Source organism: Sphingomonas lenta (assembly GCF_002288825.1).
Taxonomy (GTDB): Bacteria; Pseudomonadota; Alphaproteobacteria; order Sphingomonadales; family Sphingomonadaceae; genus Sphingomonas; species Sphingomonas lenta.
Map to the genome: position 1 here is coordinate 224,041 of NZ_NSLI01000005.1, position 57,671 is coordinate 281,711.

At 70.8% G+C, this 57,671-nt stretch carries 44 protein-coding genes and 1 riboswitch (2 of these 45 only partly in view); of the genes, 18 read left to right on the forward strand and 26 right to left on the reverse strand.

Annotated elements, in window-relative coordinates; translation table 11 throughout:
• Positions 1–830, forward strand: partial view of a sulfur carrier protein ThiS gene (gene thiS, locus CKY28_RS16405; RefSeq protein WP_095999456.1) — the 3' portion only. It extends 181 nt beyond the left edge of the window; the window shows 830 of its 1,011 coding nt (coding positions 182–1,011); its start codon lies off the left edge, out of view; its stop codon occupies positions 828–830.
• Here thiS and CKY28_RS16410 read toward each other — a convergent pair.
• Positions 791–1,348: a class I SAM-dependent methyltransferase gene (locus CKY28_RS16410; RefSeq protein ID WP_217989604.1), complete on the reverse strand. Its 558-nt coding sequence runs from the start codon at positions 1,346–1,348 to the stop codon at positions 791–793. The two genes, thiS and CKY28_RS16410, sit on opposite strands and share 40 nt — an antisense overlap.
• Before the next feature lie 317 nt (positions 1,349–1,665).
• Here CKY28_RS16410 and CKY28_RS16415 point away from each other — a divergent pair, with 317 nt between their 5' ends.
• The 6 genes from CKY28_RS16415 to CKY28_RS16435 all read left to right on the forward strand — a co-directional run bounded on the left by CKY28_RS16415 (position 1,666) and on the right by CKY28_RS16435 (position 8,366).
• Positions 1,666–2,778, forward strand: coding sequence for an isovaleryl-CoA dehydrogenase (locus CKY28_RS16415; protein ID WP_095999558.1), 1,113 nt, complete (start codon positions 1,666–1,668; stop codon positions 2,776–2,778).
• Positions 2,775–4,376, forward strand: a complete 1,602-nt coding sequence (locus tag CKY28_RS16420; protein ID WP_095999458.1) for a carboxyl transferase domain-containing protein — start codon at positions 2,775–2,777, stop codon at positions 4,374–4,376. Before CKY28_RS16415 ends, CKY28_RS16420 begins: the two co-directional genes overlap by 4 nt.
• Positions 4,377–4,391: 15 nt before the next feature.
• Positions 4,392–4,970, forward strand: coding sequence for a hypothetical protein (locus CKY28_RS18390; RefSeq protein WP_141243972.1), 579 nt, complete (start codon positions 4,392–4,394; stop codon positions 4,968–4,970).
• A complete protein-coding gene (locus tag CKY28_RS16425; RefSeq protein WP_095999459.1) occupies positions 4,967–6,811 on the forward strand; it encodes an acetyl/propionyl/methylcrotonyl-CoA carboxylase subunit alpha in 1,845 nt (614 codons plus the stop codon). The genes CKY28_RS18390 and CKY28_RS16425 overlap by 4 nt, the downstream gene beginning before the upstream one ends.
• 245 nt (positions 6,812–7,056) lie before the next feature.
• Complete coding sequence (locus CKY28_RS16430) at positions 7,057–7,509, forward strand: MaoC family dehydratase (RefSeq protein WP_095999460.1); 453 nt, start codon at positions 7,057–7,059, stop codon at positions 7,507–7,509.
• On the forward strand, positions 7,506–8,366 hold the full coding sequence (locus CKY28_RS16435) for an HpcH/HpaI aldolase/citrate lyase family protein (RefSeq protein ID WP_095999461.1): 861 nt from the start codon (positions 7,506–7,508) through the stop codon (positions 8,364–8,366). Before CKY28_RS16430 ends, CKY28_RS16435 begins: the two co-directional genes overlap by 4 nt.
• On the opposite strand, the gene CKY28_RS16440 is transcribed toward CKY28_RS16435, so the two are convergent.
• Positions 8,349–10,481 (reverse strand): TonB-dependent receptor, encoded by a 2,133-nt coding sequence (locus CKY28_RS16440; protein WP_095999462.1) that lies wholly within the window; start codon positions 10,479–10,481, stop codon positions 8,349–8,351. The genes CKY28_RS16435 and CKY28_RS16440 overlap by 18 nt on opposite strands.
• Before the next feature lie 119 nt (positions 10,482–10,600).
• Between CKY28_RS16440 and CKY28_RS16445 the strand changes: the two genes are divergently transcribed.
• Positions 10,601–11,368, forward strand: coding sequence for an SAM-dependent methyltransferase (locus CKY28_RS16445; protein WP_095999463.1), 768 nt, complete (start codon positions 10,601–10,603; stop codon positions 11,366–11,368).
• Here the strand turns inward: CKY28_RS16445 and CKY28_RS16450 are convergent.
• The 6 genes from CKY28_RS16450 to CKY28_RS16475 form a co-directional block, all read right to left on the reverse strand.
• Entirely contained in the window at positions 11,365–11,910 is a 546-nt protein-coding gene (locus tag CKY28_RS16450) for an SAM-dependent methyltransferase (protein WP_095999464.1), read from the reverse strand. The genes CKY28_RS16445 and CKY28_RS16450 overlap by 4 nt on opposite strands.
• On the reverse strand, positions 11,907–13,286 hold the full coding sequence (locus CKY28_RS16455; RefSeq protein WP_217989606.1) for an APC family permease: 1,380 nt from the start codon (positions 13,284–13,286) through the stop codon (positions 11,907–11,909). The genes CKY28_RS16450 and CKY28_RS16455 overlap by 4 nt, the downstream gene beginning before the upstream one ends.
• 143 nt (positions 13,287–13,429) lie before the next feature.
• Complete coding sequence (locus tag CKY28_RS16460; protein ID WP_095999466.1) at positions 13,430–13,702, reverse strand: hypothetical protein; 273 nt, start codon at positions 13,700–13,702, stop codon at positions 13,430–13,432.
• Between the two features lie 61 nt (positions 13,703–13,763).
• Positions 13,764–15,248 carry an efflux transporter outer membrane subunit gene (locus CKY28_RS16465; RefSeq protein ID WP_095999467.1) on the reverse strand — a complete coding sequence of 495 codons (1,485 nt, stop codon included), beginning with the start codon at positions 15,246–15,248 and terminating at the stop codon, positions 13,764–13,766.
• 4 nt (positions 15,249–15,252) lie between these two features.
• Entirely contained in the window at positions 15,253–18,423 is a 3,171-nt protein-coding gene (locus CKY28_RS16470; protein WP_095999468.1) for an efflux RND transporter permease subunit, read from the reverse strand.
• Positions 18,424–18,429: 6 nt separating this feature from the next.
• On the reverse strand, positions 18,430–19,602 hold the full coding sequence (locus CKY28_RS16475) for an efflux RND transporter periplasmic adaptor subunit (protein ID WP_425442541.1): 1,173 nt from the start codon (positions 19,600–19,602) through the stop codon (positions 18,430–18,432).
• Between the two features lie 103 nt (positions 19,603–19,705).
• Between CKY28_RS16475 and CKY28_RS16480 the strand changes: the two genes are divergently transcribed.
• Positions 19,706–20,320, forward strand: a complete 615-nt coding sequence (locus CKY28_RS16480; RefSeq protein WP_425442542.1) for a TetR/AcrR family transcriptional regulator — start codon at positions 19,706–19,708, stop codon at positions 20,318–20,320.
• Positions 20,321–20,324: 4 nt separating this feature from the next.
• Here the strand turns inward: CKY28_RS16480 and CKY28_RS16485 are convergent, their stop codons facing one another.
• From CKY28_RS16485 to CKY28_RS16505, 5 genes are read right to left on the reverse strand one after another with little or no spacing between them, the layout of a single operon-like run.
• The gene (locus tag CKY28_RS16485) at positions 20,325–21,614 is read right to left on the reverse strand and encodes a glycoside hydrolase family 130 protein (protein ID WP_095999469.1); all 1,290 of its coding nucleotides are present in this window, start codon (positions 21,612–21,614) and stop codon (positions 20,325–20,327) included.
• 25 nt (positions 21,615–21,639) lie between these two features.
• Positions 21,640–22,395, reverse strand: a complete 756-nt coding sequence (locus CKY28_RS16490; protein ID WP_095999470.1) for an ABC transporter ATP-binding protein — start codon at positions 22,393–22,395, stop codon at positions 21,640–21,642.
• On the reverse strand, positions 22,392–23,372 hold the full coding sequence (locus CKY28_RS16495) for a FecCD family ABC transporter permease (RefSeq protein ID WP_245841887.1): 981 nt from the start codon (positions 23,370–23,372) through the stop codon (positions 22,392–22,394). The genes CKY28_RS16490 and CKY28_RS16495 overlap by 4 nt, the downstream gene beginning before the upstream one ends.
• Positions 23,369–24,181 carry an ABC transporter substrate-binding protein gene (locus CKY28_RS16500; RefSeq protein WP_095999471.1) on the reverse strand — a complete coding sequence of 271 codons (813 nt, stop codon included), beginning with the start codon at positions 24,179–24,181 and terminating at the stop codon, positions 23,369–23,371. The genes CKY28_RS16495 and CKY28_RS16500 overlap by 4 nt, the downstream gene beginning before the upstream one ends.
• On the reverse strand, positions 24,181–26,064 hold the full coding sequence (locus CKY28_RS16505) for a TonB-dependent receptor plug domain-containing protein (protein ID WP_095999472.1): 1,884 nt from the start codon (positions 26,062–26,064) through the stop codon (positions 24,181–24,183). Before CKY28_RS16505 ends, CKY28_RS16500 begins: the two co-directional genes overlap by 1 nt.
• Before the next feature lie 148 nt (positions 26,065–26,212).
• Positions 26,213–26,399, reverse strand: a riboswitch (cobalamin riboswitch).
• 492 nt (positions 26,400–26,891) lie between these two features.
• Between CKY28_RS16505 and CKY28_RS16510 the strand changes: the two genes are divergently transcribed.
• From CKY28_RS16510 to CKY28_RS16520, 3 genes are read left to right on the forward strand one after another with little or no spacing between them, the layout of a single operon-like run.
• The gene (locus CKY28_RS16510) at positions 26,892–27,206 is read left to right on the forward strand and encodes a DUF485 domain-containing protein (protein WP_095999473.1); all 315 of its coding nucleotides are present in this window, start codon (positions 26,892–26,894) and stop codon (positions 27,204–27,206) included.
• On the forward strand, positions 27,203–28,774 hold the full coding sequence (locus CKY28_RS16515) for a cation acetate symporter (RefSeq protein ID WP_095999474.1): 1,572 nt from the start codon (positions 27,203–27,205) through the stop codon (positions 28,772–28,774). The genes CKY28_RS16510 and CKY28_RS16515 overlap by 4 nt, the downstream gene beginning before the upstream one ends.
• A 46-nt stretch (positions 28,775–28,820) precedes the next feature.
• Entirely contained in the window at positions 28,821–29,210 is a 390-nt protein-coding gene (locus CKY28_RS16520) for a hypothetical protein (protein WP_095999475.1), read from the forward strand.
• Between the two features lie 58 nt (positions 29,211–29,268).
• Here CKY28_RS16520 and CKY28_RS16525 read toward each other — a convergent pair whose 3' ends face one another.
• Together CKY28_RS16525 and CKY28_RS16530 are read right to left on the reverse strand one after the other, a co-directional pair.
• A complete protein-coding gene (locus CKY28_RS16525; RefSeq protein WP_095999476.1) occupies positions 29,269–30,270 on the reverse strand; it encodes a glycoside hydrolase family 5 protein in 1,002 nt (333 codons plus the stop codon).
• A 5-nt stretch (positions 30,271–30,275) separates the two neighbouring features.
• Entirely contained in the window at positions 30,276–31,277 is a 1,002-nt protein-coding gene (locus tag CKY28_RS16530) for an SMP-30/gluconolactonase/LRE family protein (RefSeq protein WP_095999477.1), read from the reverse strand.
• Between the two features lie 80 nt (positions 31,278–31,357).
• Here CKY28_RS16530 and CKY28_RS16535 point away from each other — a divergent pair, with 80 nt between their 5' ends.
• Positions 31,358–33,040 (forward strand): glycoside hydrolase family 43 protein, encoded by a 1,683-nt coding sequence (locus CKY28_RS16535; RefSeq protein ID WP_245841888.1) that lies wholly within the window; start codon positions 31,358–31,360, stop codon positions 33,038–33,040.
• 9 nt (positions 33,041–33,049) lie between these two features.
• Here CKY28_RS16535 and xylA read toward each other — a convergent pair whose 3' ends face one another.
• The 4 genes from xylA to CKY28_RS16555 all read right to left on the reverse strand — a co-directional run bounded on the left by xylA (position 33,050) and on the right by CKY28_RS16555 (position 39,341).
• Positions 33,050–34,357, reverse strand: a complete 1,308-nt coding sequence (gene xylA, locus CKY28_RS16540; RefSeq protein ID WP_095999479.1) for a xylose isomerase — start codon at positions 34,355–34,357, stop codon at positions 33,050–33,052.
• Entirely contained in the window at positions 34,357–35,811 is a 1,455-nt protein-coding gene (gene xylB, locus CKY28_RS16545) for a xylulokinase (RefSeq protein ID WP_095999480.1), read from the reverse strand. The genes xylA and xylB overlap by 1 nt, the downstream gene beginning before the upstream one ends.
• Positions 35,812–35,815: 4 nt before the next feature.
• Complete coding sequence (locus CKY28_RS16550) at positions 35,816–36,883, reverse strand: glycoside hydrolase family 43 protein (protein WP_095999481.1); 1,068 nt, start codon at positions 36,881–36,883, stop codon at positions 35,816–35,818.
• 76 nt (positions 36,884–36,959) lie between these two features.
• Positions 36,960–39,341 (reverse strand): glycoside hydrolase family 3 N-terminal domain-containing protein, encoded by a 2,382-nt coding sequence (locus CKY28_RS16555; protein WP_095999482.1) that lies wholly within the window; start codon positions 39,339–39,341, stop codon positions 36,960–36,962.
• A 104-nt stretch (positions 39,342–39,445) separates the two neighbouring features.
• On the opposite strand from CKY28_RS16555, the gene CKY28_RS16560 reads away from it, so the two are divergent.
• From CKY28_RS16560 to CKY28_RS16570, 3 genes are all read left to right on the forward strand, one after another.
• Positions 39,446–41,572 (forward strand): alpha-glucuronidase family glycosyl hydrolase, encoded by a 2,127-nt coding sequence (locus tag CKY28_RS16560; RefSeq protein ID WP_095999483.1) that lies wholly within the window; start codon positions 39,446–39,448, stop codon positions 41,570–41,572.
• Positions 41,573–41,724: 152 nt separating this feature from the next.
• Positions 41,725–42,714: a LacI family DNA-binding transcriptional regulator gene (locus CKY28_RS16565; protein ID WP_095999484.1), complete on the forward strand. Its 990-nt coding sequence runs from the start codon at positions 41,725–41,727 to the stop codon at positions 42,712–42,714.
• Positions 42,715–42,822: 108 nt separating this feature from the next.
• Positions 42,823–44,226: a sugar porter family MFS transporter gene (locus tag CKY28_RS16570; protein WP_095999562.1), complete on the forward strand. Its 1,404-nt coding sequence runs from the start codon at positions 42,823–42,825 to the stop codon at positions 44,224–44,226.
• Between the two features lie 57 nt (positions 44,227–44,283).
• On the opposite strand, the gene CKY28_RS16575 is transcribed toward CKY28_RS16570, so the two are convergent.
• Positions 44,284–46,371, reverse strand: a complete 2,088-nt coding sequence (locus CKY28_RS16575; RefSeq protein ID WP_217989605.1) for a GDSL-type esterase/lipase family protein — start codon at positions 46,369–46,371, stop codon at positions 44,284–44,286.
• Between the two features lie 76 nt (positions 46,372–46,447).
• Between CKY28_RS16575 and CKY28_RS16580 the strand changes: the two genes are divergently transcribed.
• Positions 46,448–47,476, forward strand: a complete 1,029-nt coding sequence (locus tag CKY28_RS16580) for a cupin-like domain-containing protein (RefSeq protein WP_176473148.1) — start codon at positions 46,448–46,450, stop codon at positions 47,474–47,476.
• Here CKY28_RS16580 and CKY28_RS16585 read toward each other — a convergent pair.
• The 6 genes from CKY28_RS16585 to CKY28_RS16610 are packed head-to-tail and all read right to left on the reverse strand — an operon-like array spanning position 47,473 to position 56,398.
• Positions 47,473–49,263 carry a glycoside hydrolase family 9 protein gene (locus CKY28_RS16585; RefSeq protein WP_095999485.1) on the reverse strand — a complete coding sequence of 597 codons (1,791 nt, stop codon included), beginning with the start codon at positions 49,261–49,263 and terminating at the stop codon, positions 47,473–47,475. The genes CKY28_RS16580 and CKY28_RS16585 overlap by 4 nt on opposite strands.
• Before the next feature lie 6 nt (positions 49,264–49,269).
• Positions 49,270–50,274: a cupin-like domain-containing protein gene (locus CKY28_RS16590; RefSeq protein WP_245841889.1), complete on the reverse strand. Its 1,005-nt coding sequence runs from the start codon at positions 50,272–50,274 to the stop codon at positions 49,270–49,272.
• Positions 50,271–51,803, reverse strand: a complete 1,533-nt coding sequence (locus tag CKY28_RS16595) for a tryptophan halogenase family protein (protein ID WP_095999487.1) — start codon at positions 51,801–51,803, stop codon at positions 50,271–50,273. Before CKY28_RS16595 ends, CKY28_RS16590 begins: the two co-directional genes overlap by 4 nt.
• Positions 51,800–53,398, reverse strand: a complete 1,599-nt coding sequence (locus CKY28_RS16600; RefSeq protein WP_095999488.1) for a tryptophan halogenase family protein — start codon at positions 53,396–53,398, stop codon at positions 51,800–51,802. Before CKY28_RS16600 ends, CKY28_RS16595 begins: the two co-directional genes overlap by 4 nt.
• Positions 53,395–54,882, reverse strand: coding sequence for a tryptophan halogenase family protein (locus tag CKY28_RS16605; RefSeq protein WP_095999489.1), 1,488 nt, complete (start codon positions 54,880–54,882; stop codon positions 53,395–53,397). The genes CKY28_RS16600 and CKY28_RS16605 overlap by 4 nt, the downstream gene beginning before the upstream one ends.
• Position 54,883: 1 nt before the next feature.
• On the reverse strand, positions 54,884–56,398 hold the full coding sequence (locus CKY28_RS16610; RefSeq protein ID WP_095999490.1) for a tryptophan halogenase family protein: 1,515 nt from the start codon (positions 56,396–56,398) through the stop codon (positions 54,884–54,886).
• 252 nt (positions 56,399–56,650) lie between these two features.
• Here CKY28_RS16610 and CKY28_RS16615 point away from each other — a divergent pair, with 252 nt between their 5' ends.
• Positions 56,651–57,671: the 5' end (the start) of a TonB-dependent receptor gene (locus CKY28_RS16615; RefSeq protein WP_095999491.1), read on the forward strand. Its footprint extends 2,453 nt past the window's final position; only the first 1,021 of its 3,474 coding nucleotides appear in the window; the start codon lies at positions 56,651–56,653; its stop codon lies beyond the right edge, outside the window.

Below are 57,671 nucleotides of genomic sequence, written 5' to 3' on the forward strand. Positions count from 1 at the left end.
ACGGCGACGATATCGAGATTGTCCACTTCGTCGGCGGCGGCGATCACCAGCGGGCGGTCGACGCCGACACCTGGACGGTCGCGGGCCGCACCTTTCGGTCGCGGCTGATCGTCGGCACGGGCAAGTACAAGGACTTCGCGCAGAACGCCGCCGCCGTGGAGGCGAGCGGCGCGGAGATCGTCACGGTCGCGGTGCGCCGCGTCAACGTGTCGGACCGCAACGCGCCGATGCTGACCGACTATATCGACCCGAAGCGCTACACCTATCTGCCCAACACCGCGGGCTGCTTCACCGCCGACGACGCGATCCGCACCCTCAGGTTGGCGCGCGAGGCGGGCGGTTGGGACCTCGTCAAGCTGGAGGTACTGGGCGAGGCGCGCACGCTCTATCCGGACATGCGCGAGACGCTGAAGGCGACCGAGGTGCTGGTCCGCGAGGGCTTCAAGCCGATGGTCTATTGCGTCGACGACCCCATCGCGGCGAAGCAGCTGGAGGAGGCCGGCGCCGTCGCGATCATGCCGCTGGGCGCGCCGATCGGCTCGGGGCTCGGCATCCAGAACCGCGTCACCATCCGCTTGATCGTGGAGGGCGCAAAGGTCCCCGTGCTCGTCGACGCGGGCGTGGGCACCGCGTCGGACGCGGCGGTGGCGATGGAGCTGGGCTGCGACGGCGTGCTGATGAACACCGCCATCGCCGAGGCCAAGGACCCGGTGATGATGGCCGCCGCGATGCGGATGGCCGTCGAGAGCGGCCGGCTCGCCTATCGCGCGGGCCGCATGGGCCAGCGCCGCTACGCCGATCCGTCGAGCCCGCTCGCCGGGCTGATCTGACGCCGCGCCAGGTACACGGTCGGGCCGTCAGCGATCGGGTGGCCGAGCCAGACCTGCTCGACCGCGCAGCCCTGCATGGCGAGTAGCGACGCATACTCCTCGCGCAAGAGACTCGCGTGGAACAGCGGCTCGCCCTCCCACTCGCCCATCGCGATCCCGGCCGCCGGTCCCGCGGTCCACATCAGTGGCGCGCCCGGCGCGAGGTGCGCGGCGAGGCGCGGCAGCGTCGTCCGCTGATCCTCCTCGTCCAAGTGGAAGAAGCTATGCCAAGCGAGCACCGCGTCGAAGCACCGCCCCAGGTTGAGCGTGCGCATGTCCGCCTCGATCCACTCCGCCCCCGACAGCGCCGCTTCTGCAGACGCCAGCAGCGCGGGCGCGACGTCCACGCCCGTGACGCGGAACCCGCGCCGGACCAGCTCCGCCGCGATCGGCCGCCCGTTGCCGCAGCCCACGTCCAGCACCGCTGCGCCCTGCGGCAAGCCCTCTGTCAGCCGGTCGAGCCATGCGCCTTCCTGCAACTTATCCCCGCGTGCTTGTTCCCACGCACGCGCATGTCGTTGATATAGTTGCGGTATGCTGGCCGCAGCGGGATTTTTATCGCTGTTCGGGAACATTGCGCGCCCTTTCACGTTCACACATGATAACGCATGTCGATCTTGTTCGTCGCGTACCGATGGCCGCTCCGGGTGACCGGGGCGGCCTTTCTTTCAGCCGACCTTGACGCGCGCGCACGGATGTTCAACCGGGCCTTCATCGCACCACCCGCGGGCCACACGCGGGGTCTTGGAGAGCAGGTTTGAGCGACTTCGATTTCGGCCTCGGCGAGAACGCTGAGATGATCCGCGACACCACCCGCCGCTTCTCGGAGGACAAGATCGCGCCTTTGGCGGCGAAGATCGACGCCGACGACTGGTTCCCGCGCGACGAGCTCTGGCCCGCGATGGGCGAGCTGGGCCTGCACGGCATCACCGTCGAGGAGGAATGGGGCGGGCTAGGGCTGGGCTATCTCGAGCACGTCGTCGCCTGCGAGGAGGTGGCGCGCGCGTCCGCGTCGATCGGCCTCTCCTACGGCGCGCACTCCAACCTCTGCGTCAATCAGATCCGCCGCTGGGGCAATGACGAGCAGAAGGCGAAGTACCTCCCCAAGCTCATCAGCGGCGAGCATGTGGGCTCGCTCGCCATGTCGGAGGTGTCGGCGGGCTCCGACGTCGTCTCCATGAAGCTCAAGGCCGACGCGGTGCAGGGCGGCTATGTGCTGAACGGCACGAAATTCTGGATCACCAACGCGGCGTACGCCGACACGCTCGTCGTCTACGCCAAGACGGGCGAGGGGAGCCGCGGCATCACCGCCTTCCTGATCGAGAAGGACATGCCCGGCTTCTCCATCGGGCAGAAGATCGACAAGATGGGCATGCGCGGCTCGCCCACCTCCGAGCTCGTCTTCAACGACTGCGAGGTGCCCGCCGAGAACGTCATGGGTCCGGTCAACGGCGGCGTCGGCGTGCTGATGAGCGGCCTCGATTACGAGCGCGCGGTGCTGGCCGGCATCCAGCTCGGGATCATGCAGGCCTGTCTCGACGTGGTCGTGCCCTATATCCGCGAGCGCAAGCAGTTCGGCAAACCCGTGGGCGGCTTCCAGCTGATGCAGGCCAAGGTCGCCGACATGTACGTCGCGCTGAACTCGGCGCGCGCCTATGTCTACGCCGTCGCGCGCAACTGCGACCAGGGCAACACCACGCGCTTCGACGCGGCGGGCGCGATCCTCTACGCGTCCGAGAGCGCGGTGAAGGTGGCGCTCGAAGCCATCCAGGCGCTGGGCGGCGCGGGCTACACCAAGGACTGGCCCGTCGAGCGGTTCCTCCGCGACGCCAAGCTCCTCGACATCGGGGCGGGGACCAACGAGGTCCGCCGCATGCTGATCGGCCGCGAGCTCATCGGCGCGCAATGACCGCGCCCATTCTCGACACCAAGCTCTCGCCCGAGAGCGAGCCGTTCCGCACCAACGCCGCCCACAACCGCGCGCTCGTCGACCAGCTCCGTGCGGACGTGGCGCAGGCCGCGCTAGGCGGCAACGAGCGGGCGCGCGAGCGGCACACCAGCCGCGGCAAGCTCCTCCCCCGCGACCGCGTCGAGCGGCTGCTCGACCCCGGCTCGCCTTTCCTGGAGATCGGCCAGCTCGCCGCCAACGGCCTCTACGACGACGAGGTGCCGGGCGCAGGCATGATCGCGGGCGTCGGGCGCGTGTCCGGCCGGCAGGTCATGATCGTCTGCAACGACGCGACGGTTAAAGGCGGCACCTACTTTCCCGTAACCGTCAAGAAGCACCTGCGCGCGCAGGAAATCGCCGAGCAGAACCGGCTGCCCTGCGTCTACCTGGTCGACAGCGGCGGCGCGAACCTGCCGCACCAGGCGGAGGTGTTCCCCGACCGCGACCATTTCGGCCGCATCTTCTTCAACCAGGCGAACATGTCGGCGCTGGGCATCCCGCAGATCGCCTGCGTTATGGGGTCCTGCACCGCGGGCGGCGCTTATGTCCCCGCCATGTCCGACGAGACGGTGATCGTCCGCGAGCAGGGCACGATCTTCCTCGCCGGTCCCCCGCTCGTGAAGGCGGCGACGGGCGAGGTGATCTCCGCCGAGGAGCTGGGGGGTGCCGAGACGCACGGCCGGCGCTCGGGCGTCGTCGACCACGTCGCCGAGAACGACGAGCACGCACTGACGATCGTCCGCGACATCATCTCCACGCTCCAGCCGCCCCGCCAAGCGGACGTAAACCTGCGCGAGCCGCGCCCACCCAAGTTCGCGCCGGAGGAGCTGTACGGGATCATCCCGAACGACGTCCGCGCGCCCTACGACGTGCACGAGGTCATCGCCCGCATCGTCGATGCTTCCGAGTTCCACGAATTCAAGTCGCTGTACGGCGCGAGCCTGGTCTGCGGCTTCGCGCACATCCACGGGATGCCCGTCGCGATCCTGGCGAACAACGGCGTCCTCTTCTCCGAGTCCGCCCAGAAGGGCGCGCACTTCATCGAGCTCGCCTGCCAGCGCCGTATCCCGCTGCTGTTCCTCCAGAACATCTCCGGCTTCATGGTCGGCGGCCGCTACGAGGCGGAGGGCATCGCCAAGCACGGCGCGAAGCTCGTCACCGCCGTCGCCACCGCGAGCGTGCCCAAGATCACCGTGCTGATCGGCGGCAGCTTCGGCGCGGGCAATTACGGCATGTGCGGCCGGGCCTACAGCCCCCGCTTCCTCTTCACCTGGCCCAATAGCCGCATCAGCGTCATGGGCGGCGAGCAGGCGGCGAGCGTGCTCGCCACCGTCCACCGCGACGCGGAGCGTTGGACGCCCGACGAGGCGGAGGCGTTCAAGGCCCCGATCCGCCAGAAGTACGAGGACGAAGGCAACCCTTATTACGCCACCGCGCGCCTGTGGGACGACGGCGTGATCGACCCCGCGCAGACGAGGGACGTGCTGGGCGTTGCGTTCGCGGCGACGCTGAACGCGTCGGTGCCGGAAACCCCGCGCTTCGGCGTGTTCCGGATGTGATGCGAAGGAGGAGTTATGCAGGACGAGATAGTCGAGTCTGGCTTAAAACGGCCAAGCGGGACTAGCGGCTTACGTCTGCTTGCGATTCCACTGTTCATCGCCGCGCTCGTCGGTCTGAGCCTGTACTTCTATAATCGAAGCGTTTCTGCGCCTGTGGCGGCTGCGTTAGCCGGGGAGACCGGCGCGGAGACGATCGTTCGCCGGGCGGGTTGGATTAGCAGTCGTGAAATTGTCTTCGACGTCAAATCCGCTGACGGCGAAATTGCGATGGTGGACATGCTTCGACGACTACTTAAATCGGCCGAAGCCTTAAAAGAGCGCGAGTTCGACAAGGTATATCTGGCGTATAAAGGAAAAGATAAGTTTTACCTCGAAGGTGCATACTTCAAGAAGCTTGGTGAGGAGCGGGAGTGGCAAAATCCCGTGTATACGATGCGGACACTTCCTGAGAATGTTCGCAATCTGGACGGCTCGCCTGCATTCGAGACTTGGGAGGGAGGTTGGCTTGGCGTGACGGGCAAGCAAATGGAGGACGCGGGAGAGTTTCAGAAGCAATGGTGGGTCAACGACGCGATTGGTGAAGTGAACCAATGATCCGCTCGCTGCTCATCGCCAACCGCGGCGAGATCGCCTGCCGTATCATGCGCACCGCGCGCTCGCTCGGCATCCGTACGGTCGCGGTTTACTCGGACGCCGACGCGCACGCGCTCCATGTCGCCCAGGCCGACGAGGCGGTGCATATCGGTCCGGCGCCCGCGCGCGAGAGCTACTTGGTCGGCGAGCGCATCATTGCCGCCGCGAAGGCGACAGGCGCGGAGGCGATCCACCCCGGCTACGGCTTCCTGTCGGAGAACGCCGACTTCGCCCAAGCCGTCATCGACGCCGGCCTGATCTGGGTCGGCCCGCGCCCGCACTCGATCCGCGCCATGGGCCTGAAGGACGCGGCCAAGAAGCTGATGAGCGACGCGGGCGTCCCCGTCACGCCCGGCTACCTCGGCGAGGACCAGTCGCCCGAGCGGCTTCAGGCCGAAGCCGACGCGATCGGCTATCCCGTCCTCATCAAGGCGGTCGCGGGCGGTGGCGGCAAGGGCATGCGCCGCGTCGAAGGCTCCGCCGAGTTCCAGGACGCACTCCAGAGCTGCAAGCGCGAGGCCGCGTCGAGCTTCGGCGACGACCGCGTGCTGCTCGAGAAGTATATCCTCTCGCCCCGCCACATCGAGGTGCAGGTCTTCGGTGACGCGCACGGCGACGTCGTCCACCTGTTCGAGCGCGACTGCTCGCTCCAGCGCCGCCACCAAAAGGTGATCGAGGAGGCGCCCGCGCCCGGCATGGACCCCGCCACCCGCGAGCAGGTCTGCGCCGCCGCCGTCCGCGCGGCCAAGGCGGTCGATTATCAGGGCGCCGGCACGATCGAGTTCATCGCCGACGCCAGCGAAGGCCTCCGCGCCGACCGCATCTGGTTCATGGAGATGAACACCCGCCTCCAGGTCGAGCACCCGGTGACGGAGGAGATCACCGGCCAGGACTTGGTCGAGTGGCAGCTCCGCGTCGCGTCGGGCGAGCCGCTGCCGCTCCGCCAGGAGGAGCTGAGCATCAACGGCTGGGCGATGGAGGCGCGGCTCTACGCCGAGGACCCGGCCAAGGGTTTCCTGCCCTCGATTGGTCGCCTCGACGCGTTCGATCTGGGTGACGAGATCCGCGTCGACACCGGCGTCGTCCAGGGCGCGGAGATCACGCCCTTCTACGATCCCATGATCGCCAAGATGATCGCGCACGGCTCGACGCGGGAGGAAGCACGCGAAGCGCTCGCCGATGCGCTCGACGAGGCGGTGGTCTGGCCGCTCCGCACCAACGCGGGCTTCCTCGTCGAAGCGCTCGACCACCCCGCGTTCGTTGCCGCCGAGCTCGACACCGGCCTCATCGCGCGCGAGGGCGACGCGCTGCTGCCGCCGCCGCTTCCGAGCGAGGAGGCGCTGGTCGAGGCCGCCGCCGCGCTCGCGCGGCCGGGCCCGATCGCGGGCCTCCGCCTCAACGCACCCCCGCGCCGCGCGGGCTGGTTCCTGGTCGGCGGCGAGCGGGTGGAGGTCAATTTCACCGACGCCGAGCCCGTCGAAGCCGATGAGGCGCCGGGCAGCCTGCTCGTCACCGAAGGCGGCCAGACCTGGGAGGTCACGCCCTGGCGCGCGACCGGCGTCGCCGCGGGCGGGGCCGCCGACGGCGCGATCCTGTCGCCCATGCCCGGCCGCGTCATTGCGGTCGACGTCGCCGCGGGCGAGCACGTCGCCAAGGGCCAGAAGCTCGTCACGCTGGAGGCGATGAAGATGGAGCACAGCCTTGTCGCCCCCTTCGACGGCACGGTGGCGGAGCTGCCCGTCGAAGCCGGCGGCCAGGTCACCGAAGGCGCGTTGCTCGTGCGCGTGGAGCGGGAGGGATAAAATCTCCTACCCCGGCGAAGGCCGGGGCCCAGTTACGGCCACGTCGCAGGCGGGGGCTCTCACGCCCGACGACCGTCCCGACTGGGCCCCGGCCTCCGCCGGGGAGGGGACCTGCGGGAAGGGGCTGTCCTACGACCCGCCGGCTGTGCCAAGGTCATCCTGCCCGGGACAGAAAAGAACAAGCGGACGCAACGGAATGTCCGAACGGGCGCGAAATATGCGAAGCTAAGGAGCCGAATCGGAAGATGGCCGGACGCTATTGGGAGGACTGGACCGTCGGCGACCGGATCGAGCACGAGATCCGCCGCACGGTCACCGAGACCGACAACCTCCTCTTCTCCACGATAACGCACAACCCGCAGCCGCTGCACCTCGACGCGGAGGCCGCCGCGGCGTCGGAGTTCGGCCGCGTCCTCGTCAACGGCACCTTCACCTTCAGCCTGATGGTGGGGCTGTCGGTCGGCGACACGACGCTGGGTGTGCTCGTCGCCAATCTGGGCTATGATAAGCTCGTCATGCCGGCGCCCGTGTTCATCGGCGACACCATGCGCGCCTCGACCGAGGTGGCCGAGCTGCGCGAGAGCAGGTCGCGCCCGACCGCGGGGCTCGTCACCTTCCGCCACGAGCTGCACAACCAGCGCGACCAGCTCGTCTGCCAGTGCCTGCGCACGGCGCTGATCCAGCGAAGGCCGGCATGAGGCTCCGCTCGCTCCTGTTCGTCCCCGGCGACCGGCCCGACCGTTTCGCCAAGGCGGCCGGATCCCAAGCCGACGCGATGATCCTCGACCTGGAGGACTCGGTCGCCGCACCCGCCAAGGCCCAGGCGCGCCAGGCTGTCTCCGACTACCTCACCCGCACGCCGCCCCCGGTCCGCCGCTTCGTGCGCATCAATCCCGTCGACGCCGGCATGCTGGCCGAGGACCTCGCGGCGGCGCGGGGTGCGGACGGGCTGGTGCTGCCCAAGGCCGAGGGGCTCCGCACGCTGGAAGCGCTGGGCGTCGTCGGGCTGCCCGTGCTCCCCGTCGCCACCGAGACGCCCGCCGCGATCTTCGGCTTAAGCGAGTACGCCCGCTCGCCCGTGCCCCTCGCCGGAATCACCTGGGGTGCGGAGGACCTGCCCGCCGCGGTGGGCGCCGCGACCTCGCGCGAGCCCGACGGCCGCTACACGCCGCCATACGAGCTCGCCCGCTCGTTGACCTTGTTCGCCGCCCACGCCGCGGGCGTGCCCGCGATCGAGACCGTCTATCCGGCGATCAAGGACGGGGCAGGCCTCGCCGCCTACGCCGCCAGGGGATCACGCGACGGCTTCACCGGCATGCTCGCGATCCATCCGGCGCAGGTGCCGATCATCAACCGCGCCTTCACGCCCGACGAAGCGACGCTCGCCCACGCCCGCGCCGTCGTCGCCGCGTTCGCGGCCAACCCGGACGCGGGCGCGCTCCAGCTCGACGGACGCATGATCGACCTCCCCCACCTCAAGCAGGCGCACCGCCTGCTGGCGATGGCGGGGGAGGAGAGCACCACCCTCCCGCCGGCGCTAGAGCCCGATACGTAAGGTCGCGCGCAGGTCGCGCCCGGCGAGCGGGGCGAAGTCCTTCAGGAAGCTCGCGTGCCGCCGCGCCTCGACGTCGAAGATGTTGTTGGCGCTCAGCACCACCGACGTCCGGTTCTCCGGTCCGAACGGCCGAAACGACAGGCTGGCGTTGACCAGCGTGAAGTCGTCGGTGGGCGTCTCGAACTCGGTCACGCGGTCCTGCTCGAATACGTGCTCCGCCTCGACCCGCGCGGACAGGCGGTCGCCCTGCATCTCCAGCCCGCCCAGCAGCCTCAACGGCGGGATGCGCGGCGCGGGACCCTCGTTCTCGATCGTCGCGCGGACATAGTCGGCGATCAGGTCGGCGTTGAACCGGTACCCGCCCGTCTCGGCGAGGAGCACGGACGCGTCGATCTCGAAACCGTAGAAGCGCGCGTCGCGCTGCCGGTACTGGAAGCAGGCGAGCTCCACCTCGCCGCCCAGCGCGGCCGCCTCGCACACCTCTTGGCTGACGCGCGACTCGTAGATGAAGTCGTCGAAGTCGTTGTAGAACGCCGACGCGTCCAAGCTGAACCGCCCGCCATGCGCGTGGAACGTGCCTTCCAGGCCCCAGCTCTTCTCCAGCCCGAAGCCCGGGTCGCCCAGCTCATAGGCCTGCGTCCCCTTGTGGTTGCCGTTGGAGAATAGCTCCTCGGCGGACGGCGCCCGCTCGGTGCGCGACAGGTTGACGCCGATGTTCACCCGATCGCTGAAGGCGTAAGCCGCGCCCAGCGAGCCGGAAAAGGCGTCGAAGCGGCGCTCTCCCCGGAAATACTGGAGCTGGTCGGGGCCGGGTCGCGACGATTGCTCGGTCCGCTCGTACCGCAGACCGCCCTCGATCCGCACCGGGCCGGCCTGGACGCTCTGCAGCGTGAACAGGCCGAATTGCTCCGTCTCGGAGCGCGGCAGGAACGCCTCCTCGCCCTCCACGTCGATGCGGCGGTTGAAGTACTGCGCTCCCGTCGCGCCCTGCCAGCCGCCGCGCTGCGCCTGGACCAACTCGACGCGGCCTTCCGTGCCCTTGGACAGGAAGGTGGTGCCGATCTCGCCCGACGGCTCGATCTCGAAATGGCGGTAGTCTGCGTGGCCGGCGCGCAGGCGGATGCGGTCGAGCAGCCCGCCGCCCGTCTCCACCTCGGCGCGCAGGTCGAAGCGGTCCTGGCGGATGTCGAGCCGGGGCGCTTCCTGCTCCTGGCCGACCTCCGTCGCGAGCCGCGCGGGCACGCCGACGAAGCTGTCGTACCGCTGGTACGCGATGCCGAGATGCCCCGTGTCGGTCACGAGCGAGCCGCCCACGCCGGCCGTCCAGGTCTCCGCGGCCGTGTTCGGGATCTCGCCGCGCAGGTTCGCGTTCGCGGCGAAGCCGACCGGCTCCTCGCCTTCCTCGACGTCCTGAGGCAGCCCGACCTGGGTGAGCGCCTGGCGCCGCGCATCCCGCGACAGGATGTATCCGCCCGTGCGCAGGTCGTCGCTCTTGAGGTAGGATCCGTTCGCGTTGAGCACGAACCGCCCCAGCGCGACGTCGGCCGAACCCGACGCGCTGCGCTCCTCGGCCGCCGACCCGTAGCTCGCCAGCACGTCCGCCCGCGCGCCGCCTTCCGGCGCGGTGCGCGGGATGCGGCGGTCGAGCACGTTGACGACGCCGCCCACCGCGGACGACCCGAACAGCAGCGCGCTGGGACCGCGCAGCACCTCGATACGCTCGGCCAGCAGGGGATCGATCACGACCGGGTGGTCCACGCTCGTGTTGGACGCGTCGAACGAGCCGATGCCGTCCGTCAGCACGCGGATGCGCTCGCCCTGGAAGCCGCGCAGGATGGGCCTGGACGCGTTCGGGCCGAACGAGGTCGCCGATACGCCCGGCTGGCGCGCCAGCGTCTCGCCGATCGTGCCGCGGATTTGCCGGTCGAGCTCCGCGCCGGTCAGCACGGTCACGCCCTGCAGCAGCTCGTCCTCGGTACGCTGGACGGGCGCGGTGACGACCACCGTCTCGCCGGTCTGGTCCTGCGGCTCGACCAGCGTGCTGATCTGTTGCGCGGACGCCGCCTGCGCGAAGGCGAGCGCGGCGAGGCTCGCGCCGAGGAAACGTTGGAACATGCTACTCCCTTTCGCGCCGCCCGTTACCGGCGATGATGTATTGTCACAAGCCCAAAACGTCGCTCGACGATCGCGGGCGCGGCGCTTAGGGTCGAAGGCCGGTCCGCGGGAGTTGAGGGATGCTGAAGGTGACGGCCGCGTTGTTCGCGGCGGTGCTCGCGACTTCAGTCACGGTGCCCATGTTCAGCCCGCCCGTGCGCGAGGTGGAGCGCGACGTGCCCTATGTGCCGACGCCCCAGCCGGTGGTGGACGCGATGCTGAAGCTCGCGGGCGTTCGGTCGAGCGACTACCACATCGATCTGGGCTGTGGCGACGGGCGCATCGTCGTCACCGCCGCCAAGCGCTACGGCACCAGGGGTCTGGGCGTCGATATCGACCCCAAGCGCATCTCGGAAGCGCGGTTCAACGCGGAGGTGGCGGGCGTGCTTACCCAAGTCGAGTTCCGCCGCGCCGACCTGTTCGAGACCGACATCGCCCGAGCCGACGTTCTGACACTATATCTACTTCCCAGCGTCAACATGCGCCTACGGCCTACCATCCTCGCGCGGCTCAAGCCCGGCACGCGCGTGGTCAGCCACGATTTCGACATGGGCGACTGGCCCGCGGACCAGCGCCTCCGCGTGCCGGAGGAGGGGTCGGACATCTACCTATGGATCGTGCCGGCCAACGTCGCCGGGCGGTGGCGCGTGACGGGGCCGGCGGGCCGGTCGCACGACCTCCAATTCGAACAGCGCTTCCAGCGGCTCGACGTCGGCGGGGCGCAGGGGCGGGTGACGGGCGACCGCGTCACCTTCACGCTGCCGGACGGCGCGCGTTTCGACGGGCGCGTGCAGGGCGAGACGATCACCGGCGCGAACGGCTGGCGCGCGGTGCGGATCGGCGACTAGCGCTTCGGCACCGTCCACATATAGATCATGCGCCCGTCGATCTCCTGCGTCTGCTCGGGCTCCCAGTCGCCCATGCGGAAGGCATGGCTGACGATGCGCGTGCCGGGCTTGAGGTCACGGAGCAGCTTGGGCCGGAGCTTCTCGTTCAGGCTGTCGAGCAGGTAGAGCGTCACCACCGTCGCCGGACGGATGTCGGCCTGGAACAGATCCTCGTTTCTGAAGGTCACTAAGTTTGTCACCCCGGCCGCCTTCGCGTTGGCGTTCGCTTCCGCGATGCGCTGCGGGTTGATGTCGATGCCGGTCGCCCGGATGCCGAACTGCTTGGCGGCGGTGACCGGGATGCGGCCGTCGCCCGAGCCGAGGTCGTAGAGCACATCTCCCTTCCTCACGCGCGCCATCTTCAGCATCGCGTCCACCACCTCCTGCGGCGTGGGCACGTAGATCACGTCGGGCTCGCGGAGCGTCGGGGCGGATTGGGCCTGGGCGAGCGCGGGAGCGGGGGCGAGCAGGGCGAGGGCGGCTAAGGCTGCACGAAGCTTCATCGGGACACCTCCGGGGCAGGGGAGCGGGTACGCAGGTACAGGAGAAGCACGCCGCCGACCGCGACGACCAGTACGCCGACCAGCGCACCCCAGCCGGTATAGGCGAGGCTGGACCAGAGCAGGTAGGCGTTGACGGCGCAGAACAGCAGCGGGGTCAGCGGATAGAGCGGTACGCGGAACGGTCGCGGGGCGTCGGGCTCGCGCCGGCGCAGCACGAAGAGCGACACGCCGACAAGGAGGAAGAAGAACCAGAAGACAGGCAAGGTATAATCGACTGCCAGCCTGAAACCGTCTCGCGCGAAGCCGCCCGCAATGATTAGAAGGAGCGCGATAATACCCTGGGTGACCAACGCGTTGCGCGGGGAGCCGCTAGGCCCGTGCCAGCGGCCGAGCGCCCCCAGCGCGGGCACGTCGCGGCCCAGCGCATAGGCCGAGCGCGCGCCGGTGATCACGGTGGCGTTGGCGGAGGTGAGCGCCGCCACCGCAACGGCGACCGCGATCAGCGCGCCGCCGCTCGGGCCGAAGGCGGCGCGCATCACGTCGGCCGCGACCGCCTGCGAGCCCGCCATGCCCGGCAGCCCCAGCGCGCGGAGATAGGCCAGGTTGGCGAGCAGGTAGAGCACGGCGAGCGCGAGGAGGCTGAGAAACAGCACGCGGGGGATGCTCCGCGTGCCGCCCCGGAGCTCGGCGGAGACGTAGGCCGCCTCGTTCCAACCGCCATAGGTGAGGAGCACGAACACCATCACGAGGCCGAGCAAGCTTTCCTGTGCGCTTGCCGGAGCAGCGGGCGCAGCCTCGGGCGCGAACAGCAGGCCGGCGGCGATGACGAGGATCAGGCCCGATACCTCGATCAGCGTGAGCCAATTCTGCGCCCGAGCGCCCTGGCGCACGCCGATCCAGTTGACTGCCGTGATCGCGACCACCGCGAGCGCAGCGTAGAGCGCGGACGAGGCGGAGCCGAGCGGCAGCAGCTGGGACAGGTAGTCGCCGAACACGAAGGCGAGCACCGCGACCGATCCCGTCTGTATGACCGCGAGCCGCGCCCAGGCGTAGAGAAAGGCGAGCCGCTCGCCGAATGCCCGACGGAGGAAGTGGTAATCGCCGCCCGCGTCCGGGTGTGCGCTCGCGAGCTCGGCGTAGCAGAGCGCGCCTATGAACGCGATCAGCGCCCCCGCCGCCCAGACGAGCATGAGCGCGACCCCGTCCGAAACGCCTCCCGCCACGAGCGACGGCGTGCGGAAGATGCCTGCGCCGAGAACGATGCCAACGGTGATCGCGATCGCGTCGCGGTCGCGCAGGCTCGGGCGGGGAGCGGCGATCGAGTCGTGCAGGGCCGTCCCTCCGCGGAAGTCGCTTGGGGGACGCTGCCGGGTCAGCTAGCGGGCGTCAATGCGCAAATCACCCGTTCGCTTCGAGCCCAGTCGAGAAGCTGGGCCGAGGGCACCGTCTGGAGCGTCTCTCGACTATGCTCGAGACGAACGGGCGAGGGGAGCCCGACCGAGGGCGGGAGAGCTCGATCTCAGCGCAAGCCGCGCGCGTGCTTTCCGCCGTAGCGCTGGCCGATATAGCTGGTCACCCGCTCCATCTCCGCCGACGCCGCCGCCGCGCTCTCGCGGCAGCAGGGGAGGGCGGTGTCGGCCGCGCCCGCAGCGCGGAGCTGCACCTTGTGGCTCAACTCTTCAATATCGGCGCGGCTGAGGATGTTCTTCTCGCGCAAGAGGCAGAGCAGGCTTTGCAGGATGATGAGGCTCTCCTCGCCGGGATCGGCGGCGGGATGGTGTGCGGACGCCATAGGTCGCTCTCCTCTTCCGTTTTGAAGGGAGAGTACGCTCTTTTCCCGCGCCCGCAACAGCTTAGTTCAGTCCGCCTCCTAGGGTCCGGTACAGCTCGACCAAGTTGCTGGTGCGGGCTAGCCGCGTGTTCACCAGCTGCTGCTGCGCGGCATAGGCGGTGCGTTGCGCGTCCAGCGTTTCGAGGAAGGACGATACGCCCACCCGATAACGCGCGTCCGATAGGCGGGCTGCGACGCTCGCGGACTCGGCGCGCGCGGTCTGGGCGGCGAGCTGGTCGTCGATCGTGCCGCGTTGCGCGAGCGCGTCGGCGACCTCGCGAAACGCGGTCTGGATCGTGCGCTCGTAGGTGGCGACCGCCGCCAGCCGCTGCGCCTCGGCGAGCCGGACGTTCGCGCGCCTGCGCCCCGCATCGAACAGCGGCAGGGAGACGCCCGGCGCTGCCTGGTAGGTGAAGCTGCCGCCGCCGAATAGGCCGGAAAGCGCGGTGCTGATCGTCCCTACGGTAGCCGTCAGCGAGATGGTCGGGAACATCGCCGCGCGCGCCGCGCCGATGTTGGCGTTCTCCGCGATGAGCTGGCGCTCGGCCTGGAGCACGTCGGGTCGGCGGAGCAGCACGGCGGAGGAAAGCCCGGCGGGCAGGTTGCCGATCGTCGCGAAGCCCTCGCCCAGGCCGCCAGGCAGCAGCTCGGCGGGGACGGGCGCGCCTACGAGCAGGTCGAGCGCGTTGCGGTCGCGCGCGATCCGCGTCTCCAGCACGGCGATGTCGTTGCGCGCCGCCTGATAGTTGGTGTCGGCCTGCCGCGCCTCGAGCTCGGACGCCACGCCGATGCGGAATTGCGCGGCGGTGAGGTTGCGCGTCTGTTCGAAGGTGCGCAGCGTCTCGCGCGACAGGCGGAGCTGGTCCTGGTCGGCCGCGAGCGTCAGCCACGCGTTGGCGATCTCGCCGATCAGGCTGATCCGCGTCGCGCGCTGCGCCTCCTCCGTCGCGAAATACTGCTGGAGCGCGGCCTCGGTCAGGTTGCGGACGCGGCCGAACAGGTCGATCTCGAACGCGGAGAAGCCAATATTGGCCGAGTAAAACTCGAGGTTCGACGAACCGGCCGCGCCGGCGCCCGCGCCCGCGCCCGCGCTAGTACCGCCGCCGGCACCCGTGCCGGCCCCGGCCGCACTGCCCTGCGCGCCGAAAGCGCCGAACGGATTGTTTGTATAGGTTGCCGAGCCCGAGATGGCGGTGGTCGGCACGCGATCCGCGCGCTCGACGCGGTAGCGCTCGCGCGCTTGGAGCACGTTGGCGGCCGCCAAGCGCAGGTCGCGGTTGTTCTCCAGGCCCTGGGCTATGGCCCGCTGAAGACGCTGATCGGTGAAGAACTCGCGGTACCCGATCCGGCTGACATCGACGCCCTCCGTCCGGGCGGGCGGGTAAACGCCGCCCGACGGCAGGGAGGTCGGCACCGCGCCCGCGGGCTGGACGTACTTCGGCGCGAGATTGCAGCCGGCGAGCAGGTTGGCGCCGCCGAGCAGCGCGAGGAGGGTGGAGCGGGTCATCGGATCAGGCTCCCTGCGGCGCGGGCTGACCGTGCGGCTCGTCGGGAATGGCGGGCCTCGCCTTGCCCCCACGGCCGAACAGGCGCAGCACCACGACGAAGAACATCGGCACGAAGAAGATGGCGAGAACGGTCGCGGACAGCATGCCGCCCACCACCGCCCAGCCGATCGCGTTCTGCCCGCCCGACCCCGCGCCGCTGGCGATCGCGAGCGGCAGCACGCCGAACACGAACGCGAAGCTGGTCATCAGGATGGGGCGAAGGCGCAGCTTGGCCGCCTCCACCGCCGCGTCGAACGCGTTCAGGCCGTCGCGCATCCGCTCCTCCGCGAACTCGACGATCAGGATCGCGTTCTTGGCGGACACGCCGATCGTCGTGATCAGGCCGACCTGCAGGTAGATGTCGTTGTTGAGGCCCCGGATCGTCGCCGCCAGCACCGCGCCCAGGATGCCGAGCGGCACCACGAGCACGACCGCGACCGGCACCGACCAGCTCTCGTACAGCGCGGCGAGGGCGAGGAACACGAGCAGCAGCGAGAGCGCGTACAGCGCGGGCGCCTGGCCGCCGGAGAGCACCTCCTCGTAGCTCAAGCCCGTCCACTCGTAGCGCGTGCCGGGCGGCAGCTTGGCGTGCAGCTCCTCCATCGCCCGAAGCGCGTCGCCCGACGAGTAGCCGGGACCCGGGATGCCCAGCAGCTCCATCGCAGGCGAGCCGTTGTAGCGCGTGAGCTGCACCGGCGCGTTCTCCCAGCGCATCGTGGCGAAGGCGGTATAAGGGACCATCTGGCCGTTCTGGCCGCGCACGAATAGGCTGGTGATGTCCTCGGGCTTCAGGCGGTAGCGCGTGTCGGCCTGGATGAAGACGCGCTTCACGCGCCCGCGGTCGATGAAGTCGTTGATGTACGCGCCGCCCCAGGCGGCCGAGATGGTCTGGTTGACCTCGGCCAGGTCGACGCCCAGCGCGCGCGCCTTGTCCTGGTCGATGTCGACCCGGAGCTGCGGCGCGTCGTCCAGCGCGTTGGGGCGGACCTGCGCGACGCGCGGCTCCGCCATGGACATGCCGAGCATCTGGTTGCGCGCCGCCACCAGGCGTTGGTGACCGATCCCCGTCTCGTCGACGATCTGGATGTCGAAGCCGGTCGCATTGCCGAGCTCGGTCACCGCCGGCGGCACGATCGCGAAGATCAGCCCGTCCGTATACTGACTAAGCACGCCCATGGCGCGGCCGACGATCGCGTCCGCGCGGTTCTCCGCGCCCGGACGCTCCTCCCAGTCCTTCAGGTTGACGAAGGCGATGCCCGTGTTCTGCCCCTGGCCGGCGAAGCTGAAGCCGTTGACGGTGAACACGCCGCGGACGTTGGGCGCCTCGCTGCCCAGGAAGTGCTCGCGCACCATCGTCAGGCCGCGCTCGGTGCGGCTGCTCGTCGCGCCCGACGGGCCCTGCACGAGCGCCACCACATAGCCCTGATCCTCGTCGGGCAGGAAGCCGGCGGGCAGCCTGTAGAACAGCGCGCCCACCACGCCGACGATCATCAGGTACACGACCACTGACCGTTTCCAGTTGCGCGCCGTGGTGCGCACGCCGCGCTCGTAACGGCGCTGGCCCGCTTCGAAGGTCCGGTTGAACCAACCGAAGAAGCGCGCGAGCGGGCCCGTGCCGGCCTTCTTGTTCGGGTCGTGCGGTTTCAGGATCGTGGCGCAGAGCGCGGGCGTCAGAATGATCGCCACCAGCACCGACAAGGCCATGGCGGACACGATGGTGATGGAGAACTGGCGATAGATGACGCCGGTGGAGCCCGCGAAGAACGCCATGGGCAGGAACACCGCGATCAGCACCGCGCCGATGCCGATCAGCGCGCCGGTGATCTCGTCCATCGACTTGCGCGCGGCCTCCTTCGGGCTCAACCCCTCGGTGGTGATCAGGCGTTCGACGTTCTCCACGACCACGATGGCGTCGTCGACCAGCAGGCCGATGGCGAGCACCATGCCGAACAGCGTCAGCGTGTTGATCGAGTAGCCCGCCACCGCGAGCACCGCGAAGGTGCCGAGGATGACCACGGGAACCGCGATCGTGGGGATGATCGTCGCGCGCCAGTTCTGCAGGAACAGGAACATGACGATGAACACGAGCACCACCGCCTCGATCAGCGTCTCCACGACCTGCTCGACCGACAGGCGCACGAACGGCGCGGTGTCGTAGGGGTAGACGACCTTGACGTCGGGCGGGAGCGTCCGCGCGATCTCGTCCACGCGCGCCTTGACCGCGTCCACCGTGTCGAGCGCGTTGGCGCCCGGCGCCAGGAACAGCGCGATGCCGCTCGCGGGGCGGCCGTTATACTTGGAGGTGAAGCCGTACTGCTCGGCGCCGATCTCCACGCGCGCCACGTCGCGCAGGCGCACGATCGAGCCGTCGGTGTTCGCCTTCAGCCGGATCGCGCCGAACTCGTCGGGCGTCTGCAGGCGCGACTGGACGGACACGGTGGCGTTCAGCATCTGCTCGGCCGGCGCGGGCTGCGCGCCGATCTGGCCCGCCGACACCTGCGCGTTCTGCGCGCGGACCGCGGCGACGATCTCCGGCATGCCGAGCTGGAACGCGTTCATCTTCACCGGATCGACCCAGATCCGCATCGCGTATTGCGCGCCGAACAGCTGGAGGTTGCCGACGCCCGTCACGCGGCTGAGCGGGTCCTGGAAGCGCGACGCGACGTAATCCGACAGGTCGGTCGTGTCGTGGCTGCCGTCCTCCGAATAGAGGCCCATCACGATCAGGAAGTTGGCGGAACCCTTGGAGACCTGGAGGCCCTGCTGCTGCACCTCGACCGGCAGCAGCGGCGTGGCCGCCTGCAGCTTGTTCTGCACCTGCACCTGCGCGATGTCGGGGTCGGTGCCCTGTTCAAAGGTGACGGTGATCGTCGCCTGTCCCGCCGAGCTCGACGAGGACGAGAAGTAGCGGAGGTTGTCGATGCCCTTGAGTTGCTGCTCGATCACCTGCGTCGTGGTGGTCGCCAAGGTCTGCGCGTCCGCACCGGGATAAGTGACGGTGATCACCACGGACGGCGGCGCGATGGCGGGGAACTGCGCGATCGGCAGCGTGCGGATCGCGAGCACGCCGGCGAGCATCAGGATGATCGCCAGCACCCAAGCGAAGATCGGGCGGTCGATGAAATAGCGGGCCATGAGTAGTTACTTCGCCTGAACCGCGGGGGTGGAGGCGGGCGCCGCGGCCGGGCGCGACCCGAACGGGCGCGGTTGGACGGGCATGCCGGGTCGAAGCATCATCGCGCCCTCGACGATAACGCGGTCGCCGGGCGCTACGCCGCCCGTGACCAGCCACGCGTCGCCGACGGTGCGGCTGGTCTGGATGGTGCGCGGCTCGGCGCGGTCGCCCCGGCCGACGACCATCACGGTCGCGCGGCCGCGCTCGTCGCGCGTGACCGCGCGCTGGGGTACGAGAATGCCCTGGCTCTGGACGCCTTCCACCAGTTCGGCGCGCACGAACATCCCCGGCAGCAGCAGGCCGTTGGGGTTGGGAAACACGGCGCGGATCGTCTGCGAGCCCGTGGTCGGATCGACCGTCACGTCGGCGAAGCGCAGCGTGCCCTCGATCGGGTAGACCGACCCGCTCTCCAGCCGCAGGCGCACGCGCGCGCCTCCCCCGCGCGACAGGTTCCCGGCCATCATCTGCTCGCGCAGGCGGAGAAGGTCGGCGCTCGACTGCTGGATGTCGACGAACACGGGGTCGAGCCGCTGGATGGTGGCGAGCGGTTCGGCCTGGGCGGCGGAGACGAGCGCGCCCGTGGTGAAGATCGACCGGCCGATCCGCCCGGAGATGGGCGCGCGGATCGTGGTGCGGCCGAGGTCGATCTGCGCCTGGCGGAGCGCAGCCTGCTGGGCGGCCACGTCGGCGCGCGTCTGGTTCGACGCGGTCACCGCGTTCTCATACTCCTGGCGCGCGATGGCGTTGATGCGGACCAGCTCGCCGTAGCGCCGGGCGAGCGCCGCGCTGGAGCCGGTCGCCGCCTGGGCGCGCGCCAGCGCCGCGCGCGCGCTCGCCACCTGCGCTTCGTAGGGCGCGGGGTCTATGCGGTAGAGCGGCTGGCCCTGGCGGACGTAATCGCCCTCGGTGAACAGGCGCGCGCGGACGAGGCCGTTGACCTGCGGGCGCACCTCCGACGTCTCGAACGCGGTGGTGCGGCCGGGCAGCTCGGTGGTGAGCGTCACGGGCTGCTGCGTCAGCGTGACGAAGCCCACCGGCGTCGGCGCGGGTGCGCCCTGCTGCTGCGCTTGCACGTTCCCCTGTCCGCACGCGCCGAGCGAGAGGAGAGCCGCCGCGAGACCGAGTCGCTTCAACATCATGCTTGATTCCGATGTACTTAAGTGTGAGTGAGCGATCACTCACAAAATGCTGCTACTGCGAACGGCGGAGCGTCGTCAAGCGAAGAAGGCTCAAGGAGATAGGATGGTTTGGGGTCACCCGTGTTGCGTCGGGGGCGTCTCCCGCGCGGAGCTCAGGCGTCGAAAGCTGATCGATACCGCGCGCAAGTTGTTCATCGCCAACGGTTTCCACGCGACCGGCATCGCCCAGATCGCGCGCGAGTCGGGCATCGCGGTGGGGCAGATTTATCGCGATTTCGCGTCCAAGGAGGAGATCGTCGCCGCGCTCGTGGAGGTCGACTGCGGCGCGTACATGGACGGCGAGACGCTGGACGCGGCGATCCGCGCGGGCGACGCCGAGTCGGTGCGCACCTGGCTCCACCATTTCGTCGAGCCCGACGAGGATCTGGAGGAGGGTCGGCTCTTCGCCGAGATCGTCGCCGAGTCGTCGCGCAACGAGCGGATCGCGGCCATCTTCACCACGCTCCAGGACCGGCTCAAGGCGAAGATCGTGTCGGCCATCGCGCTGCTCGCGCCCGGCGAAGGGCTGGCGGAGCGGCGCGGGGCGCTCGCCGATCTGATCACCGCGCTGTCGCTGGGGCTGCTGCACTACCGGTTGCTGCGGCCGACCGTCGACGCGGGCGCGCTCGCCCAGGCGTTGCGGGAGGTGATCGACCGCGAACTCGCGGCGCTGCGCTGACGCCTTACTCCATCGCGCGGAGCAGGTCGTCGACCTCCGCCCAGGCAAACGACGTGAAGCTGTCGGCGACGGCGTAGGGCAGCAGGAGCACCCGGTCGCGCACCATGCCGCCGCAGCTGTAGACCACGTTGGGGACGTAGCCGTCGCGCTCCTTAGGCGCAGGCGCCAGCACGGGGCGCGGCGTGCGGGCCAGCAGCTTGGACGGGTCATCCTTGTCGAGCAGGCACGCGCCGATGCAGTAGTTGCGCACCGTGCCCACGCCGTGGGTCAGCACGAGCCAGCCCTCGTCGATCTCGATGGGCGAGCCGCAATTGCCCATCTGTACGAACTCCCAAGGGTAGCGCGGCTCGATGAGCACGCGCGACTCGCCCTCCCAGCGGAGCAGGTCGTCCGAATAGTTGAGGAAGACGCGCTTGCCGTCCTGACGGCTGAGCATCGCGTAGCGGCCGCCGATCCGGCGGGGGAAGAGCGCCATGCCCTTCGCCGCCGCGATCGGCCCCGTCATCGCCCGCATCTCGAAATCGTGGAAGTCGTCGCCCGACAGCAGCTCGGAGCGCGTCTCGGCGCCGCTCCAGGCGGTGTAGGTGCCGTGATAGGTGGCGGCGCCGTCGTCCTCGACGAAGCGGACGAGGCGCATGTCCTCGATCCCCTGGCGCTGGCTGGGCAGCACGGGAAAGAGCACCGTTTCCGAGATCGTCCGGCTGCCGCCGCACTGGAGACGGATCGACGCGTCGTCGCCGTCGGCGTGGTCGAGGATCGGCGGAACGGAGGTCGGGCTGGGCGGGTCGATGACGAGCGGCCCGCGCGGCGTCCACATGCCCGTGCGGAACGTGACGGAGGAGACATGGCCTTCGCCGATCCCGCGCAGCGATAGGACGATGCGCACCGCGCCTTCGTCCACGCCCTCCTGGTCGGGATGGGGGACGACCGAGGGGTTGAACAGCGCGGCGGCCTCGAAGGCGTATTCCTGGCTGAGATAGGCGCCGATCAGGCGGCGTCGCCGATCGTCGTACCGATCGCCGTCCTGGAGATGGTCCTTCACCTCGTCGAACCGGCGGCGGAGCAGCGCGTCGACGTCGCGGTGGTTGGCGTCGAGCGAGTGGGTGACGCCCTCGAGTTGGCGGTCGAGCTCCGCCTCGTCCAGCGCGGCGATGCCGTCCACGACCTCCTGCGTCCGCGACTTGCCGTTCGCGTACTCGCGCGGGTAGCCGGGCTCGAACGGGCGGACGACGGTGCGCGACGGGTCGGGGCGGAGCACGAGGTCGTAGAAGTTGAGCTTCGCGCGCTCGATCATCGGATTCCCTCCTGGCGGCAGAGGGCTATAGCGGGTCGTCCACCACGACGTGAAGGCGGCCGTCGCGATCGATCAGGCGCGCGGCGACGCCGTAGACCTGCGCGACGCGCTCGGGCGTCATGGTGTCGGCGACGGAGCCGTCGGCGACGAGCGCGCCGCCCTGCATCCATAGGAGCCGGTCGGCGTAGCGCGCGGCGAGGTCGAGGTCGTGGAGCACGACGAGCGCGCCACCCCCGCGCGCGACATGGTCGCGGAGGAGGCGCAGCACCTGGTGCTGGTGGCGCGGGTCGAGCGAGGCGACGGGCTCGTCGGCGACGACCATCGGCGCTTCGGCCGCGAGCGCGCGGGCAAGATGGGCGCGGGCGAGCTCGCCGCCCGACAGCGTGTGCGCCGGGCGATGCGCGAGCGGTTCGAGCGCGCAGGCGGCCAGCGCGCGGTCGACGGCGGCGGCGTCCTGGGGAGCGAGACGGCCGAGCGCCGCGCCGTGGGCGAACCGGCCTAACGCCGCGAGATCGCGTACCGGCTGCGCCCAGGCGGGCGGGCGCGACTGGGGGAGGTAGGCGACACGGCGGGCGCGCTCGGCGGGGGAGAGCCGGTCCACGGGGTCGCCGCCGACCCGCGCCTCGCCCTCCGTCGCGGGGAGCAGGCCGAGCGCGACGCGGATCAGCGTGGTCTTGCCCGCGCCGTTGGGGCCGAGCAGCACGGCGAGCTCGCCGGGGCCGACGGCGAGGCTGGTGGGCCGGAGCAGCGGGGCGTGCGCGGCGGCGTGGAGCGCGATCACGCGGGCGTCCTCCGTGCGGACAGCGCGATCAGCGCAAAGAGCGGCGCGCCGACGAGCGCGGCGACGACGCCGAGCTTGAGTTCCGCCTCCGTGGGAAGGACGCGCACGCCGATGTCGGCGACGACGAGGAACAACCCCGCGAGGAGCGCGGAGGGGAGCAGCGTGCGGGCGGGGTCGTGGGCCACGAACGGGCGGACGAGGTGGGGCGCGACGATGCCGACGAAGCCGATCGCGCCCGCCACCGCCACGCACGCGCCGGTGGCGAGACCCGCGCCGAGCACGACGAGCAGGCGCTGGCGCTTGAGGTCGAGGCCGACGCCGGCGGCCGCCTCCTCGCCGAGCGTGAGCGCGGACAGGCCGCGGCGGCTCGCGAACAGGAGCGCCAGGCCGGGGAGGAGGAACGGCGCGGCGAGGAGGAGGTCGTCGAAGCTCTTGTTGGCGACGGAGCCGAGCATCCAGTTGACCATGTCGGCGAGCGTGAACGGGTTGGGCGCGAGGTTCATGAGCAGCGCGGTGAGCGCGCCCGCGAAGCTCGACAGGCCGACGCCGACGAGGATCAGCGCGACCGCCGACGCGGTGCGGAGCGCCGCCAGCGCGATGAGCGCGGTGGCGGCGAGCGCGCCGGCGACGGCGGAGAGCGGCAGCAGCGGCGCGAACGCTGCGGCCAGCCCGTAATGGAGCGTGAAGGTGGCGGCGAGCGCGGCGCTCGCGGAGACGCCCAGCACGCCCGGCTCGGCGAGCGGATTCCGGAGCAGGCCCTGGAGCGCGGCGCCGCTCGCGCCCAGCCCTAAGCCGACGGCGAAGGCGGCGAGCGCGCGGGGGAGGCGGATCGCCCAGACCACCACCGCGTCGCCGGGCTCGCCGCCGCCGCCGAGCGCCGCGAGCATGCGCGCGGGCGGGAGCGGCGTGGAGCCGAGCAGGCAGGCGGCGAGGATCGCGGCGGCCGCGGCGGCGAGGAGCGCGATGTTGAGCCTCACGGGCGCGGTCCCCTGGCCAGCGCCTCCACGGCGTCGAGCAGGAACCAGCCGCCGCACGCGGTCCAGGCGCCCTCCAGGCCGACCACCGGCCCGTCGAGTTGCGCGCGGGCGATCGGGTGGCGGGCGGCGCTCCACGGCTCCGCATCGCCGACATCCTTGAAAGAGGCGAAAGCGACGAGGTCGGGGCGCTCATAGGCGAGGCGCTCGAGTGGGAGGTCGCGCCAGCCGGGCTCCCGCTGGAAGTTGCGCAGACCCGCCGCCGCGAGCAGCTCGGCGACGAGCGTGCCCGGTCCGGCGGTGACGCCGCCAGGGGTCATATAGAGCGCCGCCTCGGAGCGGTCGCGCCGCGGGAGGCCGGCGAGGCGCGCATCCATCTCGGCGGCGAGCGCGCGGCCACGCGCGGGCACGCCCAGTTCGGCGGCCACATCGACCGTCGCGGCGCGGATGCCGGGAAGGTCCTCGGCATAGGGGAGCTGGAGCACGGGGATCCCTGCGCGCGCGAAGAACTCGGCCGCGCCGGGACCGCCGCCATAGGAGCGGACCACGAGGTCGGGTTTCAGCACCAGCACGTCCTCCGCGCGCGGGGCGACGCGGCGGAGGCCCGCGGCGGCGGCGCGCATGTAGGAGGTGGGCCTGACCGCGTCGCGCGACACAGCGAGGATGCGGTCGCGCGGCGCGAGCTTGAGCACATATTGGTCGGCGCAATAGTCGAGGCTGACGATGCGGCGCGGCGAAACGGGCGCAGGCGCGGGCGGCGCGGCGGGCGCGCAGCCCGCCAGCGCGAGCAGGGCCGCGAGCGCCCGGCGCATCACAGCCGGAGCCTCACCCCGCCATAAGCCGCGCGGCTCGCGGCGCCGTAGCGGAATACGGTCTGGTACTCTTCGTCGAACAGGTTCTCGACGCGGCCGTAGAGCTCGACGCGGTCGGTGAGCGCGACCGCGGCGCGAAGGTCGGCGAGGACGTAGCCGTCGAGGCGCGTCGCGTTGGCGGCGTCGTCGAAGCTGTCGCCCACCGCCGACAGCGTCGCACCCGCCTGGAGGCCCCACGGGAACTCATAGTCGGCCACGACGCTGAACGTTTCGCGCGGGCGACGGGCTAGCCGGCCGCCCGTGTCGCGGTTCACCGCGTCGATGAAGCTGTATTGGCCCAGCAGGCGCAGCCGCTCGACGGGGCGCAGCGCCAGCGTGAGCTCGACGCCCTCCGCGCGGGTCAGGCGCGTGTTGGCGTAGACGCCGAACGGGCGGTTCACGCAGGGACCGCTCGTCGCGGCGGGCGGGCAGAAGGCGAAATCGATCTGGTTGTCGATGTCGCGGTGGAAATAGGTGGCGCTCAGCTCCGCCGCCTCGCCGCCAAGGTTCTGGGCGACGCCGACCTCCCAGCTCTCCGACCGCTCGGGCTGCAGGCCCCGGTCGCCGAAGTCGCTGTAGAGCTGGAACAAGGAAGGGGCCTTGAAACCCTCGCCGTAGCTCGCGCGGAGCCGCGTCGCGCCGCCGTTCGGGCTGAACACGCTCGACGCGGCGACCGTGGTCTCGCCGCCGAACGTCTGGTGATCGTCGTGGCGTACGCCGCCGGTGAGCGTCAGGCCCGCCACCGGCTGAAGCGTGAGCTCGCCATAGACGCTGGTGATGCGCACGTCGGCGCCGGCGGGCGGGCCGCCATAGCTCGCGGCGCGGTAGCTGGAGCGCTCGGTCTCCGCGCCGAACACCGCGTCCACGCGCCCGAGGTCGAGGACGCCCTGATACTCGAAGCGCTCGTTCTCGCCCTGGGCGTCGAACGTGGTCGCGCCCGCATCCTCGTTCTCGCGGTCCGTGCGCGTGTAGGCGAAGGCGACGCGGTTGCGGAACCGGCCGTCGAGGAGCGCGGCGTTGAGGCCCGCATAGCCGGTCAGCTCGCGCGTGCGCCCCGTCTCGGCCGTGTCGGCGAAGGCGAACAGCGGCGCGGGGAAGCCGTCGATCTCCGTCTCGCCGTCCGAGTAGAAGCCGCGCAGGTCGATCGCGACGGCGTCGGAGAGGCCGATCAGCGCCTTGGCGTTGGCGCCGACATTCTGGTAGCCGTCGCGCTCCGCCCCGCCCGCGAAGGCGGAGAAGCCGTCGGTGCGGAAATACCCCGCGCCCGCGCTGAGCGCGGCGGGGCCGACGCGGCCCGACACGTTCGCGACGGCCTGCGCGGTGTCGCGCCAGCCATATTCACCGCGCGCGTTCACGCGGAGGTCGTCCGTCGGCGGCGCGGTGAGCAGGTTGACGACGCCGCCGATCGCCTGGCTGCCCCAGATCACCGATTGCGAGCCGCGCACGACCTCGATCCGGTCGATGTTGTTGACGAGCAGCGTGGCGAAGTTGAAGCCGCCGCCGACCGCGGAAGGGTCGTTCAGCTTGACGCCGTCGATCAGCACGACGTTCTGGTCGTTCTCCGCGCCGCGGATATTGAGCCCCGCGACCGAGCCCGGCCCGCCGTTGCGCGTGAGCGTCACGCCCGGCACCGTGCGGAGCAGGTCGACCACCGTCTGCGCCTGGCGGTCGCGGATCTCGTCCGACGTGATCACGGTGACCGATTGCGCGACCTCCTCGATCGGGCGTTCGGTGCGGTTGGCGGTGACGACTACGTCGGCGCCGCGGGGTTGGTCGGTGTTGTTGTCGGCAGTCGACAGGGGCGCTTGGGCCTGGGCGGCGAGCGCGAGGGTGACGAGAAGCAAGACACGGTCCTCCGCCCGTTCCGCCGTCGAGCGGTTCGGGGATCAACGACATGGGCGGCCCGCCCGGCGGGACCGGGCGCGACGGCGGCCAAACAGTGTCGTTGCTGGAGGAGTGGCGCTCCCCGTTCCGCAGGCTGGACCCGGCCCCGAACGAACGACGCGATGGCAGGTCTCCTGGCTCGCCGATCATCGCCTTCCGGCCGTCTTCCCAAAGCTCGCGCTTCAGTGACTTGGTGGCCGTCGGCTCCCGGCTGACAGTTGCGGGCACAGCCCCGGTTTCGCACCGGGTTCCCTCTTAGCCTCCGTTATGGAGGACCATCTGGGCCGGGCCGATGCGGCAAGCGGCGCGGCGTGTCAACGGGTGGGGCGGGTCGCGCCGGTGGGCTGGATCGTGAAGCGATACCAGCCCCGGGGAGCCGGTTTCTACCTCTTGAACACTACATTTCTGCAAAACCTACCTCTCTCTGGAGCACCCGCTTGAGTTCCTCCCCGGAACGGGGAGGGGGACCGCGCCCGTAGGGCGTGGTGGAGGGGTGCTCGCGACGCGCACCGCCCTTCGCGGCCGCCCCTCCACCATGCTGCGCATGGTCCCCCTCCCCGTGCCGGGGAGGAACGAGGTGTGCAGAATGTCCACCGTGGGTCGAGGTGTACGTTCGCGGCACGGGTCTATGTGCCGGACCAGCCGCCGCGGTCGTGCGGCTGGTCCGGCGCGTGGTCATTGTAATCAATTCGGCACGTCCAAGCGGCCACCGCGCTCGCTCCTGAGTTAACGCTATCACGAACCTGCGCCCGCGCTATAGTCCGGCGACGAGCGGCGGGGAGGGGTGATGGACGCGCACGAGCAGGCGTTGGTGGGGCTGGCCGACGATCCGCGTTACCGGCGGCTGGTGCGGCGGCGGAGCCGGCTGGGCTGGACGCTCACCGCGCTGATGCTGGTCGCGTACTTCGGCTTCATCCTGCTCGTCGCCTTCGCCAAGCCGCTGCTCGCGCGGCCGCTGGCGGGTGGGGCGACGTCGGTCGGTATCCCGATCGGATTGGGCGTCATCCTGCTCGCGATCGCGCTGACGGGCGTGTACGTCCGCCGCGTCAACCGCGAGTTCGACCGCGAGGTGGACGCGCTCGCGCGGGGGTTCCGCGCATGAACGGGGCGACGAACTGGCCCGCGATCGCCATGTTCGCGGGCTTCGTGGCGCTCACGCTCGCCATCACGCGCTGGGCGGCGAGGCGGACGCGCACCGCCGACGATTTCTACGCGGCGGGCGGCGGGATCACCGGCTTCCAGAACGGGCTGGCGATCGCGGGCGACTATATGTCGGCGGCGTCGTTCCTCGGCATCTCCGCACAGATCTTCGCGGACGGCTATGACGGGCTGATATACTCGATCGGCTTCCTCGTCGGCTGGCCCATCCTCCTGTTCCTGATGGCGGAACGCTTGCGCAACCTCGGCCGCTACACCTTCGCCGACGTGGCCTCGTTCCGGTTCGCGCAGACGCCCGTGCGCACGCTCGCCGCGGCGTCGACGCTCATGGTGGTGCTCTTCTACCTCATCGCGCAGATGGTGGGGGCGGGGCAGCTCATACGGCTGCTGTTCGGGCTGCCCTACCCCTATGCGGTCGCCACCGTCGGCGTGATGATGACGCTCTACGTGCTGTTCGGCGGCATGCTGGCGACGACCTGGGTGCAGATCGTTAAGGCCGTGCTGCTGCTGGGCGCCGCCACCTTCATCGCGGGCGCGGTGCTGTGGCGCTTCGGCTTCTCGGCGGAGGCGCTGTTCGCGCGCGCGGTCGAGGTGAAGGGGACGCGCGCGATCATGGGGCCGGGCGGCTTCATCAAGGACCCGGTCTCCGCCGTGTCGCTGGGATTGGCGCTGATGTTCGGCACCGCGGGGCTGCCGCACATCCTCCAGCGCTTCTTCACCGTTCCTGACGCGCGGGCGGCGCGCACCTCGGTGCTCTGGGCGACTGGATGGATCGGCTGGTTCTACCTGCTCACCTTCGTGATCGGCTTCGGCGCGATCGTGCTGGTGGGGACCGAGCCCGCCTATCTCGATCCGGCGGGAGGCTTGAGGGGCGGCGGCAACATGGCCGCGGTGCACCTGGCGCATGCGGTGGGCGGCGACCTGTTCCTGGGGTTCGTGTCGGCGGTGGCGTTCGCGACCATCCTGGCGGTGGTGGCGGGGCTGACGCTGTCGGGCGCGTCGGCGGTGAGCCACGACCTCTACGCCAGCGTGTTCCGCCGCGGGCGCGCCGACCAGGCGGCCGAGCTGCGCGTGTCGCGGATCACCGTCCTGGTGCTTGCGGTGGTGGCGATCGGCTTAGGCGTCCTGTTCGAGCGGCAGAACGTCGCCTTCATGGTCTCGCTGGCGTTCGCCCTGGCGGCGTCGGCGAACTTTCCCGTGCTGCTCACCTCGCTGCTGTGGCGCGGGTGCACGACCAGGGGTGTGGTGGCGGGAGGCGCGGTGGGGCTGCTGCTCGCGCTGGGGCTGACGATCCTGTCGCCCGCGATCTGGGTGGCGGTGTTGGGCCATGCCGAGCCGGTCTTCCCTTACGGCTCGCCCGCGATCTTCTCGATGCCCGCCGCGTTCCTGACGATCTGGATCGTGTCGCTCATTGACCGGAGCGGCCGGGCGGCCGTCGACCGCGCCGGCTACCTGCCGCAGCGGGTCAGGTCGGAAACGGGCATCGGCGCCGTAGGCGCATCGAGCCACTGAGCGCCGCTCAGCCGCCGTTCAGCGCGCGCATGGTAGGGACGCGCGCATGAAGAAGCTTCTCTCCACCCTCGTCGCGGCCGCCGTGCTGAGCGCGCCCGCCGCGGCCGCGCCCCGCGATCCCGAAGCGGAGCTCGCCGAAGCGCTGCGCGGGCGCGTCGCGGGCGAGCCCGTCAGCTGCATCCCGCTCCGCCAGGCGTCGTCCGAGATCATCGACGGCACCGCGATCCTCTATCGCGTCGGCGACACGATCTACGTCAACCGCCCGCGCGGCGGCGCCGAGACGCTGCGCCGCGACGACGTGCTCGTGACCCGCACGTTCGACTCGCGGCTGTGCCGGCCGGAGATCGTGACGCTGGTGGACCGGTTTTCGCGGTTCCAGCGCGGCTTCGTCGGCCTGGGCGATTTCGTCCCTTACCGCCGCGCCGAGACGCGTTAGAGGCTGTTTCAGCTAAGATGAAACAGGCGGCGCCGCATCCGCGTAAGCGGATCGAGTGCTACGGGATCAAGGCGGCGCGGATCGGCTCGACCCAGCGGTCGCGGTCGATGTCGTACACGATGAAGTCGCTGTCGAACTGCCAATAGGCCCAGGGCAGTCCGCGCCTCTCCGCCTCGCGGCGCACCGTCGCGGTGTAGCGGACGCGGTCGGCCATCGGCGTGCCCGACTTGTCATACGCGCCGAATTCGCCGAGCAGCACGGGGCGGCCGTTCGCCTTCGACCAGGCGGCGACCTTGTCGAAGTCGCGCGCGATCCGCGCCTCGTCCTCCGCGGTGAAGGGGACGCCGCGCACGTCCTTCATCTCCGGCGTCCAGCTCGCGCCCTGGTGCGTGAAGCGGAACGGCTCGTAGGAGTGGAACGTCGCGATGATGTCGCGGTCGGCGGCGGGCAGCTCGAGCGTCGGCAGCTCCTCCAGGTTGTTCCAGCGCGTGGGCCCGATCACCAGCGTGCGGCGCGGGTTGGTGGCGCGGACGGCGGGGATCAGCTTCGCCACCATCCCGTTCCAGCGTGCGGCGTCGAGCTTGCCGTGCGGCTCGTTCAACAGCTCGAACAGCACTGTGTCCGGAGCGTTGCGGTAGCGCTCGCCGATCTGCGTCCAGAAGGCGAGGAGCTTGGGCTCGCACGTGTCCGGGTCGGCGGCGCAGGCGTTGAAATCATGCTCGTCGAGGATCACGCCCAGGCCCGCCTCCGTTGCCTGGTCCACGACGCGGTCGAGCGTCGCGAGCCAACGGGGATCGAGCCGGTTCCGCGCGTCCATATGGTCGAACGCGAACAGCACCACGCGCACGAAGTCGAAGCCGCCGTCGCGGATGACCTTGAAATGCCTCGGCTTGAAGCGCGCCTTGGCCGGGTCCTTCCACATCGGGTCATAGCCGATGATGTTGACCCCGCGCTTGAGCTTGGCGGCGGTGGCCCACGCGTCGCCGGGCGCGGGCTGGGCGGCGGCGATGGTCCCGGTCAGCGCGAGCAGCGCGGCGGCGAGCCAGTGGACGATCCTCATTCAGACTATTCTCCCAGGGTGATCGGCACGCGCAGCACGCGGTCGTCGGCGGCGAGGAACAGCGCCCGGCCGTTCTCGCCCAGCGCGCAGTTGGCTACAGGCGCGCCGGTCGCAATCAGGCCGAGCGGCTCGCCCTCGCGCGACAGGATGTGGAGCCCGCCGGGGCCGGTGCAGAACATCGTCCCGTCGGCCGCCACCTTCATGCCGTCGGGCAGGCCGGGGCCGGGCCGGCCGGCGAAGTCGAGGAACACGCGCCGGTTCCGCGCGTCGCCCTTCGCGTCCAGGTCGTAGGCGTAGATGCGCGGGGCCGCCTCGTCGGACACGGCGACGAACAGACGCCGCTCGTCGGACGAGAGCGCGACGCCGTTGGGCCGCGCGAGCGTGCCGTCGACGAGCACCGGCTCGCCGCCCGACCGCCAGCGATAGACGCCGTTGTGCGGCAGCTCCTTGACGGGCGAGCGGTCGCCGTCGGCGAGGCCGTAGGGCGGATCGGTGAACCAGATCGCGCCGTCGCGCGCGACCGCCATGTCGTTGGGGCTGTTGAAGCGACGGCCCCGGTAGCGGGCGACCAGCGTCGTACGCCGGCGCGTCACGAGGTCCAGCCGATCAATCGTCCGGCCGCCGCTATTGGCGATGAGCAGCCCGCCCGAGCGGTCGAGCGCCAGCCCGTTCGCGCCGGGCTCGCGGATCAGCTTGGGGTCGAACGCGGGCGCGCCGGAGGGTGACAAGAACACGGACACGCGGTCGTGCTTCGTCCAGCGGCGTATGACGTTGGCGGGCGGGTCGGTGAAGAGCAGCGCCTGCTGACGCGGCAGCCAGACCGGACCTTCCGCCCAGCGTATGCCCGTCGCGATCGTCTCCACGCGCGCGCCGGCGTCGAGCACGCGGTCGAGCTTGGGGGAGAGGCGGCGGATGACGGGCGGCTCCGCGGCGCGCGCCTGCACGGCCAGGGCCGCTCCCGCGCCGACCAGAAAGGCGCGGCGGCCGAACACGGCATCTTCACCCATGCGCGATCCTCCACGCCATGTTATCGCTCCCAGAGCTTAGGACGGGCGAACCGGCGCGTCGAGACGGAAGGGAGCGGAGCATGGGGATGGTACGCGGATTGCTGGCGCTGCTCGGGGCGGCCGCGTCGACCGGCTCCGCACAGGCGCCCGCCGGACCCACGCCCGCGCGCTTCGAGTGGTTCGAATATTCGGGCGCCGACCCCGCGCAGCGGCGACGCCCGCCGGGGCCGGGCGAGTACGCCAATCCCGTCCTGTCGGGCTTCCACCCCGACCCGCACACCATCCGCGTGGGCGAGGATTTCTACCTCGTCACCTCGACCTTCACCTATTTTCCCGGCCTGCCGATCTTCCGCAGCCGCGACCTTGTGAACTGGACGCAGATCGGCAACGCGATCGACCGGCCGGGCCAGCTCGACTTCACGGGGCTCGGCCTGTCGCGCGGCGTGTTCGCGCCGGCGATGGCGCACCACGCGGGCACCTTCTACATCGTCAACACCTGCGTCGACTGCGGCGGCAACTACGTCATCATGGCGAGCGACCCGGCCGGGCCCTGGTCCGACCCGGTGTGGATCAAGGACGTGGGCGGGATCGACCCGTCCCTGTTCATCGAGTCCGACGGGTCGGCCTGGCTGCTCAACAACGACGCGCCCGTGGGCGAGCCGCTCTACGAGGGGCACCGGGCGATCTGGATCCGGCGCTTCGACCTCAAGACGCTGCGCACAATCGGTCCGGCGAAGATGATCGTGAACGGCGGCGTCGACATCTCGACGAAACCGATCTGGGTCGAAGGGCCCCACATCTTCCGGCACGAGGGGCGCTACTACCTCTCCGCCGCGGAGGGCGGCACGGCGGTCGGCCACTCGCAGACGGTGTACCGCGCCGAGCGGCCGGAAGGGCCCTGGACGGCTTATCCCAGGCCCATCCTGACGCAGCGCGACCTCGACCCGGCGCGGCCCGACCCGATCACCTCGGCGGGGCACGCGGCGCTGTTCACCACGCCCAAGGGCGACTGGTGGGCGACCTTCCTCGCCACCCGGCCCTATACGGACGACCATTACAACACGGGCCGCGAGACCTTCCTGCTGCCGATCCGCTGGCGGCACGGCTGGCCGATCATCACCGAGCCCGGACAGGCGATCCCCCATTTCGCGCGCCGTCCCGACCTGCCGGCGGGGCCGCACGCGCCGGTGCCGACGAGCGGCGCGTTCACCGTGCGCGACGAGTTCGACGGCCCCGCGCTGCCGCCCTACTGGATGATGGTGCGCAACCCCAAGCTGCGCTGGCACCGGCTCGCGGGCGGCGCGCTGGAGATCACGCCGCGGGCCGACCGGATCGGCGAACCCAAGCAGCCGAGCTTCCTCGCGCGCCGGCAACAGCACCTCCACGCCACCGCCGCGACCGAGCTCCGCTTCGACGCCGCCGCGCCGGGCGCGAAGGCCGGCCTCGTCGCCTATCAGGACGACGCGCACTACTATTTCATCGGCGTCGTCAACGACCGCGGACGGCGGGTGCTGCGCGTCGAGCGTCGGGCGGGGCCGAGCGACCCGGCAGACGGCGTCGTGCTCGCCGCCGCACCGCTCCGCGCGACCGGCCCGGTGCGGCTGCGCATCACCGCGCGCGGCGGCGAGTACGACTTCCACTACGCGGCGGGCGCGGGGCGCTGGACGTCGCTCCTGACCGGCGCGGACGGGAAGCTGCTCAGCACCGCCACGGCGGGCGGCTTCGTGGGCGCGACGTTCGGGATGTACGCCCACGCGCCCTGAAGCGGACCGTCAGAACCGGTTGAGCAGGTTCTCCAGCCACTCCTGCCGGCCCGAGCGGGGCTGCGGCGACAAGTTGCGCTCGACCGCCAGGTCGGCCGCGCCGGCGAGGTCGAGCCCGGCGATCTGCCTCCCGAGTTCGCCGTCCCAGCCGGCGTAGCGGTCGCGCTTGAACTGGTCGAGGCGGCCGTCCTCGATGGTCGCGGCGGCGCGGAGCAGCCCGCGCGCGACCACGTCGATCGCGCCGACATGCCCGTGGAACAGATCGATCGCGTCGATCGACTGGCGGCGGACCTTGGCGTCGAAGTTGAACCCGCCCGTCGTGAACCCGCCCGCGCGGATGATCTCGATCATCGCCAGCGTCAGCTCCTCGACGGAGTTGGGGAATTGATCGGTGTCCCAGCCGTTCTGCGGATCGCCGCGATTGGCGTCGATCGAGCCGAAGATGCCGAACGCTGCGGCGGTGGCGATCTCGTGCTCGAAGGTGTGGCCCGAAAGCGTGGCGTGGTTCGCCTCGATGTTGACCGCGACCTCCTTTTCCAGGCCGTAGCGCTGGAGGAAGCCGTACACGGTGGCCGTGTCGAAGTCGTACTGGTGCTTGGTCGGCTCCATCGGCTTGGGCTCGATCAGGATCGTACCCTGAAACCCGATCTTGTGCTTGTGCTCGACGACCATGCTCAGGAAGCGGCCGAAATTGTCGAGCTCGCGGGCGAGGTCGGTGTTGAGCAGCGTCTCGTAGCCCTCGCGCCCGCCCCACAGTACGTAGTTGACGCCGCCCAAGCGGTGCGTCGCCTCGATCGCGTCGCGGACCTGGGACGCGGCCCAGGCGAACACCTCCGGGTCGGGGCTGGTCGCCGCGCCCGCCATGTAGCGCGGGTGGCTGAACAGGTTGGCGGTGCCCCAGAGCAGCTTCTTGCCGTGCTCGCCCGACAGGCGCTCCAGGTCGTCCACGGCTTCCGCGAAGTTGCGGCGGAAGCTGGGGAGGTCGTTCGCCTCCGCCATCACGTCGACGTCGTGGAACGAGTAGAAGGGCACGTCGAGGCGGCTGATGAAATCGAACGCCGCCTCGCGCTTCGCGGCCGCGGCGGCCGCGTCGTTGGCCCCGCGCAGCCAGGGGCGGTCGAAGGTGCCCGCGCCGAACACGTCGGAGCCCGGCCAGCAGAAGCTGTGCCAGAAGCAGATGGCGAAGCGGAGATGGTCCTCCATCCGCTTGCCGAGCACGACGCGATCCTTGTCGTACCAGCGATAGGCCAGGTCCTCGGTCGTGTCCGGACCCTGATAGGTGATGCGGTCGACGCCGGCGAAATAGTCGGAGGCCATCAGATCTCTTTCTGCTTGGGGGTGACGCGGGGATAGGCCGCGCGGAACTGGGCGAGCTTGGGGGCGAGCCGGTCGGCGACCGCGCGGTCGGGCTCGACGACGTGGCTGGTCGGCGGGGCGGCGCAAACGTCCGCGGGCGCGCCGCCGTCGACGGCGATCTGCGCCAGCCGCGCCGCACCGAGCGCCGGGCCGACCTCGCCGCCCCTGAGGTACACGAGCGGCGTGTCGAGCACGGCGGCGATGATGCGGCCCCAATAGCTCGACCGGGCGCCGCCGCCGATGACCGACAGCTTCTCGACCTCGGTGCCCGCGTCGCGGAGCACGGCCATGCCGTCCGCCAGCGCAAAAGCGACGCCTTCCAGCACCGCCTGGGCGAGCCGGCCGCCGTCGCTCTCGTTATCGAGGGCGAGGAATGCGCCGCGCACGACCGCGTCGTTGTGCGGCGTGCGCTCGCCGGAGAGGTAGGGGAGGAAGATCTCGGGACCCGCGCCCGGTCCGGTCGCCTCCGCGCGTTCGAACAGCTCGGCCGGGCCGCTCGCGCCGGTGATGCGCGCCACCCAGTCGACGCACGCCGCCGCGGACAGGTGGACCGACATCTGGTGCCATAGCTCGGGCACGCAGTGGCAAAAGGCGTGCACCGCGCCGGCCGGGTTGGGGCGGAAGTCGCGCGTAGCGACGAAGATCACGCCCGAGGTGCCGAGCGAGAGCAGCGCGTCGCCGTCGCTGACCACGCCCACGCCCGCCGCGCCCGCGGCGTTGTCGCCGCCGCCCGCCGCGACCGGCACCTCGCCCATGCCCCATAGGTCGGCGATGTCGGGGCGCAGCGTGCCGGTCACCTCCGTGCCTTCGTGGAGGCGCGGCATCTGCTCGGCGCGCAGGCTGCACGCGTCGAGGATCGTCTCCGACCAGCGGCGGCCGCCCACGTCGAGCCAGAGCGTGCCGGCGGAGTCGGACAAGTCGGAGGCGCGGTCGCCCGTCATCCTCAGGCGCACATAGTCCTTGGGCAGCAGCACGGTGCGTACCCGCTCGAAAACCTCGGACTCGTGATGGCGCACCCAGAGCAGCTTGGGCGCGGTGAAGCCCGGCATGGCGAGGTTGCCGGCGATCGCGTGGAGCTCGGGCACGGCGCGCTCCAGCGCCTCGCACTCGGCGAAGCTGCGGCCGTCGTTCCACAGGATGCCGGGACGAAGCGGGCGGTCGTCGGCGCCGAGCAGCGTCGCCCCGTGCATCTGGCCGGCGAGCCCCACCCCGCGCACCGCGCGGCGCACGGCGGGGTCGATCGCCTGCACCGCGGCGGTGGTGGCGCGCCACCAATCCTCCGGGTCCTGCTCCGACCAGAGCGGATGCGGGCGCGAGACGGTGAGCGCGGTCGTACCCTGGCCGACGACGGCCCCGGCCGCGTCCAGCACGACCGCCTTCACCCCCGAGGTGCCGATATCGATGCCGAGGAACATGCGGTCAGTCGACGAACGGGTCGATCGTGCAAATGGTGCCGTCCGGATTGTGGGTGAGCTCGGTCACCTTGACGTTGCGCAGGCGCGTCTGACCCGAGAGCTGGCTGTCGGCGTAGAACAGCCACCATTTGCCGCCGTGTTGGACGATCGAGTGGTGCGTCGTCCAGCCCTGCACCGGCTCCAGGATGCGGCCCTTGTAGGTGAAAGGACCATAGGGCGACGTGCCGACCGCGTAGACGAGATAGTGCGTGTCGCCCGTCGAGTAGCTGAGGTAATATTTGCCGTTGTACTTGTGCATCCACGCCGCTTCGAAGAAGCGGCGGTTCGTGTCGCCGCCCAAGAGCGGCTTGCCCCCCTCATCGACGATGAGCGCGTCGCGGGGCTTCTCGGCGAACTCGGTCATGGACGCGTCGAGGCGCGCGACTTTCGGCATCAGCGCGGGCGCATTCGGCCGATTGAGGTCGGTCTTGGAGCCGTTGGGGTCGTAGCGCCCGGTGACGTTGCGCTGGAGCTGGCCGCCCCAGATGCCGCCGAAATACATATAGCTGCGGCCGTCGTCGTCGGTGAACACGGCGGGGTCGATCGAGAAGCTGCCCTTGATCGGCCGCGGCTTGGCTTTGAACGGGCCGACGGGGCTCTTGGAGGTGGCGACGCCGATGCGGAACGCGCCCTGCCGGTCCTTGGCGGGGAAGTAGAGGTAGTAGGTGCCGTTCTTATACGCCGCGTCGGGCGCCCACATCTGCTTGGTCGCCCAGGGCACTTGGGCCACATCGAGCGCGACAGGGTGCACCGTCACCGGCGCGCCGACGCGGTCCATGCTGAGCACGCGATAGTCGCGCATCTCGAAATGGCCGCCCAGATCGTCCTCGGGCGCGGGTCCGTCGATGTCGTGGCTGGGATAGACGTAGATGCGGCCCTGGAAGACGTGCGCCGACGGGTCGGCGGTGTAGATGTCGCGGACCAGCGGTTGGGACAGGTAGCGACGGCCGTTGGGCGCGCGCGGCTCGCTCGATTTGCCGAGCGCGGCGGTGCAGAAGACGGCGGACGCGAGGGCGGCCCAGCGCAGGAACATCACAAACCTCTCCCATGTCGCCCTTAGACGGGCCGTTTGCGTTAGCGCTACCATAAGCGCCCGGCCCGGCGCAAGGTCAGGCGATCTCCAGCGTGACGGTCTGCAGGTCGGCCGAGTTGGGGCCGGTCATGATGTCGAAACGGCCGGGCTCGACCACCTCCCGCATGTCGACGTCCCACATGGCGAAGGCCGAGGGGCCGAGCGTGAAGCGCACGGTGCGCGCCTCGCCGGGCGCGAGCGTGACGCGTTCGAAGCCCTTCAGCTCCTTGAGGGGGCGGGTGACGGAGCTGACCTGGTCGCGGACGTAGAGTTGGACGACTTCGTCGCCTTTGCGGGTTCCCGTGTTGCGGACGTCGACCTCGACCGTGACCTCGCCCGCCACGCCGATGCGCGGGGCGGAGAGGCGAGGGGGGCCGAGCCGGAACGTCGTGTAGCTGAGCCCGTGGCCGAAGGGGAACAGGGGCGCGGTCGTGTCGAATAGGTAGCCGCGGCCGACCGACGGCTTGCTGTTGTAGTAGAGCGGCAGCTGGCCCGCGTGCCGCGCCACGGTGACGGGGAGCTTGGCGCCCGGGTTCACGTCGCCGAACAGGGCGTCGGCGACCGCCGTGCCGCCCTCCTGGCCGGGGTACCAGCATTCCAGCATCGCATTGGCGCGCGCGGCGATCGCGGGCCAGCTGGGCGGGCGGCCGTTGATCGCGCACACCACCACCGGCTTGCCCAAGCCGTGGAGCGCGTCGAACAGCTCGTTCTGCTCGCCGACCAGGTCGAGGCTGGTGCGGTCGCCGAGATGGTTCTTCGCGAAGCCCTCGCGGCTGGTCTGCTCCGTGTCGCCGATCGCGAGCAGGATCACGTCCGCGTCGCGCGCCGCCGCGACGGCCTCCGCGATCAGGCGGCGGTTCTCGGCCGGGTCGGCGAGCAGCACCTCGTCGGCCGAGCGGTCCTCGGTCCGCGTGATCCGCACGCCCTGCGCCACGACGAGCGCGTCGGCGGGCAATCGGCGGCGTAAGCCGTCGGCGAGGCTGACGGCGACCTTGGGCGCGCCCGAATAGCCGCCCAGCCGCGCGACCTGCGCGTTGGGGCCGATCAGCGCGACCTTGCGCAGGCGGGCGCGGTCGAGCGGCAGCGTGCCATCGTTGGTGAGCAGGCAGAGCGACTTGCGCGCGGCCTCCAGCGCCAGCGCCCGCGCCTCGGCGTTCCCCGTCAGGCGGCGCGCCTCGGCGAGGCTGGCGTAGGGATCTTCGAACAGCCCGGCGCGGAACTTCAGTCGGAGCATGCGCGCGCACGCCTGGTCCACCGCAGCCTGTGCGACGCGGCCCTCGCGGACCTGGGCGACGAGCGTGCGGAACGCCTGGCCGTCGGGCAGTTCGCTGTCCACGCCGGCGGCGAGCGCGCGGCGGGCGGCGTCCTCCGGACCGCTCGCGACGTGGTGGATCGTGTCGAGCTCCGTCACGCCGCCGTAGTCGCTGACGATCGCGCCGTCGAAGCGCCACTCGCCGCGCAGCACGTCGCCGAGCAGCCACTTGTTCGCGTGGCTGGGGACGCCGTCGAGCTCGTTGTAGGACGGCATCACCGCGGCGACGCCCGTGCGCTCGACGACGGCGCGGAAGGGCGGAAAGAAGAACTCGCGCAGCTCGCGTTCGGCGAGCGGGGCGGGGCCGATATTGTTGCCGGCCTGGGGCTGGCCGTGGCCGGTCATGTGCTTGAGCGTCGCGAAGACGTGGCCGGGCGCCAGCGTGCCGCCCTCGCCCTGCAGCCCGAGCACGCTGGCGACGCCCATCTCGCCGCAGAGATAGGGGTCCTCGCCGAACGTCTCCTCGATGCGGCCCCAGCGCGGGTCGCGCGCGATGTCGACCACGGGCGACAGCGTCAGGTGGCTCCCATGCGCGCGCACCTCGCGGCCGATGACGCGTTGCGCGCGGCGCATCAGGTCGCGGTCGAACGCGCCCGCCAGCGCGATCGCCTGCGGGAACATGGTCGCGTCGGGGGCCATGTAGCCGTGGAGCGACTCCTCGTGGAACAGCACGGGGATGCCCAGCCGCGTCTGCGTCGTCGCCCAGCGCTGCACCGCGTTGACGAAGCTGATCGTCGACTCGGCGCCGCGCCACCGCGCGCCCGTGCCGCCCGCCACCTCGGCCACCTGCGGCCCGCCGCGCCGGTCGGAGGGGCGCGTCACCTGGCCGAACCCGTGCGGGTAGCTGCGGCTCGCCTTGACGGGATCGAAGTCGAGCCCGCCGTCGCGCATGATCTCCGACTTGGTCGCCCAGAGCGCGATCATCTGGCCGACCTTCTCCTCCAAGGTCATGCGGCCGAGCAGGTCGCGCACGCGCAGGTCCACGGGCGCGCGGGGGTCCTTGTAGACGGGGCGGGCGGCGCGCTGCGCGAGAGCCGCGGGCTCGATCGCGAGCGCGGACGCCGCGCCGAGCCAGCGGAGCAGTCCGCGACGGGTGATGCTGGTCATGCCCTCTGGTCCTCTCCCACGTCGGCACTCCGCGCGCCTTGTTCGTGATAGCGCTAACAGATACACGGGGCGGAACGCTGTCAATAGCGTCGGAGGAGAGGCGGATGCGGGCGTTGGTCGGCGTGCTGTGCGCGCTGTTGCTGCTGCTGGGCTTGCCGGACCGGGCGGCCGCGGAAGACAGCTATGAGCTTTGGCTGCGCTATCGGCCGCTGCCCGCGGCCGCGCGGGCGGGCGTTCCGGGCGCGGTGGCGGTTGACCCCGCCGAGCGCGACGCGCGCGTGCTCGCGGCGCGCGACGAGCTTTTCCGGGCGTTCGCGGCGATGTCGGGCGGGATGGGCGGGGGCGGCGAGGTGGTGCTGGGCACGCCCGCCACCTCGGCGCGCGTCCGGGCGCTGCGGCTCGACCTCGGGGACTTGGGCGACGAGGGCTATCTCGTCCGGCGCGTGATGACGGGCGGGCGGCCGGTCACGGTGGTCGCGGCGAACGGCGGGGCGGGCGTGCTGTACGGCGCGTTCGCGCTCATCCGCCGGTTGCAGCTGGGCCGGCCCGTCGAGGAGCGCAGCGCGCCCAAGGTGCGGCTTCGCGTGCTCAACCACTGGGACAATCTCGATCGCTCGGTGGAGCGCGGTTATGCCGGCCAGTCGATCTGGGACTGGTGGCGGCTGCCCGGCCACAAGGACCCGCGCTACGTCGATTACGCCCGCGCCAACGCGTCGCTCGGCATCAACGGCACGATCCTCAACAACGTCAACGCCAAGGCCGACAGCCTGACCGCGCCCTACCTCGCCAAGGCGGCCGCGGTCGCCGACGTGCTGCGCCCCTACGGCATGAAGGTCTATCTGTCGGCGCGCTTCTCCGCGCCGATCGAGCTAGGCGGACTGGAGACCGCCGACCCCCTCGACCCGTCGGTGCAGGCTTGGTGGCGCGCCAAGGCGGACGAGATCTATCGCGTGATCCCCGATTTCGGCGGCTTCCTGGTCAAGGCGAACAGCGAAGGCCAGCCCGGCCCGCGCGACTACGGCCGCAGCCACGCCGACGGCGCGAACATGCTGGCCGAGGCGCTGCGCCCGCACGGCGGCGCGGTGATGTGGCGCGCCTTCGTCTATCAGGAGACCGACCCCGAGGACCGCGCCAAGCAGGCCTATACCGAGTTCAAGCCGCAGGACGGGCGCTTCGCGCCCAACGTGCTGGTGCAGGTCAAGAACGGGCCGATCGACTTTCAGCCGCGCGAGCCGTTCCATCCGCTGTTCGGCGCGATGCCGCGCACCCCGCTGATGCTCGAGTTCCAGATCACCAAGGAGTATCTCGGCTTCGCCACGCACCTCGTCTACCTGGGCGAGCTGTTCGCGGAGACGCTGCGGAGCGACACCTACGCGCGGGGCCCGGGCTCGACGGTCTCGCGCGTGGTCGACGGCTCGCTCGACGGGCATCGGCTCACCGGCATGGCGGGCGTGGCGAACATCGGGTCGGACCGCGACTGGACGGGATCGACCTTCGACCAGGCGAACTGGTACGCCTTCGGCCGGCTCGCCTGGGATCCGGACGCGTCGGCGCGCACGGTCGCCGCCGAGTGGGCGGGGCTGACCTTCACCACCGACCCGGCGTTCGCGCGGCCGGTCGCGGACCTGATGATGGCCTCGCGGCAGGCGATGGTGGATTATATGACACCGCTCGGCCTCGCGCACCTGATGGGGACGGGGCACCATCACGGGCCCGCGCCCTGGGTGTCGGATCTGGCCCGGCCCGAGTGGAACCCCGCCTACTACCACCGCGCCGACGCGCGGGGCATCGGCTTCGATCGGACGAGCAAGGGCTCGAACGCGGTGGGGCAATATGCCGGGCCGGCGGCGCGGCGCTTCGCGCGGCCGGAGACGACGGGCGAGGACCATCTGCTCTGGTTCCATCACCTGCCCTGGGACCACCGCATGCCGGGCGGCGCGACACTGTGGGAGACGCTGGTACGGCGCTACGACCGGGGCGTCGCGGCGGTGGCCGGTTTCCGCGCGCGCTGGGCGGGCCTGCGGCCGTTCGTTGATGCGGAGCGGTGGAGCAAGACCGCCGACCTGTTGAAGGTCCAGGAAGAGGAGGCGCGCTGGTGGCGCGACGCGTCGGTGGCGTACTGGCGGTCGCTGAACGGCCGCGCACTGCCGCCCGGTTCACCGGAGCCGGCGCACCCGCTTGAGTATTACAAGGCGCTCCGCTTTCCCTACGCGCCCGGCCAGGCGCATTGATCAGATAAATTCGCTCCGCTTCGGGACGGAGGCGCCCGCAAACGTTGCCACGCGGCGCGGTTCATGACAGCAGTGATGGCGTGAGAGCTCCTCGCCGACAGAAATCCGCGCCCACCATCAGCGACGTCGCGCGCCGCGCCGGCGTGTCGCCGATGACGGTGTCGCGCGTCATCAACGGCGAAAGCAACGTCCGCCCCGCGACGCGCGACACGGTGAACGCGGCCATTTCGGAGCTCAACTACGCGCCCAACTCCGCCGCGCGCGCGCTGGCGGGGGCGGGGCAGAGCCGCATCGGCCTGCTCTACAGCAATCCCAGCGCGGGCTATCTCAGCGAGTTCCTGGTCGGCGGGCTTGACCAGGCGAGCCGGCGTGACGTGCAACTGATCGTAGAGAAATGCGAGCTGGGCGATCACGAGATTGAGGTCGCGCGCCACCTGATCGAGGGCGGCATCGACGGCATCATCCTGCCGCCGCCGCTGTGCGACTCGCCCGACCTGATCCGCGTCCTGGCCGAGGAGGACGTCTGCGCCGTGCTCGTCGGCAGCGCCAAGCCGGCCGCCGAGCTGATGGCGGTCAGCATCGACGATTACGAGGCTGCGCTGGCGATGACGCGCCACGTCATCTCGCTCGGGCACCGCCGCATCGGCTTCATCGCGGGCAACCCGACGCTCAAGGCGAGCGCCGACCGGATGAGGGGCTATCGCGAGGCGTTGGAGGAGGCGGGCGTCGCATTCGACAACGCACTGGTCGCGCCGGGGCTGTTCACCTACCGCTCCGGCCTCGACGCGGCGGAACAGCTGCTCGACCTGCCGCAGGCGCCCACCGCCGTGTTCGCCAGCAACGACGACATGGCGGCGGCGACGGTGGCGGTCGCGCACCGGCGCGGGCTCGACGTGCCGGGCGACCTGACGGTGTGCGGCTTCGACGACACCACGCTCGCCACCGCGATCTGGCCGGAGCTCACCACCATCCACCAGCCGATCGCGGACATGTCGCGCGCGGCCGTCGAGATGCTGGTCGCGGCCGTGCGCCGGCAGGAGACCGCGCCGCCGGAGGAGCGGCACCAGCTGCTCGACTTCACGCTGATCCGTCGGCAATCGGACGCCGCCCCCCGTCGAAGGCCGAAGGCGCAGCGCGCTTGACTTGAACCGCCGCTCCGGCATGGTAGCGCTCACAGAGCAGCACGCGTCCGATACGGACGACGGCAGGAGGGGATCGGGATGACGGACGTCGGCAGGACGGGCTCCGCGATGAACGCGGGGGCGGAATCGGCCAATATCGGCTTTATCGCCGCGATCGTGGCGGTGGCCACGATCGGCGGCCTGTTGTTCGGCTATGATAGCGGCGCGGTGAACGGCACGCAGGACGGCCTGACGGCGGCGTTCGGCCTGAGCGAGGGCGGGCTGGGCTTCACGGTGGGCTCCTTGCTCATCGGCTGCTTCATCGGCGCGTTCCTGGCGGGCCGGCTCGCAGACCTGATGGGGCGGCGTAAGGTTATGATGCTGTCGGCGCTCCTGTTCCTCATTGGCGCGCTCGTGCAGGGCTTCGCCGGGAGCCAAGCGGTGTTCGTGATCGCGCGCATCGCCGGCGGCATGGCGGTGGGCGCGGCCAGCGTGCTCTCGCCCGCCTATATCTCGGAAGTCGCGCCCGCCAACATCCGCGGCCGCATGACCACCGTTCAGCAGATCATGATCATCAGCGGCCTGACGGCGGCGTTCGTGGTCAACTACTTCCTCGCCCAGGCCGCGGGCTCGTCGATTAACATCTTCTGGGGCGGGCTCGAGGCGTGGCGCTGGATGTACCTGATGCAGGCGGTGCCGGCGGCGGTGTTCCTCGTCGCGCTGTTCTTCATCCCGGAGTCTCCGCGCTTCCTGGTGTCCAAGGGGCGTCACGAGCATGCGGGCCAGGTGCTCACCAGCCTATTCGGCGAGGTCGTCGCCAAGGCGAAGCTGGAGGAGATCCGCGGGAGCTTCACCGCCGACCATCGCCCGCGCCTGTCGGACGTGCGCGCGCCCAGCACCTTCTTCCGCCCGATCGTGTGGGCGGGGCTGGTGCTGGCGGTGTTCCAGCAGCTCGTCGGCATCAACGTCATCTTCTACTACGGCGCGACGCTCTGGCAGCTGGCGGGGTTCACCGAGGACCAGTCGCTGCTCATCAACATCGTGTCGGGCGCGGTGTCGATCGCGGCGTGCTTCCTCACGATCGCGCTCGTGGACCGCATCGGGCGCAAGCCGCTGCTGCTGATCGGCTCGGCGGGCATGACGGTGACGCTGTTCGCGCTGGTCTACGCCTTTTCCAACGGGACGCTGGACGCGGAGGGGCAGCTTCAGCTGTCGCCGGCGCTGGGCCGGCTCGCGCTGATCGCGGCCAACCTGTACGTGATCTTCTTCAACGTCAGCTGGGGCCCGATCATGTGGGTCATGCTGGGCGAGATGTTCCCCAACCAGATCCGCGGATCGGCGCTGGCGGTGTGCGGCTTCGCGCAGTGGTTCTCGAACTACCTCATCGCGCAAAGCTTCCCCATCATGGCGGCGGGGCTGGGGCTGGCGGCGAGCTACAGCTTCTACGCGGCGTGCGCGCTGATCAGCTTCTTCCTGGTCCAGCGGTTCATCCACGAGACCAAGGGCAAGGAGCTGGAGGAGATGCAGGGCTGATCCCGCCCTGAGCGGAAAACGGGGGCGGGGCGGCCGGTGGGCTTCCCCGCCCTTCTCTTATCCGGCGCAGACGCGCTCGTCGGGCAGCGGCGCGCGCGGGGGGACGGGGACGCCCGCGGCGGTTGCGGCGGCGTCGAGGCGCGGGCTGGGGCCGGGCAGCGACAGGTCCTCGGCGGCGCGGTAGAAAGGGTCCGCCTGCGCCTTCTCGAGCGAGGTGAAGCGGAAGCCGAGCTCGCGGTACATCGCCAGCAGCCGCGGCATCATCCGCGCATCCATGCCGCCCAGGTGCAGCAGCAGCACATAGGGGATGTCGCGCCCGAACGCGCCCCGCGACATGGCGCGCGCGCGCAGCGCATCCACGCGGGCGGCGTCCATGAAGCTCCGCTCCAACGCGGCGATCGCGGCCGTGTCGCCCCTGGCGGCGCAACGGGCATAGGCGGTGTTCCAGGCATAGTCGCCGAAATCCATCGTCACCGCCGCGACCCGGTAGCCGCCGGCCTGCAGGCCCGCGCGCACCGCGTCGCGCTTGGCGGGATCGCTCCCCTCCGAGAGGAACGGGTAGCGGAACCAGCGCCAGCCGCCGCGCGGCATCAGGCGCTTGAGCACCGGCTCGTTGCGCCGGACGTCGGCGAGAAAGGCGGGCGCATCCATGCCTTCGAGGTTAGGGTGCGACCAGGCGTGGTTGGCGATGGGGAAGCCCGCCGCGCGCCACGCGCGCAGCACCGCCTCACCGTCGCCCGCGTCGCCGATCCTGCCGGCGTTGAGGAAGCCCATGGGCGCGGCCACGCCCGCCTCGCGGAACGCGGCGATCAGGCGTCGCGTGACGCTCAGGTGAGTTTCGCCGGGCGGCAGCGCCCCGTGGACGGGCATGTCGTCCACCGTGATCGCGAGCAGCGGAGCGTCGGCCGACGCGGCCTCCTGACGTCCGGTGAACAGCGCGAGGGGGACGGCCTTCGCCATCGCCTCGTAGCCGGCCTCGGACGGGTGGAGGTGGTCGCCGGAGTCGTAGGCGGGCAGCAGGCGCGACGGGTTCGCCGGATCGCGCAGCGCGGCGTCGAAGTCGACCACCGCGTCGAACACGCCCGAGGTGCGGATGAAGCGGTTGATCGCCTGGCGGTCCGCCTCCGTCTCCGGGCCGGGATGGTAGTAGTCGTTGCCGACAAAGGGCGTGAGCGTGCCCCCGATGAGCTTGATCCCGTGCGCGCGAGCGCGCTCCGCGAGCTGGCGGTACGCCCCCGTGACCTCGGCGACGATGCGGCGATGGGCTTGCGGAGTGGCGGGTGCGTCGCGGGTCAGCACGCCCAGGTCGTTGATGCCTTCCAAGAGGATCGCGTGGGTGGCTCCGCTCCTGGCGATCACGTCGCGGTCGAAGCGCGCCATGAGGTTGGGGCCGATCCCGTCCAGGAGCACGCGGTTGCCGCCGATGCCGGCGTTCACGACGCCCAGGTTGCGCGTGCGCGGGTCGGCGCGGAGGCGCGAGAGGAAGAAGTCGGTCCAGCGCCGGTTGCTGTCCGGCGTCACGCCATAGCCGTCGGTGATCGAATCGCCGATCGCCACGATCGTGCGCGCGGGCGCCTCGACCTCGACGTCGGCGATCTGATGCCAGCCCGCCGCCGGCTGGGCTCCGGCAAAGGCCGCGTCGGCGACGCGGTCGCCCGGCAGCAGAAAGGCGGAGGCGCGCGAACCGGGGTGCCCCGTGCGCCGCGCGGGCGGCTCGGGCAGGTGCAGCGTCACCGCGAGGTCCGCGCCCGCCGTGATGGGCAGCGCGACCGGGTCGGAATAGAGCTCCGCGCCGGGCGGGATGCGCACCGACGTCGCGCCGGAGAAGGTGAGCGGGCGCGCCGTGTCGGCCCGCACCGCCGCCGCCCCGTTCGCGATCGGTAACGCCACTTGCGCCCCGCCGATCACGAGCGGCGCGTCGCCGAACAGGTTGGACAATCGCACCCTGAGCCGCGGGCCGCCGACCGAGAGCCGGACGGTCTGACGGATCGTGCTCGGCCCGGCGAGCGGCGCCTTCTCCGCCTCCTGATCCTCGACGCGGATCTGCGCCGAGCCCCAGCTTCCCGTCCAGCGACCCTGCTGCGCGGAGGCGACCGTGGCCGCCAGCATCGCCGTGGTCGCGAGCACGCGTGCGAACCGTCCCATAGCCTCTCCCATCCTAGTAGTTAGCGCTATCATCGCCTGCTTCCCGCTTCGCCGCAACCGTCGTAAGAACGGGCGCATGATCCTCGACCACCCCGCCGCGACCGAGACGCGCGTGCCCGAACGTGGGCCGGTGGACGCGGACACTTTCGCGCGCGAGGTCGCGATCGCGTACGAGCCGGTGGTGCTGCGCGGGCAGGTCGCGCATTGGGAGGCGGTGGGGGCCGGGGCGGGCGGCGACCGGGCGATGGCCGGGTATCTGGCCGGCTTCGGCGGCGGCCGACCGCTCGACGTGATGATCGGCCCGCCGGAGATCGAAGGCCGCTTCTTCTACGACGACGCGCTCACCGGCTTCAATTTCGGCAAGCAACAGGTCCCGCTCCAGGCGCTGCTGGGCGAGTTGCTGCGCCTGTCGGAGAGCGAAGTCGAGCGCCCGCACGCGCTCTACGCCAGCAGCGCCACCGCGCCCGAGCACCTGCCCGGCTGGGAGCGCGCGAACCCGCTGGGGTTGCCGGTCGACGCGCCCGCGCGGCTGTGGATCGGCAACGCCACGCAGGTCGCAACGCATTACGACACGTCGATCAACATCGCCTGCGTCGTCACCGGCCGGCGGCGCTTTACGCTGTTCCCGCCCGACCAGCTGCGCAACCTTTATGTGGGTCCGCTCGACCGGACCATGGCGGGGCCGCCCAGCTCGATGGTCGACCCGGACGCGCCCGACCTCGAGCGCTACCCGCGCTTCGCGCAAGCGCTGGCGCACGCGCGGGTGGCCGAGCTCGGGCCCGGCGACGCCATCTACATCCCGCCCATCTGGTGGCACCATGTCCGCGCGTTCGACCGGCTGAACGTGCTGGTGAACTACTGGTGGGAGCACCGATCGGCGCAGGCGTTCCTGGCGCTGGTGCACGCCGTCTCCGCGGTGCGCGACCTGCCGCGGGCGGAGAAGGCGGCGTGGCGCAGCTGGTTCGACCAGCTCGTGTTCGACGACGACGCGGCCCACGCGGCCGACCACCTGCCGGAGCACGCGCGCACCGTGCTTGGCCCGCCCAGCCGCGAGCGGACGGAGCGTATTCGGCAGTTCCTACTCGGCATGCTCCAGCGCGGCTAGCGCGCCGTCGCGTCCAAGTAAGCCGCGACCCAGACCAGAGGCGCGTTCCAGTTGATGGCGACTTCGTTCATCGCGAAGCCGTTGACGTCGTCGCGCCAGCAGCGCTGGGGCGCGCACTTGCCCTGCATGCTCCGCGCGACGTCGTCGGCCCAGGCGGTGTTGTTGGGCCCGCCCGACAGCACGCCGGGCGGCGGGCCGGGGAGCTTGGGATCGAGGCTCGGCGCCCAGAAGCGGTGGTGCGGGTTTCGGAGCGGGTTCCAGCCGAAGCCCGAGACGTAGGACTGGTCGAGCGGGTTGCGGCCGAGCACGTAATCGGCGGCGTCGATCGCCCCGGCCCGGTAGCGCGTGTCGCCGGTAAAGCGGTGCGCGAGCAGCAGGATCATCGCCCGGTTCAGCACGTTGCTGTTCGAGCCCCAGGGATAGCGCGTCGTGGCGTAGGGGATGCGATAGCCCGAGCGGTCGCGCTCGGCGAGGAAGCGGTCGGCGGCGGCCACGAGGAGCGCGCGCTGGCTCTTAGTCACCGCGTCGGGCACGCCGGGCGCGGTCGCGAGCGTGATCGTACCGAGCGCGGCGACCTCGGGCCAGCTTGGCTCGCTCTCCAGCGGTGCCGTGAAGAGCGGCGAGCGGCGGAGGCGGTCGAGGTACGCGGGAGCACCGGTGGTGGCGTAGAGCTCGGCCGCGGCCCAGTGGAACTCGTCCGACAGATCCCAGTCGCCGTAACCGCCGCTGCCCGTGAAGCCCTGCGCGGCGTACACCTCCGGATTGCGGAGCGCAGCGGTCCAGGCGCGTTGGGCGGCGGAAAGGCAGCGGGCGGCGAAGGCGGGGTCGATGGAGCGCCAGATGCGCGCGCACTGCGCGGCGACGGCGGCGAGGTTGAGCGTCGCGGCGGTCGAGGGCGGGTAGAGTAGGCGCTCCTCCCGGTCCTCGGCGGGGATCGTCGGCAGGGCGGTCCAGTTGCGGTCGGCGATCTTGTGGTGCGCCATGCCGCCCGCGTGGACGGGGGTGAGCCGGAGCGGCTTCTGCTGATCCTGAGGGCCCACCGGGAGCGCCAAGCGCGTGCCGTCGGGTACCTGCATCCGGAGCAGGAACTCCATCTCCCAACGCGCCTCGTCGAGCAGGTCGGGGACGCCGTTGCCCGCCTCAGGCAGCGCGGCGGAGCCGTCGGGGAAGGAGGCCGCGACCTCGTGGAGGTTGAGCAGCGTCCAGAGCGAGATGCCGCCGTTGACGACGTACTTGCCGTGGTCTCCCGCGTCGTACCAGCCGCCCGTCACGTCGAGCTTGTACAGGCAGCCGGGCCACACCGTCCCGCGCTGGTCGGGGCCGGAGAAGCAGGCGGCGACCTCGTTCGGGTGGCCGGCCGCGCGCGCCCACTGCGCACCGCCCGCATGGGCCGCCTCGATCGGCGTCCCGGCGCGCTGCTGGTAGAAGAAGTTGAGCGAAGCGCGCGCGAGCGAGCGGTAGACGTCCGGGCGGATGGGGAAAGGGCGGGTAGCAACGCCGCCGACGCTGAGGCGGTACTCGCCGGGCGCGCGCACCCCGCCGAAGTCGGCGAGGTGGACATGGTCGCCGGACGCGGCGTCGTCGCCCGCCACCGTCGTGCGGCCCTGCGCCGCCGTCCGGCCCCGCGCGTCGAGCAACCGCCAGGCGAGCGGCGCGCGTGAGGGGCTGGCGACGACGGCACGCTTGGGGCCGGCGGGCAGGTAGCCGAGCTGGTTGACGTGGATCGCGACCGGATCGGTAGCGCTAACAATCAGGGGCGCGGCAAGGAGGGCGGCTAGCTTCTTCATCGGGGTTCAGGCTCCGCTGAGGCTCTGGAGCAGGGTGGCGCGCATGCGCTCGAAGCCGCGCCGGTCGGCGGGGCCGAGCACGCCCTGCGCGTGCGGGGGAAGGTGCGCGGCGGGATCGCCGCCGGTGCGGAAGACGAGGTGGTCGAACATCGTCCGCCACGCCGCGCGCTGGTCGGGCGGCAGGACCCCAAGCGAGAACAGCGCGAGCAGCAGCGCGTCGTAGGGGCTCGCCATGCCCTCGGGCGCGGGGCTCCACCAATAGTTCATGAGGATGTTGACCGGGTCGAGCGAGTCGACCGCGTGCCACCAGTGGAAGGGGATGTAGATCGCGTCGCCGGGCTCCAGCGTTGCCTCTTGCGCCACCGCCAGCGCGTCGGCAAAGCGCGGATAGCGGTCGAGGTCGGGATGGGCGGGATCGACTAGGCTGATCGGCGTGCCCGCGGGCGTCAGCTCCAGCGGGCCCATATAGAGGTTGGCGACCTGGTCGGGCGGGAACAGCGTGAAGCGCCGCCGCCCCGCGATCACCACGCCCACATTCTCCTGGAGGTCGTAGTGCGTCGCTACGCGGATCGCGTTGCCGAGCCACAGCCGCGGAGCGACGGCGGAGTCGACGAGATCGGTCGCGTTCTCGCGTTCGAAGCCGGGCACGAGCTCGGCCGCCGGGATCGACTGCACGGCGATGGCGTAGGGCCGGTCGGCGTCGCGGTCGCGCAGCAGCCGGTCGAGGAACGGGTCGAGCGGCGACTTGCCCCGCGTGAAGTTCAGCGCGGTCAGGTCGGGCGTGTAGAAGAAGCGACCTTCGATCTCCGGCGCGCCGACGATGGCGGCGACGGGCTCGGGGTGGCTGAAGCGCTTGAGATAGGCGACGACCGCGTCCGCGCCTCCGCGCGCGGCGCGCACCGCGGGCCAGTCCGCGCCCAACCCGCGCAGGATCGCGGGCTGGCCGGCGGGGCGGATTTCCTCGTCGAAGCGCCGGCGGTCGACGCGGTGGTACTCGCGGATCGGTGTCACGAGGCGCGCCGCAACGGGGTGAGATCGCAGCCGATCCGGCGCAGGTACTCGTCCTGCGTCGGCATCGCGTCGGCGGTCTGACCGACTACGTCGCGGATGTGGTGCAGACGGCGCAGCGTCTCCTCGTCGGAGAGCAGGTCGGCGACGGGGTGGTAGCCGGTCGCTTCCACGCCCTGACCGACCATCACCGACAGCCAGCTCGTCTCCGTGAACAGCTCGTCATGCTCGCGGAAGATGCGGCCGTTGCGGCGGAACATGGCGAGCTTGTAGGCGAGCCCCTCCGGCGGCGCGAGCGTGCGGCAATAATTCCAGAAATCGGAGTCGTCGCGCTCCGTCGCCTTGTAGTGAAGGACAAGGAAGTCGCGGATGTCGACATATTCCTCCACCGTTTCTGCGTTGAACCGGTCGATCTCCAACTGGTCGAAGCCGCGCGCGGGGAACAGCGTCATCAGCCGCGCGATGCCCGACTGGACGAGGTGGATCGAGGTAGACTCCAGCGGCTCCAGGAACCCCCCCGCGAGCCCTAGTGCCACGACGTTGCCGATCCAGGCGCGGCGGCGATGGCCCGCCTTGAAGCGGAGCGGCTTGGGCTCGGCGAGCGGCGCGCCGTCGAGGTTGGCGAGCAACGTCGCCGCCGCCTCGTCATCGGAGACGTGCGCGCTCGAATAGACATAGCCGTTGCCGATGCGGTGCTGGAGCGGGATGCGCCACTGCCAACCCGCAGGCCTAGCGGTCGAGCGGGTGAGGGGACGCCGGTCGCCGCCGCTCTCGCAGGGCACGGCTAGCGCGCGGTCGCAGGGCAGCCAGGCGGACCAGTCCTCGAAGCCGGCCCCCATCACGCCCTCGATCAGCAGGCCACGGAACCCTGAGCAGTCGACGAACAGGTCGCCCGCGACGCGCGCGCCCGACTGGAGCACGATCGCGGACACGTGGCCCGTTTCGCCGTCGCGCGTCACGTCGACGACGCGGCCCTCGGTGCGGCGGACGCCCCAGCCCTCGGCCAGGCGGCGCAGGTAGCGGGCGTAGAGGCCCGCGTCGAACTGAAAAGCGTAGCCGATCTTGGACAGGGGCGAGTTGGGCTGGTCGGGCCGCGGGTGCGCGAACCGCTCGCGCAGCCCCGCGACCACCGCCAGCGAATAGGCGTCGAGCGGGGTGGGATCGCCGAGCGTCCGGCCCTTCAGCCAGTGGTGGTGGAACTGCACGCCCTTCATATCGAGGCCGTAGAAGCCGAAAGGGTGGACATAGGAGTGGCCGAGCCGCGTCCAGTCGCGGAACTCGATGCCGAGCTTGTAGGTGGCGTTGGTGGCGCGGACGAAATCGGCCTCGTCGATGCCGAGCATCGCGTTGAACAGCGCGATCTGCGGAATCGTCGCCTCGCCGACGCCCACCGTGCCGATCTCGTCCGACTCGACCAGCTCGATCTCGAGACCGGGCAGCTCGCCCGCCACGCGCGCGATCCCGGCGGCGGCCATCCAGCCGGCGGTGCCGCCGCCGACGATCACCACGCGGCGGATCGCGTCGGCCCTCACAGCGTGAAGCCCTGGCCCGCGAAGGGCGATTCGGATTCGAAGGAGAAGGTCGGGACGGGGGACTCGGGCTGAGTGGGCTGCGGCCGGGCGAAGGGTGACGGGCCGCAGCGGCGGATGAACTCGCCATGGGTGGGTAGTTGCTCGGCCACTTCTTGGTAGCCGCGGCGCATCTGCTCCAAGGCTTGCGCGACCTTGTCCTCGTCAAGCGCGTCCACCGCGGGCTCGTGCTCGTCGGGGACGACGTGCTGGCCGAAGCACACCGCGACCCAGCTGGTGGTGGCGAACAGCTCCAGCCCGTCGCGGAAGACGCGGCCCTTGGCGCGGAACAGGTCGATCTTGCGGGCGAGCGAGTCGGGGATCTCCATCGTGCGGCAGCGATCCCAGAAGGGCGAGTCCGAGCGCCGCGTCGCCTTGTAGTGGAGCACGATGAAGTCGCGCACGTCCTCGTACAGGTCGCGCATCTGGCGGTTATACTCGTCGCGCTCCACCGGATCAAAGCGCCGGTCGGGGAAAAGCGCGATCAGCTTGGCGATGCCGGACTGGATGAAGTGGATGGAGGTGGACTCGAGCGGCTCGATGAAGCCGCTCGACAGGCCGAGCGCCACGACGTTCTTGTTCCAGCACTGCTTGCGGCGGCCGGTGGTGAAGGACAGGCGGCGCGGCTCGGCGAGCGGCTCGCCTTCCAGGTTCGCCATGAGCAGGCGCTCGGCCTCGGCGTCGTCCATGTACGTGCTGGAATAGACGAGGCCGTTGCCCATGCGGTGCTGGAGCGGGATGCGCCACTGCCACCCGGCGCTCCGCGCGGTCGCGCGGGTGAAGGGGTCGGGCTCGCCTTCATAGGCGCTGGGCACCGCGACAGCGCGGTCGCAGGGTAGCCAGTGCGTCCAGTCCTCATAGCCCGTCTTCAGCGCGCCGTCGATCAGGAGGCCGCGGAAACCCGAGCAGTCGATGAACAGGTCGCCCGCGATCCGCCGCCCGTCGGCGAGCGTCACCGCCTCGACATGGCCGTCCTCCCCGCGCGTGTCGACATCGACGATCTTGCCCTCGACGCGCGTCACGCCGCCGCGCTCGGCATAGCGGCGGAGGTAGCGGGCGTAGAGGCCGGCGTCGAAGTGGAAGGCGTAGAGCAGGTCCTTGACCGCCGACTGCGCGTTGGCGCCCGGCCGGCCGAACTTGCCCATCGACGCCGCCACCGCGCTCATCGACCAGGCGGAGATGTCGGGGAGCGGCCGGCGGCGGCGCTCGCGCAGGTAGAGTTGGTGGAAGTGCACGCCCTGGAGGTCGCGGCCGTGGAAGCCGAAAGGGTGGAAATAGCGCTCGCCAAGGTCGCCCCAGTCGACGAACTCAATGCCGAGCTTGAACGTGCCGCCCGTCTCGCGGAGGAACTCGTTCTCGTTCAGCCCCAGCATCTGGTTGAAGGTGATGATTGGCGGAATCGTCGCCTCGCCGACGCCGACGGTGCCGATCTCCTCCGATTCGACCAGCGTCACGCGGGTGACGCCGTTGTCGAGGAAGCGCGACAGTGCGGCCGCAGTCATCCAGCCGGCGGTGCCGCCGCCGACGATTACGACGTCGCGGATGGTCTGTTCGTTCATCGGGTCACTTGCCTGTGTAGCATCTGCAAGAAGGCGGCGTGGGTGGGCGCGCGCGCGACGGCCTGGGCGAGCGCGTCGCGCCAACCCGCCATCGCCGCGTCGGATTGGGCGGGCGGCACGACCTCGATCAGCGGGTCGGCGCGGCGCGGGATCACGCCCTGGCCGAGCAGCACGGCGAGCCACGAATCGCGCCCGAACGTCTCCTCTTCGTGGAAGGGCAAGCGGCCGCGCTCGCGGAACTGCGTCAGCGTGTGGAGTAGGGTGGGGGGAGGCTCGGCCGCGGCCGCGTCGCGCCAGAACGGCTCGGAACGGCCGGACGCCGCGTAATACAGAACGGCGAAGTCGCGCACCCGCGCCGCTTCGGCCGCGCATTGGCGGTTATATTCGGCGAGTTCGACGGGCGCGCAATCGCGGTCGGGGAGCATGGCGACGAGGCGGTCGATCGCGCTGTGGGCCAAGTGGAGGTTCGTCCACTCCAACGGCTCGATCGCGGTCGCGGCGTCGCCGACCGCCACGCAGTTGCGCAGCCAGGGCTGCGGCCGCGTCCCCGCCGCGATCGCGACGGGCGCGGCCTCGCGCACGCCGAGGGCGCGCGCAGCCTGTTCGTCGCTCCAATGCGCCGAGCCGTAGACGAGCCCGGTGGAGGTGCGGCGCAGGCCGTCGGCGGACCAGCGCCAGCCCGCCTCGACGGCGACGGCGCGGTCGAGCGGCGCGGGTTCGGGCGCGGGCGGGCCGTCGGCGATGAGGATGCGGTCACAGGGCAACCAGCGCCGCCAGTCCTCCCACGCGTCGTCGAGCGCGGAACGGACGCGTGCGGCGGGGCCGGTGCAGTCGACGAACAGGTCGGCGCGCAAGGGCTCTCCGCCATCGAGTTCGAGCGCTTCGACGAAGCCGTCCGGGCGGAGGCGGATCGACCGGAGTACGCCGTCGTGCTCGCGGACGCCGCAATGGAGCGCGAAGGCGCGGATCATCGCGAGGTAGGCGGGCGGGTCGAGGTGCAGCCCGTACTCGAAACCGGAGAGCGGCGCGTCCGGCTCGTCGGCGGCGCGCGCGAAGCGGCCGGCGCGCGCGAGCATGGCGGCGGGCGAATGCCGGTCGAAGGGCGCAGCGGCGCCGAGCTTAGCGGCGCGCACCCAGTGCTGGTGGAAGGAGGCGGTGCCGAACGGACGCCCATGCTCGCCATAGGCGTGGACGTAATCGGGCGAGTCCGCGACCCAGTTCTCGAAACGCGTGCCGAGCCGGAAGGCGGAGCCTGAGCGCACAACCGCGTCCGCGTCGCGCAGGCCGAGATCGCCGTGAAAGCCGTGGATGGAGGGCAGCGTCGGGCCGATCCGGTCGGCGAGCGCGTCGGGCGGCGGGGGGAGCGCGAACACCGTCACCCCGAGCCACGGCAGCCGCCGCTTAAGCGCCGCCGCCGCCGACCAGCCGACGATCCCGCCGCCGGCGACCACCACGTCGCGGATCGGCTCCCCCAGCGCGCTCATCTCAGGCCGCGGCCGCCATGGGGCAGTAGCCGCGGATGAAGTCGAGGTGGTTGGGCATCGCCTCCGCCGCGGCGGCGACCTCCGCCTCCAGCTCGCCCATGCCGCGGAGCAGCGCATCCGCCGGAGGCAGGTCGGCGCGTGGGTCATAGCCCAGCGGTCGTACGCGCTGGCCGAGATAAACGGCGACCCAGCTCGCGTCGAGGAACACGCCCTCGCGATATTTCACGATCCGGCCGCGGCGGCGGAACAGCTCCATCTTCTCGGCCAAGCTGTCGGGCACGGGCATGGTGCGGACGTAGTTCCAGAACTCCGAGTCGTCGCGCTCGGTGGCGTGGTAATGGAGGATCAGGAAGTCGCGGATGCGGTCGTATTCGAGGTCGATGATGCGGTTGAACTCGTCGCGGTCCGACGGCGCGATGCCGCGCTCGGGGAAGAGCTCGAGAAGCGCGGTGATCGCCTGCTGGACGAGGTAGATGCTGGTCGACTCGAGTGGTTCGAGGAAGCCGCTGGCGAGCCCGATCGCGACGCAGTTGCCGACCCAGCTGCGCTCCCGCCGGCCTGCGCGGAAGCGGAGGGTGCGGGGCTGGGCGATGGCGTCGCCCTCGACCGCGCCGGCGAGCGCCGACGCCGCCTCGTCGTCGGAGACGAAGGCGCTGGAATAAACATAGCCGTTACCCGTGCGGTGCTGGAGCGGAATGCGCCAGCGCCAACCGGCGGGCATGGCGATCGCGCTGGTATAGGGCGTGACGGCGGTCTCGGTCCGGCACGGCATGGCGGCGGCGCGGTCGGCGGGCAGCCAGCGCGACCAGTCCTGGAACGGCTCGCCCAGCGCCTCGCCCAGGAGGAGCGAGCGAAAGCCGGAGCAGTCGACGAACAGGTCGCCCTCGATCCGCTCGCCGCTCTCCAGCTTGATCGCTCGGATATGGCCCGTCTCGCCGTTGAGCTCGACGTCGACGACCTTGCCCTCCGTACGCGTCGCGCCGAGGCTCTCGGCGAGCTGGCGTAAGTAGGGCGCGAACAGCACGGCGTCGAACTGGTAGGCGTAGCCGAAGGTGGTGGTGATCCGCCCCGGCTCGGTCGTGGGCCGGGTGAAGCGACCCTCCCGCGCCATGGTGCACGCCATGGAGAAGCGCTCCAGCGGCGGCGGGTTCAGGCCCTGAAGCCGGAGCCGCGTCCAGTAATGGTGGAAGTCGACCTCGCCCTGGCCGCGGCCGAAGGTGCCGAAGGGGTGGACGTAGCTGTCGCCGATTCGTCCCCAGTTCCGGAACTCGATGCCCAGCTTGAACGTCGCGCGCGTCCAGCTCATGAAGTCGGACTCGGCGATGCCGAGCCGGTCGTTGAACGCGCGGATGTGCGGCAGCGTCGCCTCGCCCACGCCGACGATGCCGATCGCCTCCGACTCGATCAGGTGGACCGAGCAGCGGCGCGGCAGCAGCTTGGCGAGCGCCGCGGCCGCCATCCAGCCGGACGTGCCGCCGCCCACGATCACCACCCGTTGCGCGCCCGTATCCGTCATGGAGCGTTCCGCTCTCCATCCTCTCCCGCACGTGGCTCGATCATCCAACGCCGCGCGTCAACCCGCCCCCGATCCCCGCTCGGCCGGACGGGGCCGTTGCAGCGACGCAACACCGTTCACCGAAACGATAGAATAGGTACGGTGCGGATGTTACCGCAAACATTACTGCTTGCTCAATAGCCTTGGTCTGCATAAGCCTATCTGATCCAAGGCGCGACCGTGATGTCAGCGTTAACAGGGGAGAGGACAGGGATGGCGACTGCTGCGACCGGAACCGTGCGTGAAGCGGGTGCGCGGGAGATCGGCAAGCTCCTGAAGTGCGGCGTCTCGGCCACGGCGATCTGCGCGTTCGCGCTCGCCGCGCCCGCCTGGGCGCAGACGGGCTCGGCCACGGGACAGGGGACCGCGGGCAACGCCAATCCAACCGCGCAGCCTGAAGACGGCGCCGTCAACGAGCCCGCGCCGGGCACGGCTGCCGCGCAGGCCGCAGATACGGCGCCCGCCGACGAGGCGGGCGCCGACGACATCGTCGTCACCGGTATTCGCCAGAGCCTCGCCAACGCACAGTCGATCAAGCGCAACGCCGATACGGTCGTCGACGCCATCACCGCACAGGACATCGGCGCGCTGCCCGACCGCTCGGTCACCGAGGCGCTGCAGCGTGTGCCTGGCGTCTCGATCAACCGTTTCGCCGGCTCGAACGATCCCGACCACTTCTCGGTGGAGGGCTCGGGCGTGGTGGTGCGCGGCCTCAATTTCGTCCGTTCGGAGTTCAACGGGCGCAGCACCTTCTCGGCGGGCATCGGCGGGCAGGCGATCAACTTCGCCGACGTCCCCGCCGAGCTGCTGGGCGCGGTCGAGGTGTACAAGAACAGCACCGCCGACCTGATCGAGGGCGGTCTGGCGGGCACCGTCAACCTCAACACGCGCAAGCCCTTCGACAACCGCGGTTTCCACATCGGCGGCGGCGTCGAAGCGAATTACGGCGACTTCCGCAAGAAGTGGACGCCGACCGCCTCCCTGTTGCTGAGCAACACGTGGGAGACCGACATCGGCACGTTCGGCCTGCTGGGCAACGTGTCCTATTCCCGCTTGAAGAGCCGCGCCGACGGCATCCAAGTCACCAACATCCAGACTCGCGACGGCACGATCGTCACCGGGGCCAATGGCGGCGGCCAGGTCTGCCGCAACCCGCTACCTGCGAGCACGGACACGTCCAGGCTGCCGGCCAACGGCACCTGCGGCTTCACCGGTGCCGCAGGCGCGGACGGGT

What these genes read in the sequence shown, in the direction of transcription:
- CKY28_RS16435 (WP_095999461.1), top strand. Translation starts at nt 7,506, where the DNA reads ATGAGGCTCCGCTCGCTCCTGTTCGTCCCCGGCGACCGGCCCGACCGT.
- CKY28_RS16500 (WP_095999471.1), bottom strand. Translation starts at nt 24,181, where the DNA reads ATGCGCCGGGCGCTCGCGGCCCTGCTCGCGCTGGCGGGCTGCGCGCCC.
- CKY28_RS16550 (WP_095999481.1), bottom strand. Translation starts at nt 36,883, where the DNA reads ATGTTCCTGCGCTGGGCCGCCCTCGCGTCCGCCGTCTTCTGCACCGCC.
- CKY28_RS16470 (WP_095999468.1), bottom strand. Translation starts at nt 18,423, where the DNA reads ATGGCCCGCTATTTCATCGACCGCCCGATCTTCGCTTGGGTGCTGGCG.
- CKY28_RS16445 (WP_095999463.1), top strand. Translation starts at nt 10,601, where the DNA reads ATGCTGAAGGTGACGGCCGCGTTGTTCGCGGCGGTGCTCGCGACTTCA.
- CKY28_RS16465 (WP_095999467.1), bottom strand. Translation starts at nt 15,248, where the DNA reads ATGACCCGCTCCACCCTCCTCGCGCTGCTCGGCGGCGCCAACCTGCTC.
- CKY28_RS16565 (WP_095999484.1), top strand. Translation starts at nt 41,725, where the DNA reads ATGACGGTGTCGCGCGTCATCAACGGCGAAAGCAACGTCCGCCCCGCG.
- CKY28_RS16575 (WP_217989605.1), bottom strand. Translation starts at nt 46,371, where the DNA reads ATGGGACGGTTCGCACGCGTGCTCGCGACCACGGCGATGCTGGCGGCC.
- CKY28_RS16450 (WP_095999464.1), bottom strand. Translation starts at nt 11,910, where the DNA reads ATGAAGCTTCGTGCAGCCTTAGCCGCCCTCGCCCTGCTCGCCCCCGCT.
- CKY28_RS16485 (WP_095999469.1), bottom strand. Translation starts at nt 21,614, where the DNA reads ATGATCGAGCGCGCGAAGCTCAACTTCTACGACCTCGTGCTCCGCCCC.
- CKY28_RS16585 (WP_095999485.1), bottom strand. Translation starts at nt 49,263, where the DNA reads ATGAAGAAGCTAGCCGCCCTCCTTGCCGCGCCCCTGATTGTTAGCGCT.
- CKY28_RS16475 (WP_425442541.1), bottom strand. Translation starts at nt 19,602, where the DNA reads ATGATGTTGAAGCGACTCGGTCTCGCGGCGGCTCTCCTCTCGCTCGGC.
- CKY28_RS16560 (WP_095999483.1), top strand. Translation starts at nt 39,446, where the DNA reads ATGCGGGCGTTGGTCGGCGTGCTGTGCGCGCTGTTGCTGCTGCTGGGC.
- xylB (WP_095999480.1), bottom strand. Translation starts at nt 35,811, where the DNA reads ATGTTCCTCGGCATCGATATCGGCACCTCGGGGGTGAAGGCGGTCGTG.
- CKY28_RS16425 (WP_095999459.1), top strand. Translation starts at nt 4,967, where the DNA reads ATGATCCGCTCGCTGCTCATCGCCAACCGCGGCGAGATCGCCTGCCGT.
- CKY28_RS16510 (WP_095999473.1), top strand. Translation starts at nt 26,892, where the DNA reads ATGGACGCGCACGAGCAGGCGTTGGTGGGGCTGGCCGACGATCCGCGT.
- CKY28_RS16420 (WP_095999458.1), top strand. Translation starts at nt 2,775, where the DNA reads ATGACCGCGCCCATTCTCGACACCAAGCTCTCGCCCGAGAGCGAGCCG.
- CKY28_RS16525 (WP_095999476.1), bottom strand. Translation starts at nt 30,270, where the DNA reads ATGAGGATCGTCCACTGGCTCGCCGCCGCGCTGCTCGCGCTGACCGGG.
- CKY28_RS16430 (WP_095999460.1), top strand. Translation starts at nt 7,057, where the DNA reads ATGGCCGGACGCTATTGGGAGGACTGGACCGTCGGCGACCGGATCGAG.
- CKY28_RS16535 (WP_245841888.1), top strand. Translation starts at nt 31,358, where the DNA reads ATGGGGATGGTACGCGGATTGCTGGCGCTGCTCGGGGCGGCCGCGTCG.
- CKY28_RS16415 (WP_095999558.1), top strand. Translation starts at nt 1,666, where the DNA reads ATGATCCGCGACACCACCCGCCGCTTCTCGGAGGACAAGATCGCGCCT.
- CKY28_RS16605 (WP_095999489.1), bottom strand. Translation starts at nt 54,882, where the DNA reads ATGAGCGCGCTGGGGGAGCCGATCCGCGACGTGGTGGTCGCCGGCGGC.
- CKY28_RS16480 (WP_425442542.1), top strand. Translation starts at nt 19,706, where the DNA reads ATGGTTTGGGGTCACCCGTGTTGCGTCGGGGGCGTCTCCCGCGCGGAG.
- CKY28_RS16530 (WP_095999477.1), bottom strand. Translation starts at nt 31,277, where the DNA reads ATGGGTGAAGATGCCGTGTTCGGCCGCCGCGCCTTTCTGGTCGGCGCG.
- CKY28_RS16555 (WP_095999482.1), bottom strand. Translation starts at nt 39,341, where the DNA reads ATGACCAGCATCACCCGTCGCGGACTGCTCCGCTGGCTCGGCGCGGCG.
- CKY28_RS16610 (WP_095999490.1), bottom strand. Translation starts at nt 56,398, where the DNA reads ATGACGGATACGGGCGCGCAACGGGTGGTGATCGTGGGCGGCGGCACG.
- CKY28_RS16440 (WP_095999462.1), bottom strand. Translation starts at nt 10,481, where the DNA reads ATGTTCCAACGTTTCCTCGGCGCGAGCCTCGCCGCGCTCGCCTTCGCG.
- xylA (WP_095999479.1), bottom strand. Translation starts at nt 34,357, where the DNA reads ATGGCCTCCGACTATTTCGCCGGCGTCGACCGCATCACCTATCAGGGT.
- CKY28_RS16600 (WP_095999488.1), bottom strand. Translation starts at nt 53,398, where the DNA reads ATGAACGAACAGACCATCCGCGACGTCGTAATCGTCGGCGGCGGCACC.
- CKY28_RS16460 (WP_095999466.1), bottom strand. Translation starts at nt 13,702, where the DNA reads ATGGCGTCCGCACACCATCCCGCCGCCGATCCCGGCGAGGAGAGCCTC.
- CKY28_RS16515 (WP_095999474.1), top strand. Translation starts at nt 27,203, where the DNA reads ATGAACGGGGCGACGAACTGGCCCGCGATCGCCATGTTCGCGGGCTTC.
- CKY28_RS18390 (WP_141243972.1), top strand. Translation starts at nt 4,392, where the DNA reads ATGCAGGACGAGATAGTCGAGTCTGGCTTAAAACGGCCAAGCGGGACT.
- CKY28_RS16570 (WP_095999562.1), top strand. Translation starts at nt 42,823, where the DNA reads ATGAACGCGGGGGCGGAATCGGCCAATATCGGCTTTATCGCCGCGATC.
- CKY28_RS16580 (WP_176473148.1), top strand. Translation starts at nt 46,448, where the DNA reads ATGATCCTCGACCACCCCGCCGCGACCGAGACGCGCGTGCCCGAACGT.
- CKY28_RS16520 (WP_095999475.1), top strand. Translation starts at nt 28,821, where the DNA reads ATGAAGAAGCTTCTCTCCACCCTCGTCGCGGCCGCCGTGCTGAGCGCG.